The sequence below is a fragment of the Paenarthrobacter sp. NPDC057355 genome (genome assembly GCF_042667405.1).
Lineage (GTDB): Bacteria > Actinomycetota > Actinomycetes > Actinomycetales > Micrococcaceae > Arthrobacter.
Genome location: NZ_JBHVAL010000003.1, coordinates 1 through 56208 on the forward strand (window position 1 = coordinate 1; position 56208 = coordinate 56208).

The following is a 56208-nucleotide window of genomic DNA, read 5'->3' on the forward strand; positions in this document are numbered from 1 at the left end:
GGGTTTAAGGGGGTGGGGTGTGCGTGAGGGTGGGGTTTAAGGGGGTGGGGTGTGCGTGAGGGTGGGGTTTAAGGGGGTGGGGTGTGCGTGAGGGTGGGGTTTAAGGGGGTGGGGTGTGCGTGAGGGTTGGGGGAGGAAGCTACCGTTAAGCACATGGCTAATCCCGACGTCGTTCTCCTCACCAAAGCTGACTGCCACCTCTGCACGGAGGCGCGTGCCGCCGTCGAGCGCGTTACGACAGGCCTTGGCCTGGGCTGGACCGAGCAGTCGATCGACGGCGACCCGCAGCTGCAGGAGCGCTATGCGGAAGAGATTCCCGTGGTGCTGGTGAACGGTATCCAGCGCGATTTCTGGAAGATCGACGAGGACAGGCTGACCCGCACTTTGAAGAAAGCCCTGGCGGGCTGAGGGTGAAGCAGGCCAGCGCGGTGGCTTTTGTTGAGTCCGGCCGGGGGTCATAGAGTGGAACAACAAAGCGATGCAATGGAGAATACCGTGACTGCGCTGGAACCGTCCGCGGAAGCAATTTCCGGGGATAACGAACCTGCCGCCAAGCAGATCCCGCCCGCGGCTGTGGCCCGGATGACCCTCTATTTGCGTGCGCTGAACTCGCTCCTGGCCGAAGGAGTGGAGCGCGTCTCCTCCGAAGCGCTGGCAGAAGCGTCGGGCGTCAGCTCCTCAACGCTCCGCAAGGACCTTTCCTATGTTGGCTCCTACGGAACCCGCGGCGTCGGCTACGAGGTCCAGAACCTGAGCCGCCACATCGCCGCAGCGCTTGGCCTGACCCATGACTGGAAAGTGGCCATCGTTGGTGCCGGTAACCTCGGAAAGGCGTTGGCCCGGTATGGCGGGTTCGAGTCCCGCGGGTTCGACGTCGTAGCCATTTTCGACGCCGATCCGATGGTGATCGGCAACGAGGTCGGGTGGCTGCGGGTCAGCGACTCGGCCGAACTCGAGCGGGTCCTGGAAAGAACGCACACGAATATGGTGGTGCTCGCACTCCCGGCAACCGTGGCCCAGGAAGTGTGTGACCGTGTGATCGCAGCAGGCATCAGGAGCATCTTGAGTTTCGCGCCGGTGCTCCTGCAGGTCCCGCCGCACGTGAACCTCCGAAAAGTGGACATGGCAACGGAACTCCAGATTTTGGCCTACCACGCACAAAGGGCGCAGACGCCGGGCCAGGCTGTTTAGCCTCACCCGGGTCCGCGCCCGAAGTGCTGTAGGAAACCGGCCCTTTAGCGGGCGTACGGGTTTCCGAACTGCGGCGTCTTCCGGAAGTACGGAGCCGACGCCGGCAGGTACAGCAGGACGATGGCTGCGATGCCGAGCAACGCTGACAGTGTTGCCAGGCTCAGCGGTACCAGGGCGAAGATGGAAAGCGCAGCGAGGACAGTTCCAAGGATGCGCGCCCAGTTCTTGCCCTTGCGGACGTTGATGGCCACGAGGGCGTACAGTCCGGCACCGATGACGCCGAGTGCAATCATGACGCCAACAATGAAGCCCTTGACGTCTTCGAAGCGGACATCAGCTGCGCCACCGGCCGCCATCTGCTCTTCGAACATGCTCCTGAAGGCAGGATCGTTCATCGCTGCAATGGAGATGAAGATGGAAATGAGCCAGATCGCTCCGGCGCCAACGATCAACCAGAAGGCGATGTTGACCATCTGGGGGACCGTCGAAGGGCCCGGCTGCTGGCTTGGCCAGTTGGTGTCCTGGCCATACTGCGGTGCCTGGCCATAAGGCGAGGCGCCGGGCTGGCCGTACGGGGACTGCTGCCCGTACTGGGGCGCTGCCGGTGGCTGGGACTGCTGGCCGTACTGGGGTGCTGCCGGCTGCCCGTACTGCGGCGCCGCCGGTGGCTGGGACTGTTGGCCGTACTGGGGTGCTGCCGGCTGGCCGCCCGGCTGCGCGGGCTGGTTGGAGTCGCCCGGGTTCGACGGCGGGTATGGAGGGTTGCTCATGGCATTCCTTTGCTTGTTCGACTGCAGGTACGGCCGCCGGGATCAGCAAAGTGACCCTGCCCCCAGCGTGGTTCTGCTTCCACCGTACCCCCACGCTCCTGCGTCGATGCATACCCCACGCAGGAAATTCAAGGGGCCAGGGAAAATCATCATGTTGGAGTACGTCTTCATGATGAAGGCCGCGGGGACCTCCCAGGGATCCGACCGCGGCCTTCGACTCAGAGAGTCACTAAACGAAGTGTTTTTGCGATTCGGGGAGCCACATCATGATTGCTGCGGCTACGGCGGCAGCCGAACTGAGCAACGACAGGTTGAGGGTGATGAGGAGGAAGAGCAACGAGAGGACAGCGAAGCCGCCCAGAATGGACAGGACAAGCCTGGCCCACCGCGCTCCCTCCTTAAGACGGATGGCGATGAACACGTAAACGGCTGCTATCAGCAGGCTGAAGACGAAGTTGAAAATGCCCGTCCCGACCGCCAACGCGCCGAAGAAGTCACGGTAGATGAAGATGTTGGCAAAGCTGGCAATGACGCCGAGGGCCGCGGCGGCGACCCACAGCCAGTAGGAAGTGACGAGGGTTCTCGGGACGCCCGTGGTGTCGCGGAACCGTTGTGCGATGTTGTTGAAGTCCAAACCGAAGACGTTGCGCGGCGGCGCGTTATAGCCGAGGCCTGCGGGCGGGGCCGGGTTCGGGCCGGCCGGTGCTGCGTAGGCTGGTTGTCCCGGCTGCTGGTAGGAAGGGGGAGCCTGGTATCCGTTGGGCGGAACGCTGCCGCCTTGGGGTGGCTGGTAGCCCTGCTGGCCCTGGTACCCGCCGGGCGGAACAGCGCCGCCCTGTGGTGGCTGGTAACCGCCTGGGGGTTGGTAGCCCGCAGGAGGAACATTGCCTTGCTGCGGTGGCTGGGCGCCGGGCTGCTGTGGCTGGGGTGCTTCATCTGGGGTACTCATGGCATCACTGTAGACCGCAGGTTGAAGGTTGCATAGGAAATTTGGAGCTAACTCGCAGCTAAATACAGGGTGTTTGCCGAACAATGGCCTGGTGACCCCTGATCATGCGAAACGGCGCCCCTGCAGCACGAGGCTGAACAGGGACGCCGTCCGGGGTGTTGGGGAATCAGGCAGCTGCCGGAGCGATGAAAGCGAGCTCCAGGTTGATGACAACCTTGTCGCTGACCAGCACGCCACCGGCTTCGAGGACTGCGTTCCAGGTGAGGCCGAAGTCCTTGCGGCTGATGGTGGTTTCGCCCGAGACGCCTGCGCGGGTGTTGCCGAACGGATCCACTGCGACACCGTTGAATTCGGTCTCGATGGAAACTTCCTTGGTCACGCCCTTGATTGTGAGATCGCCCACGAGGTCGAAGCTGTTGCCGTTGGCCTTGACGTGGCGGGAAACGAAGGTGATCTCCGGGTACTTCTCCACGTCGAAGAAGTCCTCGCCCTTGACGTGGCCGTCGCGGTTGACGTCGCCGGAGTCGAAGCTGGCGGTCTGGATGGTTGCGTTGACTTTGGAGTCGGTCAGGGTTTCGCCGACCTCGAGGGTGGCTGCAGCGTCCTTGAACTGGCCGCGGACCTTGCTGATACCTGCGTGGCGGACGGTGAAGCCGATTTCGCTGTGGGAAGCGTCGAGGGTCCAGGTGCCGGTGGTGACGGAAGCGGGGAGGGTCATCATGGTTGTTGCTCCTATATGTAGTGGAAGGTACTGCGTGCTTGCCTGGTTGAACCCAATTGCTTGAAGCGTCAACCGAGCTTCGTGTCTAGTATAAACATGCATATGCATCTTTTATTCCAACTCCACGGAACATTTTCGGAAAATTTCGAGTTCTACTTGCGGTAGAAGATTTCGGATCGCCCCTCTTCTTTGAGAAACTGGTAAACATGCCCCAAGCAACTGTCCATCTGCTTCGCCATGGCGAGGTCCACAATCCCGACGGCGTCCTCTACGGTCGGCTGCCGGAATTCCACCTCTCTGAGCGCGGCCGGGAGATGGCCCGGATGCTGGCCGACCACTTTGTAGCCCGGGTCGGCGATGGCGCCAAAATCGTGTACTTGGTCGCCTCGCCACTGACTCGCGCCCAGGAAACCGCCATGCCGACGGCGGACGCGCTGAATCTGGAAATCACAACGGAACCGCGGATCATCGAAGCGGAGAACCACTTCGAGGGACTCCACCCCACCAAGAGCGAGTTCCTGAAGCCCAAGCACTGGTTCTACTTCCGTAACCCATTGCGCCCATCCTGGGGCGAGCCTTACAAGGAGCAAGCCGCCCGCGTACTGGCCGCCGTTGAAGATGCCCGCGTCAAGGCAATCGAACTGGGTGGCGACGGCGCCGAGGCCATCTTGGTCAGCCACCAACTCCCCATCTGGTCAACCCGGCTGACCGCCGAGGGCCGTCGCCTGGCGCATGACCCCCGCAAGCGTGAATGCACCTTGACCTCGCTTACGTCCCTGACCCTGGACGACGACGGCAAGATCATCCGAGTCGAGTACAGCGAACCCGCTGCCGTGCTGCTCCCCGGCGCGGCGAGCACTCCGGGGGCATAGAAACATGGACAACAACCTTTCCCGCCGCGGCGTTCTTACCGCCGGCGGCGTCCTGCTGGCCGGACTGACCATGGGCCTTTCCGCCTGCGCCCAAGAGGACTCCCTTGCCGAGCAGGCAAGGAAGGGCGACAACAAGAACTACGTGGCCGGCGACGGTTCGGTAACAGAGTTCGCCAAGGCGGACCGCGCAGCACCCGTGGCCCTCAAAGGCACCCTGTTCAACGGCGCTGAAGTCAAGCCCGAGGACCTGCTGGGCAAAGTCACCGTCCTGAACTTCTGGTTTGCCGCCTGCGCTCCCTGCCGTATCGAGGCCCCCCAACTCGAGGCCCTGAACCAGGAATTCAAGGACCAGGGCGTCCAGTTCTTTGGTGTGAACCTCCGGGATGAAAAAGCCACCGCTGAGGCGTTCGACAAGACGTTCAACATCACCTACCCGAGCTTCAACGACAAGGATGGGTCGGTGCTGCTGTCCGTTTCCGGCATCGTCCCCCCAGGTGCCGTCCCCACCACCCTGGTCCTGGACAAGGAAGGCAAAGTGGCCTCCCGTGTGCTCGGCGAGATTGAAAAGAGCACCTTGAAGGCCCTCATCACCTCCGCCGTGGCCGAGTAGTCGCCGTGAACAGTCCTTTCGCCGAGACGATCCTCAACGGTTCCCTGCTCCTGGCTGTGCCGGTGGCACTGCTGGCCGGGCTGGTCTCCTTCCTGTCGCCGTGTGTGCTGCCTTTGGTGCCCGGGTACCTCGGGTACGTCACTGGCCTGACCGGCGTCGACCTTGAAAAGCAGCGGCGGGGCCGCATGCTGGCGGGGATCGGGCTGTTCGTCCTCGGTTTCTCGGTGATCTTCGTACTCCTGGGCGGCGCCTTTGGCCAGCTCGGCACACTCCTGACAGGACCGCAGAATGCCTGGATCACGCAGCTGCTGGGCATCCTGGTGATCGTCATGGGCGTGGTGTTCATGGGTGGATTCGGCTGGCTGCAGCGGGACGCCAAGATCCATGCAAAACCGCGGGCAGGGCTGTGGGGCGCTCCGTTCCTGGGACTGACTTTCGGGCTGGGCTGGGCTCCCTGCATTGGTCCGACCTACTCCGCCGTGCAGTTGCTGAGCCTGTCGGGCGGGTCGTCGGCTGCCAAGGGCGCGCTTTTGGCGTTCATTTACAGCCTTGGTTTGGGCATCCCGTTCCTCCTGATCGCGCTGGCTGTGCGCCGCGGCATGGGCGTGATGTCCTTCTTCCGCAAGCACCGGCTGGCCATCCAGCGGATCGGCGGAGGCATCCTGATTTTGCTCGGCATCCTGATGGCCACCGGTGTCTGGGGCCACTGGGTGACCGAGTTGCAGTACTGGTTCCAAAACGACGTGAAGTTGCCAATCTGATGAGCGGGTCCGTGAAAGCCAACAAGAAGTCTCCAGCCGCCGAAAAGACAGCGGAAGGAAAGCTCCAGCAGGCCAAATCCGAGGCCGCGGTACCTGCGCTCGGAGTCAAAGGGATGCTCAGGTGGGCCTGGACGCAGCTGACCAGCATGCGCACGGCCCTGTTCCTGCTGCTCCTGCTCGCCGTGGGTGCCGTACCGGGTTCGCTTTTCCCGCAGCGCGCCGCGAACCCCGTTACGGTCACGGAGTGGATCAAGAACAACCCCGCAACCGGACCGTTCCTGGATGCCCTCCAGATGTTCGACGTCTACTCCTCAGCGTGGTTCTCGGCCATCTACATCCTGCTGTTCATTTCGCTGATCGGCTGTGTCACGCCCCGCGCCATCGCCCACTACAAGGCCATGAAGTCGCAGCCGCCCAGGACCCCGAAGCGCCTTTCGCGGCTTCCGGAGTACGGCACCCTGGCTGTGCCCGCCGACGCCGGGATCCCGGCGTCGAAAGCCATCAACGATGCCGCCGGGCTGCTCAAGAAACGCGGCTACCGCGTTGAAGTACGGGATGTCGACGGCGCCCTGCCGTCCCTGGGTGCCGAGCGCGGCTTCCTGAAGGAAGTGGGCAACCTGGTGTTCCACACCTCGTTGATCGGCGTGTTGGTGTCCGTGGCCATCGGCGGCCTGTTCGGGTACAGCGGCCAGCGCATCCTGGTGGAAGGCGAAACGTTCGTGAACACCCTGGTGGGCTACGACCAGTTCACGCCGGGGACCAATTTCCAGAGCAGCTCCCTCCAGCCGTACTCCGTCCGCCTGGACAAGTTCCAGGCGACGTTCGACCGGGAGTCTCCCCAGAAGACCGGCCAGCCGATCGACTACACGGCCGAGGTCACCACCAAGGAAAACCCGGATGCCCCCGAGCAGAAGGAAGTGCTCAAGGTCAACGATCCCATTTCCCTGGGCGGGACCAGCCTGTACCTCACGGGCAACGGCTATGCGCCCGTGGTCACCGTCCGGGATGGCGATGGCAATGTGGCTTTCCAAGGGCCTGTGACTGCCAAGGTTCAGGGTGCCAACTACTACTCCTCGGTGGTTATCAAGGTCCCGGACGGCAAGCCTGACCAGCTCGGCTTCAACGGCTTCTTCCTGCCCACCGCTTTCGAGTCTGACCAAGGAATTTCCTTCAGCGCCGACCCGGCATTGGCCAACCCGCAGTTGACGCTGGATTCCTACTACGGTGACCTCGGCCTTGACGACGGAGCGCCGCAGAATGTCTTTGAGCTGGACGTCAGGGACCTCACCCAGCTGAACGGGCGCAAGCTCGAAGCCGGCGGTATCGTGCTGGCGCTGGGCCAGAGCGCCACGCTGCCCGAAGGCAAGGGAAGCATCACCTTCGACAGCGTCAAGAAGTACATCGGCGTGGACATCCACCACAACCCGGGCCAGCTGTACGCACTGATCTTCGGCCTGCTTGCCGTTGCCGGCCTGATGGTTTCCCTCTACGTCAACCGTCGCCGCGTCTGGGTCCGCACCGGGACGCACGAGGACGGCCGAACCATGGTGGAGTACGGCGCGCTTGCCCGCGGCGAAGACCACCGCCTGGCAGGCGAAGCCGCAGCCTTGCGTGAACTCTTTGCCCGCGAATGGAACATCCCCGACCCGACGGAGCCCCCCGCCCCGCGAACCGTCTCTTCCTCAACCTCGAAGGACCAGTAATGCCAGCCATCAACGAAACCCTGGGCCAGTACAGCGAGCTGTTCATGCTGTTGGCCGCCGGCACGTACACCGTGGCGTTCATCGCTTTTGCCTGGGATCTGGCGAAGAGCAGCAAGACCTTCCATGCGGTGGACCTTAAGGCCGCAGCCAACTCCACGAGCGAAAAGGTGGCTGTCGCCGCCGGTCGCGTTGGGGCTGCTTTGTCAGGTCCCGACGCCGGTGGGCCGGCCGGGCGGGCCGAGCGTCCGACGTCGGGCCCCACCTACGCGGGCGGAACCGCCGCAGGCGACATGAGGTACACGGCCGAACGACGTGTTCCGGCACGTGTGGCCGTTGCCCTGACGGTTCTGGGCGTCCTGATCCATGGCGCGGGAGTGGTGACCCGGGCCTTGGGTGCAGGCCGTGTGCCGTGGGGCAATATGTACGAGTTCCTCACCACGGGTGCGTTCGTGGCGGTGGCAGTCTTCCTGCTCACGCTGATCCGCCGCGATCTGCGGTTCCTTGGCACGTTCGTCCTGGGTTTGGCGATCATCATGCTGGTGGCCGCATCCGTGTCCTTCTGGACCCCTGTAGGCCACTTGGTTCCCGCTCTGCAGAGCTACTGGCTCATCATCCACGTCTCCATCGCCGTCCTGTCTTCGGCCTTGTTCACCCTGACCTTCGCCATGTCCGTGCTGCAACTTCTGCAGTCGTACCGGCAGAAGAACCTGGCCGCAGGACGCAAGGACAACCTGGCCTTCATGCGGGTGGTCCCCAACGCGTTGAGCCTGGAGAACCTTTCCTACCGCATCAACGCCATCGCCTTCATCGGCTGGACGTTCACGCTCATGTTCGGGGCCATCTGGGCCGAGAAGGCATGGGGCCGTTTCTGGGGCTGGGATCCGAAGGAAGTGTGGACCTTCGTAATCTGGGTTGTCTACGCCGGGTACCTGCATGCCCGGGCAACCCGCGGCTGGACCGGAACCCGTGCGGCTTGGTTGTCGATCGTTGGTTATGCCTGCGTCATCATCAACTTCACCCTCGTAAACACCGTTTTCAACGGCCTGCATTCATACTCGGGGCTTTAGGAGCCAACCCTGTCCTGAGCAGGAGCTTTACCTGGATAGTCATCACAGGGTTCAAGAAATTGACAAATCGGTGTAGCAATTAGGCCTTTTGCCTCTCCGGAGCAGGTGCTAACTTGTTCAGGATCCGCAAGTGAAGCAGCCCGCTCGCGCCGTGCCATGTGAACTTTCGAGGTACCCATGAGCTATGTTCTCGCCATTGACGTCGGGACAAGTTACACAGCCGCAGCTCTTCTCAGGCCTTCCGGGAGTCCTGCACCGACTCCTGAAGTCCTGCCCCTGGGGCTCCATGGAAGCGCCGTGCCGTCGGTGCTTTTCTACGCAGATGATGGCCGGATATTGGTCGGGGAGGCCGCCGAGCGCAGGGGCTTGGACGATCCCTGGCGGATGGTCAGGGAGTTCAAGCGGCGCATAGGGGACGCGGTTCCGCTTGCCGTGGGCGAGACGTGGTTGGCCCCTGAGGACGTCTACGCCACCATGGCCCGCTGGGTGGTGGACAGGGCTGAAGAGCGTGAGGGGAGTTCGCCGTCGTCGATCATCATGACGCACCCCGCATCGTGGGGCGGGCACCGCACCTCCACTGTACTTGCCGCACTTAACCTCGTCGGGCTGACGGAGGTCACCCTGATCAGTGAACCTGTAGCCGCGGCGCTCCATTATGCCGCCCAGACCCGCGTAGAGGACGGCAGTACCATTGCCGTGTACGACCTCGGCGGCGGGACGTTCGATACTGCGGTCCTGCGGAAGACAGCCCCCGGCACCTTCGAACTCCTCGGCCGTCCCGACGGCATTGAAACCCTTGGCGGCGCCGATTTCGACGCCGCCGTTCTGCGTCACGTGAGCGCCCACCTGGGTGAGGCCATTGAGGGGCTTGATCCGGACGCGCCCGGTAGCAAAGCGTCTTTGTCGAGGTTGCGGCGGGAATGCCGGGAGGCCAAGGAAGCGCTCTCCATGGACAGCGAGGCCAGTATCGCCGTCGCACTGCCGGGAACGCAGCGGACGCTGCGGCTGGTCCGGTCCGAATTCGAAGCCCTGATCGAAGCGCCCATCCGGGAAACGGTGCATGCCCTGGAGCGCAGCCTGCGAAGCATCAACGTTGAACCCGCGGAGCTGAGTGCTGTCCTGCTGATCGGTGGATCGTCGCGCATACCCTTGGTGGCCGGCATGATTTCGGTGGAACTCGACCGGCCCATCGCCGTCGACGCCGATCCCAAGTCCTCCATCTGCCTGGGGGCGGCCGTCGCTGGGGCCGGGACTTCGGCAGTCATGGACGCGGCTGCTCTGGCGGCGGTTGCTTCGGCGGTTCCTGAGGAGGTTCCTTCCGCTGTTCCTTCCGCCAGTCCTGCACCGCGGCCTCGCACCGTCACCTCCAGGCTTCATCTTGGTAGCGCAAAAGCTGCGGGCTCACCCAGCCAGGCGCCGCACGCCCGCATCCGGCTGGCAGCAGCAGCTGTCACCGCGGCAACGGCGCTCACCATTGCCACCGCGACGGCGGCGCAGAGCCCCGAGGGCAGCGGCGTGCTGGCGTCCATGTTCGGCAACCAGGCCGCCGACATCATGCGCGGCGACGGCGCGCCCGCTGCCGGGACGAACGCCAACGGCGGGGGAGCCCCGGCAGCGGCGCCAGTACTCGGTAGCCCGACGGCGGGACTTGAGGCAAGCGCCAAGGCGGGAGGGGCGCGGGCGGGGACACTGAAGAGCCCTGCGGGGTCGGGAAGTGCGGGAACCGGGGGCTCAGGCAAAGGGGCCGGGACGGGCCAAGGCTCGACGGCGGGCTCGACGGTCGGCTCGTCGGGGACCGGCGGCAGCACCGGGACCGGCGGCGGCACCGGGACAGGTGGTGGCACCGGGACAGGTGGTGGCACGACACCCGGTACGCCGGGAAACGGAACCACCACGCCCGCTCCGGACCCTACTGGCGGTGCTGCCAGCGGCCCCACACCACCTCCCGCAACGACGCCACCCCCTTCCACCACTCCGCCGACTGTGCCGCCACCGGTGACGGATCCAACAACGCCTCCCGTCGGTTCAGACCCAAGCGTCCCACCGCCGTCGACGGACCCCGCTGTGCCGCAGCCGGAACCGACTGTGCCGCAGGATCCGGCGCCGTCGCCGGAGCCGACGGTGCCCCAGCAGGAGCCCAGCCAGCCAGCCAATCCGGACCCCGCACCAGTACCGTCAGAAACAAGCCCGAATCCGGATCCCGCGCTGACCCCGGCGGTCTGACCCATGACGGGACACGACCACCAGCCAGGCCCACCGGCATCTGAACTGACCGGCCAGCCGGCCGCCGTCCACCAGCTGCTCTTGGCACTGTCCGTGGGATATTCCCTTCCTTCCCTGTTGCCCGGCAGCCTGGCGGACAGTGATCTGGACTCCGTGGTCAGCTCTGCGATAGACGCGGGAGTGCTGCTGCCGGACGGTTCGGTAGTGGGAACCGTGCAACATGCACTGCTGAGGGCGACACCGCCGGTCCGTATCCGGGAGCTGCAGAAGGAACTGGTGGACAGGATTTCGGCGGAGGGCCATCCTCTGGGTGATCTGGCCCGCAAGCTGGCGCGAAGTGGCTTTCAGGACCCGCGCGTCGTCGCGGAACTGGAGCGGGCCGCAGAGTCGGCTCTGGACGCAGAACCGGGTCTTGCGGCTGAAATCTACGCCGAGGCGCTGCTGGCAGGGGGAAAGGACTTCCCCACGGCAGCCAAACGTGCGCTGGCGGCGGCGGCCCTGGGTGACCTGGACACAGCCGGCAGGATCGTGGACCGTCTCCTCGCGGCCCCGGACGCGCCGGACCTTCGCCTGGGGGTCGACGTGGCAGCGGCCGTATGGGCGCAACGGGGCATGTTGTCCCGGAGTGCCGAAAGCTATGCGTGGTTGGGCCCGGACAGGATCGAGGGCTCGGTGCCCCTTGCGGCAGTGGCCATGATTGGCTCGGGCAACGTTGCCGGAGCCGAGCAACTGGCTGCGCTGGCAGCCCCGGCAGGCTCACCTACGTTGTTGGCTGTGGCATTGTCCTTGACCCAGCAGGGTTTGCTCCGGTCGCTGGGACCCCGGCCGCAAACGGCGCTTCCTGAACTCATCAGGGCTTCGGACATGATGAACGCGGCCCGGTCATCCATTCCCCTGTCCGAGACACCGGCGGCCCTTGCCGCGTTGTGTGCCCTGCACACGGGGGAGCCCGGCATCGCGGCCACCGTGCTCAATTCTGCACTGGCCGCCGGGCAGGGAGGTGTTACCGCCCGTCCCAGGCTGTTCCTGCTGCAGGCCTGGTCCGCCATGCAACAGGACAACGCGGACGAAGCCCGTTTGGCGATCAACGAGGCGGTGAAGGCGAACCACTGGCCCTTGTCACCCCGGGATGACTTCCTGCTGGCCGCCTTGGACGTTGGCTTGGCGCGCCGCGGCAGCGAAGTCCACGAACTGGTGCTCGCCTGGGATCGCGCACGGGAAGCCATGATGCATGTGTCCGTGGACCTGTTCAGCCTCCTGCCATGGGGCGAGCTCATGATTGCCGCTGCACGCTTGCGGGAGACCCGAAGAGTCGGGCATTACCTGGACGGCGTGTGGCATTTCCTGGAGCGGTTGCCGGATGCCCCCTTATGGTCGGTTCCCGTGCACTGGGCTGCCGTGCAGGCAGCGCTGCTGGGCGAAAGTCCGGCCGAGCTCGCGCCGCATGCCGCTGCGCTTGTCCGGGCGTCTGAACACAGCCATGTGGCTGCCGTGCTCGCCACGGCGGGCAAGGCGTGGGTTTCAGTCCTGGCTGGGAGCTTTGAAGCGTCCGACGTCGAATCCGCCGCCCGCGATTTGGCCACCGTCGGACAGCCATGGGAAGGCGCACGCCTGGCCGGCCACGCCGCCGCGCATGCCGACGAGCGGCGGGACATGGTGAGGCTCTTGGCCTGTGCCCGCGATATCCATCCCCAAGGAACTGCCCAAGCTGCCTCTACCGAACGCGCCACCATGCCAACTGACGCGCCTCCTGCCGGGGATGGTGGCGCTCCGGGGTTACAGGACCCCTCGGGGCTCAGCGCAAGGGAACGCGAAGTGGGCCGCCTCATCCTGGAGGGCAAGACCTACCGGGAAATCGGCGAGGCCATCTACATCTCGCCCCGCACTGCGGAGCACCACGTGGCCCGGATGCGGCGCCGCTTGGGGGCCGAAAACCGTTCCGAACTCCTGGTCCGGCTGCGCCTGGCATTGGGGGAGGGGTACCCGCCCCCGTAGCGGGTACTCCTCAAACTCCCTAACGGAAAACCCCTCGATCCCCTAATGGCCGGGCACCGGGTAGGGGGACCACCCCCGATGCCCGGCCATTGGTGTCGGCAATACGTTGAATGCAAGCCCGGCAAAGGCGCCGGGCCAATCACAACCCACCACAGAATTTGAGGGAGCAGTCCAATGCCAACACTCGCACAACAGCTCGTGCAGTTCCTGATGAGCCTGTTCAATGATCCCGATGCCGCCGAGGATTTTGTCCGTGATCCGGAAGCGGCGCTCGCCGCCGCAGGGCTACGCGACGTTTCCTCGGCAGACGTGGACGCCGTCCGTCCTGTGGTTCTGGACTACGCGCCCATCAACGCACGGTCCTCGTTCGACCGTGAATACAACACAGGCGGCAACCACGCCACCACGGGTGGCGGGCGCCCGGAGCACGACGGCGGCGGTTGGGGCGGCGGACGTCCCGAGCACGGCGGCGGCGGTGCCGGCGGTGGTTGGGGCGGTGGCCATGACGATGACGAGCACGGGCACGGCGGCGGCGGTTGGGGCGGTGGCCATGACGACGACGAGCACGGGCACGGCGGCGGCGGTTGGGGCGGTGGCCATGACGACGACGAGCACGAGCACGGCGGCGGCGGTGGTTGGGGCGGTGGCCACGATGACCACGCCCACGCAGTCCAGCAGCTGGTCCACGTGGTGAACAACTACTCGTACACCACCACCATCGACGACCGCGACACGATCACGGACCAGTCAGTGAACCAGAACATCTGGGCCGATGGGGACGTGACGCAGTTCTTCAACCAGGATGCCGTAACTGCCTCCGGTGACGGTGCCATTGCTGCCGGTGGCGATGTCTCGAACTCGGGCAACACCACCACTACAACCACTACCACCAACACCGATGACCACTCGGTGGACAATTCAGTCCACGTCAACACCAGCGGCGATAACAATGACGTATCCGTGGGCAACGACTACTCGGACCACTCGGTCACCAAGGATTCGTACAACGCCAAGGATTCGTACAACACCGACGTCGACGTGGATGTGGAAATCAAGGACTCCTTCAAGGAGGACAGCTCCACGCACACCACCACCAACACGACGAACACCACCAACACCAACACGAACTCCTTCAACGACAACTCGAAGGATGTGGATGTGGACCTGAAGGACGTGCAGGTCATCAACGACTCCGTGGTGGTCCAGGACAACAAACTGGATCTGGACTACTCGCCCGACTACTCCACCAACGTGGAAGTGGACGACGTCAACGTCATCAACGATTCGATCGTCGTGGCAGACAACGAGTTGACCTACACCGAGGACAACTCCACCACCGTCGGCGATGTGGACGTGGATTACACCAACGTCGAGGACAACGTTGTAGTGGCCGACAACGAACTCGATGTTGAGTACAACGACATCAGCGATTCGGTAGTGGTTGCCAAGAACGACGTCGAGATCGACTAAGACAAAGCGCGACACCCCCAGCAGTGCCCGGCAGGCGGACCACCTCCTGCCGGGCACTTCGTGGCCTCCGGGGCGGGCCGGGAAACAGCACATCATGTGAGCAAAGGAAGAGCCGTGGCGGAAACCGTACGCATCACCACTTTGGTGGAGCACGGAATGGCATTGGCGGGTGAGCGGAATGACCTCAGGCGGCGCCTGGAGAACACCCTCAAGCGTCTGCAGGATCCAAGCATCAGGGTGATTGTGGTGGGCGAGTTCAAACAGGGAAAAAGCCAGCTCATCAATGCGCTGGTGAACGCCCCCGTTTGCCCGGTGGATGACGATATCGCCACCACGGTTCCCACAGTGGTCAGGCACGGTGATCCGGCGTCGGCTGTTGTCCTGGTTCCGTCGGGCACCTCCGGGGGACCGGACAGCGCCACGGGCGACGAACCGGTCGCCGAGCAACGGGTGGACCGCCAGCCCGTAGACCTGACCGCGTTGGCGGATTTCGTGTCGGAGAAAGGCAACCCCGGGAACGCCAGGAGCATCATCGCGGCAGAGGTGGGCCTTCCCAGGAAACTCTTGTCCGGCGGGCTCTGCATAGTGGATTCCCCGGGCGTGGGCGGCCTGGGCTCAAGCCATACGCTGACTACGCTGACGGCGTTGCCCTCGGCACATGCCATGCTGTTTGTCTCCGACGCATCCCAGGAGTACACGGAGCCCGAACTGCGGTTCCTTCGGCAGGCCATGCGCGTCAGCCCCAATGTTGCCTGCGTGTTGTCCAAGACCGACCTCTATCCGGCATGGCGGCAGATCGCTGAGCTGGACAAAGGACACCTGGCTGACGTTGGGCAGGACATCCCGATGTTCCCCGTCTCCTCGGAGCTGCGGCTGCAGGCCGCACGGTTTCAGGACGCCGAAATGAACAACGAGTCCGGGTTCCCCGCCCTGATCTCATACCTTCGAAACAGCATTGTTGGTGAAGCTGCCCTGCTCCGACGCCGATCAGTGGGCAACGACCTCGTCTCCGTGACCGGAAACCTCATGCTGGCATTGCGGTCCGAACTCGCCGCCCTGGAAAATCCTGAGGACACGCCCCAAATGATCGCAGGCCTGACGGCGGCAAAGGAGGACGCCGATGCACTTCGCAAGAAGTCTGCCCGGTGGCAGACAACCCTGAATGACGGCATAGGCGATCTCATCGCGGACATGGAGTACGACCTGAAGGATCGCCTCCGCCGCATACAACGCGAGGCCGAGACTGCGATAGACCGGGGGGATCCGGGCCCTGCGTGGGAACAGTTCGCCAAGTGGCTTGAACAAAGCGTCGCCGCGGCGGTATCGGAAACGTTTGTGTGGACCAGCGAGCGCGCCCAGTGGCTGGCCGGCCAGGTCGCAGGGCATTTCTCCGAGGACGAAGTGGCACTCCCGGCCCTCCATGTAGCGGACACCGGGGGCGTGCTGGATCCTGTGGCAGAAATCCAAGGCATGGAAGACGGGCACATGGGACCGATGCAGAAGGTCCTGATCGGCATGCGTGGGTCCTACGGTGGGGTGCTCATGTTTGGGCTGCTTACAGGTTTGTTCGGTATGGCCCTGATCAACCCCTTGTCAGTGGGAGCCGGACTCATGCTGGGCCGGAAAGCGTACCGGGAGGAGCAGGAAGCCAGGCTCAAGCGCCGGCAATCCGAGGCCAAGCTTTTGGTACGGAAGCAGGTGGACGACGTCGTATTCCAGGTGGGCAAGCAACTCAAGGACCGCTTGCGGCTGGTACAGCGAGCCACCCGGGACCATTTCACGGACATCGCAGAGGAATACCACCGTTCCCTCACCGAATCCGTGTCGGCGGCGCAGAAGGCAGCGGCGACGTACGCTGCGGAAAGGGAACTTCGAATCAGGGAGATCAAGAATCAGCTCAAGGCCGTGGATTCGTTGAATGCTGTTGCCCGGCAACTGCAGGAGGAGGGGGCTGCAGCACCGCAAACCGTTCCGGCGTCGACGACGGTTCCGGCGGGATGATTGACTCGGGTGTCGCGGGAGCAGCGGAGCTGCTGCGCCAGGCGCGGGAGATATACCAAGGGGATCAGGCCGCCTTGGCGGTGCTCGATGAACTCGACCAACGCCTCGCCGGTCCCCTGCGCATCGCAGTGGCGGGGATGGTGAAAGCCGGAAAGTCCACTCTTCTCAATGCCATCATCGGCGAGGAGATCGCGCCCACCGACGCCGGAGAGTGCACCAGGATCGTCACGTGGTACCGCTACGGGCATGCGCCGCGGATCACCCTCCATCCGTTGGCAGGTGGGCCCCGGGCCCTCCCGGTGAACCGTGAAGATGGCCGCTTGGTATTTTCGTTGGGGGAATTCCAAGCGGAAGACGTGGAGAAGCTGGTGGTGGACTGGCCATCGGCCAGCCTCCGGGACCTGACCTTGATCGATACTCCGGGCATCGCTTCCCTCTCGAGCGAAGTGTCGGGGAGGTCCACTGCCTTCCTGCTTCCCGAGGATGCCCCCACGGCCGCCGATGCTGTCATCTACCTGATGCGCCACTTGCACGCCTCGGATGTGCACTTCCTGGAATCGTTCAGGGACACGGCCGCCGGGAAGTCGGGGACTGTCAACGCCCTGGCTGTCCTGTCACGCGCGGACGAGATTGGCGCCGGACGGATCGATGCCCTGATTTCCGCAGCTGTGATTGCCGAGCGGTACAGCCGGGACGACAACCTCAAGCCCCTGGCTCTGGGTGTGGTTCCTGTTGCGGGGTTGCTGGCACAGAGTTCAAGGACCATGCGGCAACGCGATGTGGACGCTTTCATGGCCCTGGCGCGGCTCGACCGCAACCAGCGGGAAAGGATGATGCTCTCAGTTGACCGGTTTGTCCGGGCCGGACCCGAAGGGCTGGCTGGGCCCGACGGCTTGGCTCCGGAGCTGAAGGAATCCCTGGTTCAACGGTTCGGCATGTTCGGAATCCGGCTCGCGGTGGCGATGATCCGGGGCGGAATCGACAGTCCAACGGAACTGGCGCACGAACTCGCAAGGCGCAGCGGACTGGGCCAGTTGCTTGGCACCGTCGACTCGCTGTTCCAAACGCGGGCCGAGGCACTCAAGGCGCGTGCCGCCGTCGTGGGTTTGGAATCTTTGCTCAGCGGTTCCCAACCCGGGCAGGCAGCGGTCCTCGAAACGGCATTGGAGCAGTTGCTCGCCGGTGCGCACGAATTCAGGGAACTGAAGCTCCTGGGGTTGCTGCGGACGGGGGGTGCCGGGCTGCCTGCCCGGCAAGCCGGGGAAGCCGAACAGTTGGTGGGCGGTCGGGGCAATCTCCCATTCCAGCGGCTGGGACTCTCGCCGGAAGCGGGCCCTGCCGACATCGCCCGGGCCACACGCGAGGCCCTTGGCCGCTGGCGGAGCATCGCGGAAAATCCACTGTTGGTTGACTCATCGGCGGTGGATGCGTGCCGGGTGGTCTTGCGCAGTTGCGAGGGAATCCTGGCGGCTATGCCCGCCGTCCGCTGAGCAGCCAGTTAGTTGTGGAGGGCAGGAACAGCAGTATCAGGCCGGCTGCGGCGAGGACGAACTGGATGGCGAGAAGCAATGTGGCCATGACGCCGTCGGCACCGGGAGCCGCCACATAGTCCACCGTCACCACCGTGACTACGGCGTGGAGGAGCACCACGGGAGCCAACGCCCAGCGTGGCCACGTGCGTCGCCTGAAGAGCACTGCCAGCAGGACAGCTTCCGCCGCCACCACCAAGGAGATCAGGGCCAGGCTGCCAAGGAATACGACGGCGGTTGCCCCCTCGACCGCTTTGGCGTCACCGTCCGGGACCATGGACTGGATAACACCCTTCAAACGCTCGAAATGCCCGTCCCGGCCAAGGAATCCTGTGACCACGACGGCGATACCGGCCAGGAAGCTTGCAAGCCACAGCGAGCGGGACAACCGAGCAGGTCCGGGTGGCCTCACGGCAGCAGCTATTGGTGGCGGGGTGGAAAGTGAAAAGCCGGGGCGTTGGGGCGGTGCGGGTGGCCCGCTGACTGATGGAGTGGAGTTCGACTGCCGTGAACCATCAGCTTGCTGGGCCATAATCGCCTACTTCAGCTCGTCGGTATCGTGCGCATCCGGCCCACTGCTTGTGGCATCATCGCCCGAGCCGAAACCCTTGCCATCGCTTGTGCCACCGGATGACTTGTCGTGGAGTTTGCGCTCTTTGGCTTCGAGGTCCGCCTTGAGCTTTTTCAGGCGGTCCTGTTCGGCCTGGTTGCGGCGCCGGGTTTCCAGGTTGCGGAGGAACTCGGGGTCGTCATCCGGTGCGGTGGGGTGGCGCCGCGCGGGCGCTGCCGTGGGCTTGTTGTACGGGCGGCCGAAAATGAACCACAAAACGGCGCCCAACACCGGCAGGACAATCATCACGATGATCCAGGCGGTCTTCGAAATGCCGCGCGTCTGGTGGCGGTCCGTACGTATGACATCCACCAGGGCATAGACGAAGACAACAAGGACGACGACGACGCCAATAACGCGGAGCATGCATCAAGTCTAGTGCCCGGAAGCCGTTCACTGCGTGCCCCGGTTTGGGCTGTGATCAGAGTGCAACCATCAGGGCGGCTAAACTTGGATGGTGGCTTTCCTGAAGTATTCCCTCATCCGCTTGGCACTGTTCGTGCCGTTGTTCGTGCTTTTCAACTTTTTGGGCACTGGTGCGTTCCTGGCCGTGATCTGTGCCGGGGTGATCGCCTTTGCCGTCTCCTACCTGTTTTTCCAGAAACAGCGCGACGACGCCACAGCCGCGATGCGCGAACGTTTCTCCGGGCGGGCCAAGCCCATCCGTACCGCCAGCGAGGTTGAAGACGCCGACGCCGAGGACACCCTGGTGGAGCAGAACCCCGACGTAGCCATCAACAACGACAAACGCCCCGGCTCCCTCTAGGAGTTTTTGTACAGATAACGCCCCTAAGAAGGCTTCTTAGGGGCGTTATCTGTACAAAAACTCAGAAGCCGCGGCTCAGGATGAGGCCCAGCGAGAACAGCAGGCTGTAGCCGAGGTTGATCAGACCGGTCTGCTTGAGCACCGGGATCAGGCTCTTGCGCTTCTTCCCGTTCACCATCAGCCACGCCGGCATGAGGCACGCGGGGATCAGCAGCAACACGATCAGCATCCACGGCTTGGTGGGCGCAAGGACGATCACCAACAGGATGGCCACCGCGAGCATCAGCACATAGCTTTCCCGGGCGTGCCGGTCGCCCAGACGGACGGCCAGAGTCCGCTTTCCTGCCGCGGTGTCCGTGGGGATGTCGCGGACGTTGTTGGCCATCAGCAACGCACACGCAATGAGGCCCGTGCCGATCGCGCCGATGACGGCCGCCAGGCTGACCTGTCCGGCCTGCGTGTACGTGGTTCCGAGCGTGGCAACCAGGCCGAAGAACACGAACACGAACACATCGCCCAGGCCCATGTAGCCATAGGGGTTCTTGCCACCGGTGTAACCCCATGCTGCAAGGACGCATCCGATGCCCACCAGGATCAGCCACCACGTCTGGGTGATGATCACCAGGATGAGGCCGCACACCATCGCGGCACCAAACAGGCCAAACGCCGCCCACTTCACTTGTTCCGGCCTCGCTGCGCCGGAACCCACCAATCGCAGGGGGCCCACCCTGTCCTCATCGGTTCCTCGGATGCCGTCGGAGTAGTCGTTGGCGTAGTTGACCCCGATCTGGAGCAGAAGCGCAACGAGCGCCGCCAGGATCGCGTTCGGCAACCGGAAAGCCTGGAGCTCGTACGCCGCTGCCGAACCGATCAGGACTGGCGCAATTGCCGCGGGCAGGGTGCGGAGCCGGGCTCCTTGGATCCATTGTGCAGCTGTCGCCACGTGTCGTACCTCGTGTGTTTCGCGTTTGATCTCAGTTGGGGGAAGAACTTGTCTATTGTCCCTGATGGAGATTGGAAAGAAGTTCAATCATGGCCAGCCTGTCCGGTTTTCCGTTGGGCAGCATCAGCAATTCCCTGTCGGCAAGGACCGTTTTGGGCGCCAGGATGCCCAGGGCGGCTTCCCTTCTCGCCGTAAAACCGCTGATTCCTTCGCGGCTTGGGTCCTCGACCGCGATGTAGGCAGCAACTGCCTGCCCCCACTCCCGCGACGGCACGCCGGCGACGAAAGCCGCATTGACGCCGTCGAGCTCCTCCAGCTTGCTTTGGATGTACGCGGCGGAGGCTTTGACGCCGCCGGTGATGATGACGTCGTCGGCACGCCCGAGCACGGTCAGCTTGCCGTCCGAAGAGAGCTCGCCGAGGTCGCCGGTGACGTACCAGCGGGTGCCGTCCTCCTCGAAGAAAGCCCTCCCGGAAGCTTCAGCGGCATCCAGGTAACCGGCCGCCACGGTGTCGCCACCCAGCAGGACACGGCCTTCCAGCTCGCCCTCGCCAAGGCGGATTTCGACGCCGTCCAGTGGCTCGCCGTCGTACACGCACCCGCCGCACGTCTCGGCGGAGCCGTAGGTGGTGACCACGTGCAGTCCCTCGGCGTGCGCCGCCGCAAGGAGCTCCGGCGATGCAGGGGCGCCGCCCAACAGGATCGCATTGAAGCGCCGCAGGACGGCCAGGGTTTCCGGGGCAGGGGAGTCCAGAAGCCGCTGAAGCTGCGTTGGTACCAGGGACGTGAAGCGGATCTTGTCCGTCAGTTCCTCCGCTGCGGCGGCGAAGGCCTCCGGTGTGAAGCCGTTCGACTGGTCCATCACCCACGGGCGCGTTCCGGCGAAGAGCGAGCGGACCAGTACCTGCGCGCCGGCCACGTACTGCAGGGGGAGTGCCAACAGCCACTGACCTTCGCCACGCAGGGCCATGGCCGTTGCCACGGATGACGCCGCCAGCGCATCGATGGTCAGCACGGTCGCCTTGGGCGTCCCGGTGGAACCGGAGGTGCGGACCACCAGCGCCGCATCCTCCACGCCGGTCTCCACAGGAACCGCACTGGGCTGGCCGGATGCGTCCGTGACGATTTCGACGGCGGGACCCTCACCGTGGAGGGCGGCGGCGAGTGCTTTGAGAATCGGATCGATATCCACGGCCGGTCCTAGAAGTAGTAGGGGAAGCTGGACCAGTCGGGATCGCGCTTCTGGAGGAAGGCTTCCTTCCCCTCCACGGCTTCGTCCGTCATGTACGCAAGGCGTGTGGCCTCGCCGGCGAAGACCTGCTGCCCGGCGAGCCCGTCGTCAGCCAGGTTGAAGGCGAATTTGAGCATGCGGATGGCTTGGGGCGACTGGCGGGCGATGTCCGCAGCGTACTCGAGGGCGACCTCTTCCAGTCGTTCGTGGTCCACGGCTTCGTTGACTGCGCCCATGCGGACCATGTCCTCTGCGGAATACTCGCGGGCAAGGAAGAAGATCTCACGCGCGGCCTTCTGCCCGATCTGGCGGGCCAGCAGCGCAGAGCCGTATCCGGCGTCGAAACTTCCCACTGTGGCGTCCGTCTGCTTGAACTTGCCGTGCTCGCGCGAGGCGATGGTGAGGTCGCTGACGACGTGCAGCGAGTGCCCACCGCCTGCCGCCCAACCGTTGACGACGGCGATGACCACCTTGGGCATCGTCCGCATGAGCCGCTGGACTTCCAGGATGTGGAGTCGGCCGGCGCGGGCGGGATCGATGGTCTCCTGTGTGTCGCCCTCTGCGTAGCGGTAGCCGTCGCGCCCACGGATCCGCTGGTCTCCACCGGAGCAGAACGAGTGGCCGCCGTCCTTCTCGGAGGGACCGTTGCCGGTGAGCAGAACCGTCGCGACGTCGGGGGTCATCCGGGCGTGGTCCATGGCGCGGTAGAGCTCATCCACGGTGCCCGGGCGGAACGCATTGCGGACTTCGGGGCGGTTGAAGGCGATGCGGACGGTGGGGAGGTCCTTGACCGAGCCGTCGGCGGAACGCTCAACCTGCCGGTGGTACGTCATGTCCTTGAAGTCATCGAAGCCGGAAACTGTGCGCCAGCGCGATGGGTCAAAGATGTCGGAAACCTTGGCAGGGAGATCGTTGTTCACACTCCGAGTCTAGTAATGGCCTCAGCTGATGCAGAACTCGTTGCCTTCCGGGTCTGCCATGGTGTGCCATTCGTGGGGTCCCTGGCTGGCGGTCCACAGGTGCCTGGCGCCGCGGGCTTCCAGTTCCTTGCGCACAGCATCCTTGTCCCGGCCGTCCAGTCGGACGTCCCAGTGCACCCGGTTCTTCACGGTCTTGTCGTTCGGGTCCGTCTGAAAGAGGATGCGCCGGCCGGTCTTGGGGTCCGGGTCCTCGGCCGGAACAATCGCGCAGCCATCGGCCCAGACGAGTTTGCCGTTGTGCGTGATGGTCTGGTCCTGCGTCGCGAAGCCCTGCTCGATCATGGAGCGGATGAACGCCTCGTCCTGGGGCTCCACCTTCCATTCGAGGGTCTCAGCCCACCAATCGGCGAGGTCGTGGGGCTTTTTGCAATCGACTACTACCTGGATGTTCAGTGACATGCCCCCAAGCTATTCCGACGGCGGGTGGCTGGGTAGGGGGATGCGGTCACCTTCCGTCCGGGTTACCCAAGTAGGTAACAGCAGATGTCGCAATGAGGGCTTAGTGGGACGTTTGCTGTTACTCAGTTGGGGAGGAGCTCCGGGGGCACCGCGTAGATCAGCACAACGGCCATCAGGTTCTTCGCGGCATGCACGAAGTAAGAGAACATCAGGTTCTTCCCCGTCCAGACATACACGGCCACCAGGACCGTGGCCATCCCCAGGTAGGGTGCCAGGGCTGACAACACCAGGCCTTCACGGCCCACCACATGGATCGAAGCAAAGACCACCACGGAGATCACGCAGCAAATCCAGATATTCACACGCTGCGACAACTTCCCGATCAACAGGTGGCGGAACAGGTACTCCTCCACGAACGGCCCCAGAACCACCAGCAACGGCACCATAAGCCAGGCCGGAACATGCTGCAGCAATCCCTGGATGCCCAGCTGGTTCTCGGAACTCTGGGCGGTCCCGAAGGCGGCGACCAGGATCGCTGTGAGGATGAGCATCACCACGATCGCGAGCGGAATCATGCCCAGGGTGAACCACGGCCGGGTTCCCAGGATCTTGAGGTCGCGCCCCACCACGCGCCAGGCTGACGCCACCGCAAATATTCCGACGCCGGCATAGAAGATCGCGTTGACCGCATAGGATGCGGTGGCCGGGTCCGCGAACAGCTGAAGCATGAGCCGTTGTACCGCTCCGCCGGCGAAGGTGAAGTAGAGGGTGAAACCGAGATAGGCGGCCACGGCAAGGGCATCCAGGGCAGTAAACCTGTACAAAGATGCCTTGGTGTGAAGAGTGCCCATGTGTCCAGCCTAGCTTTGCCGCGCAGCCCCCGCTTGGCTACACTTTTCGGTATGCCTAACTTTTCATTTCGGCGCGCCAAAGTTGTCCGCCGTCTGGCTGCTGTCCTCGCCGCGCTTGCCCTGATTGTGGGCTTGTCCGCCTGCGGGGGTGCCTCGCCTGCCAGCAACGACAACCGGCCCGTTGTCCTGACTACATTCACGGTGCTGGCCGACGTCGCCAAGAACGTCGCCGGGGACAAGCTGCGCGTGGAGTCCATCACCAAGGCAGGGGCCGAAATCCATGGCTACGAGCCCACCCCCGGGGATATCCGCAAAGCCGCCCAGGCAGACCTCATCCTGGACAACGGCCTCAACCTCGAAGCCTGGTTCTCCCAGTTCGTCGAAGGCCTGGACGTCCCGCACGCCGTCGTGAGCGAAGGCGTGGACGTCATGCCCATCGCGGAAGACTCCTACCAGGGCAAACCAAATCCGCACGCCTGGATGTCGCCCAGGAACGTTCAGCTGTACGCCGGCAACATGGCCAAGGCTTTCGCCAAGCTGGACCCCGCCAACGCGTCGGCATACGAAGCCAATGCGAAGGCTTACAGCGCCGAACTCCAGACCGTCCAGGATGAAATGGTGTCCAAGTTGTCCGTTCTTCCTGAAGCACACCGGGCGTTGGTGACCTGTGAGGGCGCCTTCTCCTATCTCGCCAGGGATGCCGGCCTCAAAGAGGTCTACATCTGGGCAGTGAACGCTGAACAGCAGGCTACGCCCCAGCAGATTGCCCGGGCCATCGAGTTCGTCAAGGACAACCAGGTCCCCGCAGTCTTCTGTGAATCCACGGTGTCCGATGCCCCCATGCGGCAGGTAGTCGGTGCCACCGGTGCCACATTCGGCGGGGTGCTCTACGTTGACTCGCTGTCGGAAGCCGATGGACCAGTGCCTACCTACCTGGACCTCATCCGCCATGATGCGAAGACCATCACCACGGCACTGACAGGAGGCGCCCAATGAGCACACCGGCAATCGTCGTCGACAATGTGACGGTCCACTACGGAGACGTCCTGGCCCTGGATTCGGCGTCACTGACCCTCGACCATTCGCGGATCTGCGGGCTCGTGGGCATGAACGGTTCGGGCAAGTCCACCCTGTTCAAGACAATTATGGGCATGGTGAAGCCGGACAGTGGCAAGGTACTCATCAACGGCCACCCGCCCGTGAAGATCCGCAAAGAGGCCGGCATCGGCTATGTTCCCCAGAGCGAAGATGTGGACTGGGCCTTTCCCTTGTCCGTCCGCGATGTGGTGATGATGGGCCGCTACGGGCAACTTGGCTTGACGCGCCGCCCCCGGAAAGTGGACCGCGACGCCGTCGAAAATGCCTTGGAACGCGTGGAGTTGGGCGAGTTCGCCGACCGCCAGATAGGACAACTGTCCGGCGGCCAAAAGAAGCGGGCATTCGTGGCCAGGGGCATTGCCCAAGGTGCCACCATGATGCTGCTGGACGAACCGTTTGCCGGCGTGGACAAGCGCTCCGAGGCTACGATCACCAGGCTCCTTCGCGAGCTCGCCGCAGATGGTGCCACCATCCTGGTGTCCACGCACGATCTTCACGCCCTCCCGCAGCTCTGCGATGAGGCCGTGCTCCTGATGCGGAAGGTGCTCATGCACGGTAGCCCGGACGTTGTGCTGCAACCGGAAAACCTGGCCATGGCCTTCGGACTCGACGTCATGAACAGGGGCTGAGCAATGGAATTCCTGCTGGAACCCCTTAGCTACGACTTCATGGTCCGTGCCCTCGCGACAACTGCTATTGCCGCCGTCGTGTGCGCGGTCCTGAGCTGCTGGCTCGTCCTCATCGGCTGGTCCCTCATGGGCGACGCTGTCTCGCATGCGGTGCTGCCCGGCGTCGTGCTTGCCTACATTGTGGGGGCGCCTTTCGCGCTCGGTGCGTTGGTTTTCGCGCTCATCGCGGTGACCCTGATCGGGGTAGTGCGGAACACGAGCCGGGTGAAGGAGGATGCGGCAATCGGCATTGTGTTCACGTCGCTGTTCGCCCTGGGACTGGTGCTGATCTCCGTGACGCCGAGCCAGACCGACCTCAACCACATCATTTTCGGCAACCTGCTGGGCGTCAGCATGGCTGACCTGGTCCAGGTGGTGGTCCTTGGGGTGGTGGCTTTCGCCATCCTCATCCTCAAGCGCCGCGACCTCACCCTCTATGCCTTCGACCCCACGCATGCGCACGCGATCGGCCTCTCGCCGCGCCGTCTGGGGGCCTTGCTGCTGGGCTTGCTTGCCCTGACATCGGTGGTGGCCCTGCAGACCGTGGGCGTGGTCTTGGTGGTGGCCATGCTGATCATCCCTGGCGCCACGGCCTATCTGCTGACTGACAGGTTCTCGCGCATGCTGGTCATCGCGCCGGTGATCTCAGTGGTGTGCTCCGTGACGGGCATCTACCTGAGCTACTACCTGGACACGGCTTCCGGCGCCATGGTGGTGGTCACCCAAGGTGCCGTGTTCGCCGTCGTATATCTGTTCAGCCCACGGCAGGGCCTCATCGGTACGCGCTTGGCGAAGGCCCGCAGGAAGCGGGCTACCGCCGTCGCGTAGCGGCGGCGGGGTGGTGCCAGCTGTTGCCTGCGTCACGGGTCGGCCGTCACATGCCGTAAGATGGACGGGTTGCGCGAACGTTCGGCGTTCTGCGGCATGCGTCACACAGCGGGTCCCTCAAACGGGAAAAACCCGAATTTTGTGTGCCAAATCCGCCCGTGCTCCGGCACCGGCGCAACCCCAACAGCAACACCCCGACCCACAAGGAACAGCTGTGCCGCAAAGTACCCCCACAGATCTCAAGAACCAGACGGCCTCAACCACCGCCGTCGGTTCCTCCCTCAGCGCCGAGGGATACAAGAAGACCCTGAGCCGCCGCCACGTCACCATGATCGCCATGGGTGGCGCCATCGGCGTCGGCCTCTTCATGGGTGCCGGTGGCCGCCTGGCCTCCACCGGCCCGGCCCTGATTTTCTCCTACGCCATTGCCGGCGTCATCGCCTACCTGCTGATGCGCGCCCTCGGCGAACTCATCATGTACCGCCAGACCTCCGGTTCCTTCGTGAGCTACGCCGGCGAAATGTTCGGCAAGAAGGGCGCCTACCTGTCCGGTTGGATGTACTTCATCAACTGGGCCATGACAGGCATCGCCGAGCTCATCGCAATCGGTCTGTACTTCCAGTTCTTCTTCCCCAACGTGCCGATTGAACTGTCCGCCATCGCAGCATTGGTGCTGTTGGTGGCCGTGAACCTGTTCAGTGTCAAGGCGTTCGGAGAATTCGAATTCTGGGCTTCCTGCCTCAAGGTTGCCGCGATCGTGATCTTCCTGGCTGTTGGCACGTTCATGGTTGTCACCAACGCCAAGGTCGGCGAGGGCCACGCGTCCGTAGCCAACCTCTTCCATGATGAAGGCGGCATGTTCCCTAAGGGCGGCCTCGTGATGATCCTGGTCCTCAACGCCGTGATCTTCGCCTACAACGCCATTGAACTCGTCGGGATCACCGCCGGTGAGATGGAGAACCCGGAACGCGAAGTTCCCAAGGCGATCCGCGCCGTCGTCGTCCGCATTGTGGTGTTCTACGTCGGTTCCGTGACTCTGCTTGCCATGCTGCTGCCCTCCGATCAGTACAAGGCCGGCACCTCGCCGTTCGTGACGGTCTTCGGGCAGATGGGCCTGGGCTGGATGGGCGATGTGATGAACATGATCGTCATCACCGCCGCGCTGTCCTCCTGCAACTCCGGCCTGTACTCGATCGGCCGCATCTTCCGCACCATGGCCAACAACGGCCACGCCCCGCAGTGGCTGACAAAGATGTCCTCGCGCCACGTCCCGTACGCGGCCATCCTGGCCATTGGTGGCGTGTACCTGGTGGGCATCCTGCTGAACATCTGGCTCGGTGGTTCGCACGCTTTCGACCTCGCGCTGAACACCGCCTCCATTGGCGTCATCTTCACTTGGGGTTCGATCTTCGCAAGCCAGATCGCCCTGCGTCATAAAAAGGGCAAGGTGTCATCCCTGCCGATGCCCGGTTCGCCGTGGACCAGCTGGCTGGGCCTCGTGGCACTGCTGGCCATCACCGTGCTGATCGGTTTCGACACCATGACCGACAAAGCCACGGGCGAGGTCTTCCTCCTGGGCCTCTGGACCCTGGCGACCATCCCGTTCTTCGCCCTGGTTCTGTGGCTTGGCTGGCAGAAGGTCAAGAACAACGAGCCCAAGAGCGAACTGTTCAGCTAGCAACTGACTGGCATTAGTGGTTGTTATGAGCCCTCAGAACAACCACTAATGCCAGTTACATGGGCGTCCAACCTTGCCCAATCAGCGCATTCCGGACTTTGGATACAGCTTGGCGAGCGTCGTTTCCCATGTGGCGTTTTGAAATGCGAACAAGGGTCCATCCGGCTCGACTGAAATCTTCTTCCCGCTCAATGTCGCGGATAATTTGGGCAGGATCCGAGTGGCCCTCGCCGTCATATTCGACTGCCACCCGGAGCCCGGGACAGGAAAGGTCGGGTTGACGCACGACGCCGGAACCCAGTTCGGTGGGCCGGTTGACCTCCACTTGCGGCAACTTTGCCCGCTCAAGTGCCAGCCGAAGCCGCGTTTCGGGCGCGGAATCGGCTCCGACGCGGGCCTGCTCCAAGGCAAGGCGCGCCTTCCTGATTCCGGGCGTTCCTTTGTGGCGGTCCAGCATGGTTTCAAGATCTTCGCGCGTGCAGTAAGGATCGCTGCGCCCCTCGAACTCAACCCGTGGTACCCGCAGCAGGTGATCAGCCACGACGGTGATCTCGTCAATGCTCATCTTCCGGGAGCAATCGAGCCACGTCCGTGCCCTGCTGGTGATCAACAATCCGTTGTGGTTGGCAATTTCGTCCTCGAAGAACTGTCCGACATGTCCCACCACACCTTTCCTCCTCGGGATTGCCATGGTGTCGGGCCGGGAAATGTGGATGACGGATTCATGGCTGCCCGGCAGGAATCCAGGAAATTCCCAGAGCACGAACGCCGTAGCGTGGGATGCCGCGGAAAACGGCGTAATGACGGTGTAGGGCCGGATCGCCACGGAGAGTCCCATCGCGTTGTCCGAAGCGGGGCTCCGTATGCCTCTGCTTGGTGAGTCCAGCCCCCTGTGCCTCCACCGCTGACGGGAGACGCCGGCGTCGAGCGCTTCTTGCCAGGTGAAAGGGGCGACTTTAAGGCGATCAGGCAGCTGCTTGGGAATGCGCATTCCTCCATGCTGGCAAATTCCTGATGCGGGCGGGCGGTTATCCACAGGCCGCACGTACTCGCTCCCAACTGACTGGCATTAGTGGTTGTTTTGAGCGCCCAGAACAACCACTAATGCCAGTCAGTTGGGAGTGTCGTAGCTCGGGTCTAGGCTCGATGTATGGAGCACACCACCACCTTGACGCAGCACGTAAACGCCGTTCCGGAGAAAGTCTGGGCCGTCATCTCGGACATCCCCGGCTCGGCAGGTACCCTGTCCGGCATTCATTCCATCCAGATGCTCAGTAAGGGTCCGTATGGCGAGGGCACCCGCTGGAAGGAAACGCGTACCATGATGGGCCGGCAGGAAACCGTCGAGATGTGGGTATCGCAATCGGATCCGCCCCGCAGGACCACCGTGAAGGCACTCCAAGGCGGGGCGGACTACACCACCCGCTTCGACCTCGTGGAACGCGGCGGCGGCACGGACCTCACCCTCACGTTCGGCGCCGAGGTCATCAAGCCCACGCTCCTGAGCCGGATCGGCATGGCCTTGTTCGGAAAGATCGGGATGGGCATCACCCGCAAGGCCCTCGGCAAGGACCTCGCGGAGATCGCGGCGAAAGCGGAGTCGCTCTGATGGCAGCGAAGGTTGCGGCCCCCAAGATTTCCCCGGTGCGGTTTGAGGAACTGCGCGACGACGACGCCCCGGACTTCCAGCGCGGCGAACGGTACGACGGCGTCCGGCTCACCAAGGTTTCCGCGGACGGCGAGGAACTCAGTGGTGCGGATTTCATCGAGTGTGAGTTCAACGGGGTGTCCTTCAACGAGGCACAACTGCGCGGGGCAACGTTCCGCGAGTGCGTTCTGGCTGAGCCGTATGCGCCCGTACTGATGGCTGCGCGGACGTCCTGGCAGGATGTGGAGATCACCAACCCGCGATGGGGTTCGGCCGAACTCTACGAGGGCACCTGGCGTTCAGTCCGGATCGACGGCGGCAAGCTGGACTACGTGAATCTGCGCGGCTCCAAGCTCATGGACGTCCAGATCTCGGATTGCATCATCAACGAGCTCGATCTCGGCGGTTGCGCGGGGACCAGGGTGGCGCTGAAGAACTGCACGATCGGCACCCTGGATGTCACCGGTGCCAAGCTCAAGGACGTGGACTTGCGGACCTCGGAGTTCCGGGGAATCAACGGCTTGGCCGGGCTGGCAGGGGTTGTCATCGACGATTACCAGCTGAGCTTGATGGCGCCCTTGCTGGCCGGACATCTTGGAATCCGGGTGATCTGAGGTGGTGGAGGGGCGGTCCGGCGGAGAGCTTCATCTGTTGACCGTCCCGCTGGGCCGTGTAATCTTTATAGAACGAACGGTCGGTATATTATTCCGTGCCGGTCCCTCTCACTTTCGCGAAGGATGTTCTCATGGTCGAGGCTTTTCTTGTTGGCGGCGCACGTACGCCTGTCGGGCGCTACGGTGGCGCACTGTCCTCCGTCCGCCCCGACGACCTCGCAGCATTGGTGGTCCGGGAAGCGGTGGCGCGTGCCGGCGTCGACCCTGACTCCATTGACGAGGTGATCCTTGGCAACGCCAATGGCGCCGGTGAGGAGAACCGCAACGTCGCCCGCATGGCAACCCTCCTGACCGGACTTCCCCTCCACATCCCTGGCATCACGGTCAACAGGCTCTGTGCCTCCGGCCTGAGCGCCATCATCATGGCCAGCCAGATGATCAAGTCCGGTGCCGCGGACATTGTGGTGGCCGGTGGCGTCGAGTCCATGAGCCGTGCGCCGTGGGTGCAGGAGAAGCCCGCCACGGCGTTCGCCAAGCCGGGCCAAATCTTCGACACTTCGATCGGCTGGCGCTTCGCCAACCCGCTCTTCACCAAGGGTGAGCTGTCCCGGGACGGCAAGATGACCTACTCCATGCCGGAAACTGCAGAGGAAGTGGGCCGGGTGGACAACATCTCCCGTGAGGACGCAGACGCCTTGGCTGTTCGTTCACATGAGCGCGCCCTGGCAGCCATAGCCGGGGGTCGGTTCAAGGACGAGATCGTTCCGGTAACCGTCAAAACCCGGAAGTCCGAAACCGTGGTCGACACCGACGAGGGCCCCCGCGAGGGAACCACCATGGATGTGCTGGCCGGGTTACGGCCTGTAGTCCCTGGTGGATCCGTAGTGACCGCAGGCAACTCTTCCACCCTCAATGACGGCGCGTCGGCGATCATCGTGGCTTCGGAAGCCGCCATCAAGAAATTCGGCCTCACGCCCCGCGCCCGAATTATCGACGGCGCTTCGGCAGGTTGCGAACCCGAGATCATGGGCATCGGCCCCGTCCCGGCTACGCAGAAAGTCCTGGCCCGGACCGGGGTTGCTGTTGACCAGCTCGGTGCCGTAGAGCTCAACGAAGCCTTCGCCACCCAGTCGTTGGCGAGCATGCGTCGCCTCGGGCTGGACCCCGGCATCGTTAACAACGACGGCGGTGCCATCAGTTTGGGACACCCGCTCGGTTCCAGCGGCTCACGGATCGCCATTACGCTCTTGGGCCGCATGGAGCGCGAACTCGCCTCAGCGACCGGACCCAAGCTGGGTCTGGCGACTATGTGCATCGGCGTCGGCCAAGGTACTGCAATGCTGCTGGAAGGCGTGTAATGGCACTGAACCCTGAAGACTTCTCAGCGCTCCTGATTGAAGAGCGGGAGGACAGGCTCATCGTCCTCCTGAACCGTCCAGAGGTACGCAACGCGATCGACCAGACGATGGTGGATGAACTCCACGCAGTGTGCGCCGAGCTGGAACGCAACCCGAAAGTGCTGATCATCGCCGGAACCGATGGGGTGTTTGCTTCTGGTGCGGACATTGGGCAGTTGCGTGAACGGCGTCGGGACGACGCTTTGCAGGGCATCAATTCAACGATCTTTGTCCGCATCGCCAGGCTGCCCATGCCGGTTATTGCGGCCCTGGACGGGTACTGCCTGGGCGGGGGAGCGGAGCTCGCTTACGCCGCAGACTTCCGGATCGGCACGCCAAGTGTCCGGATCGGAAACCCGGAGACGGGCCTGGGCATCATGGCTGCCGCCGGTGCCACGTGGCGCCTCAAGGAATTGGTGGGGGAACCGAAAGCCAAGGAGATCCTCTTGGCAGGCGCGGTCCTGAGGGCCGAAGAAGCGCTCCGGATCAACCTCATCACCTCCATTGTTGAAGCGCCGGAGCTGATGGACGCTGCACACGCCCTCGCTGATCGGATCGGTCGCCAGGACCCGATGGCCGTTCGCATCACCAAGTCGGTGTTCCATGCTCCAGCGGAGGCCCACCCCCTCATCGACACCCTGGCGCAGGGCATACTCTTCGAATCCCAGGCAAAGTTTGACCGCATGCAGGCGTTCCTCGACAAGAAGTCGGACAAGAAAACAGCAGACGAAACTACGCAGGACAGGACCCAGAAATGACAGACGCTCCCTCCATCCCGCACGTCGTAGGAGTCCTGGGCGGGGGCCGGATGGGCGCCGGCATCGCGCACGCCTTCCTCACCAAGGGCGCAACGGTGATCGTGGTGGAGCGCGATCACGAGGCCGCAGCGGGCGCCCACACCCGGGTTGCCGACGCTGTGGCGAAGTCCGCAGCCCGTGGCACGCTCAATGAATCGGCCGAAGAGGCCATGTCCCGCTGCAGCACCTCCACGGATTACGAATCCTTCATCCACTGCGGCCTGGTGGTGGAAGCTGTTCCCGAAGATTTCGATCTCAAGGTCTCAGCGCTCAAAGCCGTGGAAGACCATCTGTCAGGGGACGCGTTCCTGGCTTCAAACACGTCATCGCTGTCCGTCACGGGACTCGCCAACGAACTCCGCCGGCCCGCCAACTTTGTTGGGCTGCACTTCTTCAACCCGGTGCCCGCCTCCACGCTGATTGAAGTGGTGCTGGCGAAAGAGACGTCTCCGGAACTGGCTGAAGCGGCGAAAAACTGGACGGAGGCACTCGGCAAGACCGCCGTCGTCGTTAATGACGCTCCCGGCTTTGCTTCCTCGAGGCTTGGCGTGGCCATTGCCTTGGAAGCGATGCGCATGGTCGAGGAAGGCGTCGCGTCCGCCAAGGACATCGACGCTGCGATGGTTCTTGGCTACAAGCACCCCACGGGCCCGCTGAAGACCACGGACATAGTGGGATTGGACGTCCGGCTGGGGATCGCCGAGTACTTGCACTCCACGCTTGGTGACCGCTTCGCCCCGCCGCAGATCCTGCGGGACAAAGTCGCGCGCGGCGAGCTCGGCCGCAAAACGGGTAAGGGCTTCTTCGAATGGAACGACTAGGCTTCGCAGCCGGTTAGGCTGGCCGGGTGACTTCAATCGAACCCATCACCCTGACCGGAAAACTCGTGACCCTCGAGCCGTTGGCGCCGGAGCACCACGATGGTCTGGTGGACGCAGCCCGGGACGGTGACTTGTGGACCCTTTGGTACACCTCGGTTCCCACGCCGGAGGGTATGGCAGCCGAAATTGAACGTCGCCGGTCGCTTCAGGATGCGGGTTCCATGCTGCCCTTCGCCACTCGGCTCAACGCTACGGGCAAGCTCATCGGCATGACCCCTACATGAACATCGACGCCGCCACCCCCCGCGTGGAGATCGGCTCCACCTGGAACGCGGCGTCGGTGCACGGCACGGGAACCAACCCGGATTCCAAACTGCTCCTGCTCAGGCACGCGTTTGAAACCCTGGGCTGCCCGGCCGTGGAGTTCCGCACGCACTGGCTGAACCACCAGTCCCGCGAGGCGATCGCGCGTCTGGGGGCCAAGCAGGATGGGGTGCTTCGGAACCACTCGCGCACCAAGGACGGCGTGCTTCGCGACACGGTGGTGTTTTCCATCCTCGAGCACGAGTGGCCAGCAGTGCGGACCGGTCTGGATTACCGGCTGTCGAGGTACGGGGCGTAGCCAACACTGTGACAACACTCCGGAAGCCCAGATTCAGTCTCCGCACAGCCATCGTCGCCATCGTCCTGGGAATCTTATGGTTCCTTCTCTTCAATAACGCGCTGGCACCCGAAGGGGCCGTTGAAGCGCAGGGGACTGTCGTTGACCAGGAAATCAGTGGCAAAGGTTTATGTGAACCCATCGCCACTGTGGTGGTTGACGGCGTCACCTACCGGACCCCGCCAGGCACCAGCGCCAAGCCCTGTGCGTATGGGATCGGTGATTCCATCGATGTTAGGTACCATCCGGATGACGTGGCCGGAACATTGGAAATTCCCCTTGAAGGGTCCTCGAAGAAGGCGGTCGCGTTGCTCCCGTTGGTGGGGGTGGTGCTGCTGATCGGCGGCATTGTGTCTCTGGCGGGGAACATCATCTACCGCCGACGGATCAAAGCCTGAACACCCTGCTGCGAGGTCTTTTCCCTGCTTGCCGGCAGGCGTAATCTGGCCACACATTGCCCCGGTATGCGGCCGACTGGTGGGCGAGCCGCGACATCCGCGAACAGCTGAAGATCGGATTGCCGGAGCCCCATCACCGCAAATAAAGGGGATTAATCATGGCAAAGCAAAATACACGACGCCGGATCCCGGCTTTGGTCGGCGGCCTCGCCATCGCGGCGCTCACGTTGGGGTTCACCGCCGCTCCTGCCACCGCAGCGCCGCCGCCACCGCTCGACTATGTCGCGCTGGGTGATTCGTATACGGCTGGCACGGGGGCGGATGGGCTCTACTGGCCCGACGATGAAACATGCTGGCAAAGCGAAGGAGGATACGTCGACCTTGTGGCTGCGACAGGCCGAGTGGACCTTGTGGCGAACGCTGCATGTCATGGCGCCTTCCTGGTCCCGTTGGGAAGAGCAACGCCGATAAACGCGCAGCTCGCAGGGCTCATACCGGGATCCCTGAATGCGACAACCGATTTGGTAAGCATCACGGCGGGAGCCTTGGATGCGGGTAGCGGACTGGCCCTGCAGGCCTGTTCCACACCCGATGCCCAACTGTGCTCCCTCACGGTGGCCGGTACCATCAGCAATCTCCAGTCCGGTTCGCTCCAAGGTGCTTTGGCCCTCACCTATCAAACGATCCAGGCTGCTGCACCGAATGCCACCATCACTGTGCTGGGATACCCCCGGCTTTTCGACCCAGCCCAGGGTGACATTGTTGTCAACGGAATCACGGTGGTTCCCGTGGTCAACCAAATCCTGGTCAACCAGGCCATTGACGCCCTCAACGCCACCATTGCCAAGGCCGTAAGAGCCAGCAGTACCAACGCCGTCTTCATAGATGTCACCAAACGCTTCCGCGGCCACGCGGTTAACTCGGATAATCCTTGGCTTGTGTTGCGCCTGGCCCCCGTGCTGCCCAATACGCGTTTGCCCGACGCCAACTTCCACCCCAACGACGCCGGACATCAGGCCTACGCGTCAGCACTGCTCTCCACGGTAAAACCCGCCAAGCTGGTGAAGCAGTAACTCACGTTGTCAACCCGCTGATCAGTTGCCGGCAAACAACGGATCAGCGGGTTCGCCACGGTTCCACCCTGATGTGCTTAGCATGGCTTCCATGGACGGGACTTCTTCAGCGCACCAAAGTGTCCACTGGGACGGCGCTGTTAACGCCTGGAAGATCGCCGGGGACGTATACCGGATGGGTCGCCAAGAATGGGTCACCGGGGCCGGTTGGCAGCAGATGTACGACGACGGCGTCCGCACCGTGATCGACCTCCGCGCCTCGCGCGAGCGTCGGCAACGCGACACCGATCCCGAGGTGCCGGAGGACGTGAAGGCGCGTATCGCCGTCGTACATTGCCCAACTGAAGATCCGGACCATAGCCAATTCGGGGAGCTGTTCGGCCCGTATTTGAAGGACCCGGCACAGTATGGCGACTACCTGCAGCTGTTCGGAGAGAAGATCGCGGCGGTGTTCAAGGCGATAGCTGCCTCGCCGGGCAAAGTGGTGGTGCATTGTTCGGCTGGCCGGGACCGCAGCGGGATGATTGCAATGATGCTGCAGCGGCTCGCAGGGTTCTCCGATGACGAGATAATCCGCGGATACGAGCTCGCGGCACGGGGGATCAACGAGAGGCACCGTACGCACGGGGCGCCCCATGCCCACGACCCCTATCTTCCCGATGAGCAGCTCGAAGCCTTGCTGGCGGAGCGTCTGTCCAGTCTGAGGCTCTTCCTGGCGTCGGTTGATGTTGCTGGTTTCCTGGAGGCCAATGGCCTTGCCGCCCGGGAGGTAACGGCAGTACTCAGCAAACTCCGCTGACCCGACGCTGCTAACATGCAGAGTTGACTCACTCCCAAGCCCCTGGATGGAACCGCATGACTCACGGCGCCCGTGTCACTATCGTGACCCGAACCAAGAACAGACCCGTTTTCCTGGCCCGCGCGCTGGATGACATTTTTGCGCAAACTTTCCAGGACTTTGAGTTGGTCATCGTCAACGACGGCGGCGACCCGTCCGACGTCGAGCGCCTCACCTCCCAGCGGCCGGACGCGGAGAGGGAACGTATCACCACCCTCCACCACCCGGAATCAGCGGGAATGGAAGCAGCCTCAAACGCCGGCGTGAAGGCGGGGAGTGGCGAGTTTGTCGTCATCCACGATGACGACGACTTCTGGGCGCCCGACTTTCTCGCCCGCACTGTGGCCTATCTTGACGAACCCGCGCATGCTGCCGAGACCGGCGTGATGGTTCGGACCGAAATCGTCATCGAGGAATTGGTTGATGACAGGATCGAGCCTGTCCGACGCGAGATCTTCTGGGCCGGGATGCGGCAGATAACCCTCTCGGACATGCTGAAGATCAACCGGGCTGTCCCTATTTCATTCCTGTACCGCCGCAGTGTCCATGAAGCTGTGGGGTTCTACAACGAGAACCTCCCTGTGGTGGGCGACTGGGAGTTTCACCTGCGCGTGTTGAGCCATTCGCGGGTGGGCTTTCTCGACGGCGAACCCCTCGCTTTTTGGTCCCAGCGCCCCGAATCAGAGGGGCACGACGGCAACAGCATCTTCGCCAAGGCGGCCGAGCACGCACAGTACGATGCCTTGGTCCGCGATGAGCATCTCCGCGACGGCGTGGCCCGGAATGGTCTGGGCACGATGCTCTACCTGACCCGTGTCCTGACCGAGCAGGAGGAACTTATCGTTGCCCAGCAGCGGCGCCTGGACGAGACCACAGCCAAACTTGATCACATCCTTGATCGCCTTGAAGCCCTCAACCAGACGGTCGTGACGCGGACCAGCGTAGGGGAGTTCCTGAAAAAGCCCATGCTGTTGGCAAGGAAGTTCGGACTCCGCCACTGACGCTCGTTCACGTCCCGCTTGATTGGGCTGGACGCTCGTTCACGTCCCGCCTGTTTGGGCTGGACGCTCGTTCACGTCCCGCCGTCATCTGAACGCGCACTATCGACTATGCAGGCACAAGCCCCTATGATCACGTTGGGCCGCCAATCGATGCGGCCCTTCGTTCGCATAAAATTGGGGGACCCTGCATGGGGATATCTCGCGGCCTTTTTCGGCTCGCTCTCGCACTTGTGGCAGGCCTTGTCCTCGCCATCCTTCCTGCCGGTTTGGCATCGCCGGCCCTTGCCGCGGCTACAGGAAGCATCTCCGGGACCGTCACGGTCCCAGCCGGCGTAAATCCAGCGGACATCACCGTTTTCGCGGAAGGTCCGCAGGGGTCCATTTCGGCTCCCGTTAACTCTGACGGAACCTATGTGGTCAAGGGCTTGGAAACGGGAAGCTATAAGGTACATTTTTCCTACCTATGGTCGCCGTCGCCCGTGCTGAGCACCTATTATCCGAGCGCTTCGCGGGATGAAGCGACTTCGATCTCCGTCACCGCGGGGGCGGGTGTCACGGGGATCAACCAGACTCTCAGTCCGGCTGCGAGCATTTCGGGAAAAATTATCCTTCCGGGTGGGGCCTCCTACAACGGTCAAGCCATGATTGAAGCTGGTCCGGATTTCACCAGGAATGCGTTTGTCAGCTCAGCTTTGATCAATGCTGATGGGAGCTACGAAGTCGGCGGACTGCCTGCGGGAACGTACAAGTTGCATTTCAGGACCTTCAGCGCGGAGTGGGCAAACATGTGGCATGGCGGGGTTGCCGGGGCGGGTACTTCGCCTTGGATCACCGTGGCTGCTGGGCAGCGACTTGAGGGCATCCAGGATTCCGCGGTCGCAGCGGCAACCATTTCCGGTTCCGTCGCTGGTGGCCCTGTCCCCGGTCCCGTGATGAGCGGTCCAGGCATGAGCATTTCCGCCGTTTCGCAGGACGGGACGGTTGCTTCCTCCACGGTCATGGAGACGTCGCAGACCACGTACGCACTGAAGAACCTGCTGCCTGGTTCGTACAAGATCCAGTTCAACCGCACGCCCGGTTTCATTTCTGCTTATGAGGCACAGCTTTACAGGGATCTTCCTGAATCCAGTGGCGCGGCCAACGCCACCCCGGTGGCAGTTGCGGCAGGACAGGCTGTTTCAAACATCAACGCAACTGTTCGCGCTGGTGGAACCCTCACGGGCAAGGTACTGGGCGCCAATGGCGCGCCCTTGGCGAACACGCGAATTAATGTCTACACAAAGAACGGATCGCTGGTCGCCCGATTCTCGTACACCGCTGGTGACGGGACTTTCAAAGTTACGGGTCTGAGCACCGGGCTATACTTTGTTTCCGCTGCGCCTGATGGCGGCCCGGGCCCCATCTTCTCGGGGAACGTCGTCAATGAGCTTCACGCGCGTTCCGTTTCGAGTTTCGTCGGGCAGAACACTGATATCGGTACCTTGAGTTACGCCACGGCCACCGAGGGAAAGCAGGGTTTCGACGACGTCCCTCTCGGTTCGCAGTTCCAGGACGAGATCCAGTGGCTGGCTGATCAGGGTATCTCCACGGGCTGGCCGGCGGGCGATGGTTCCAAGACCTACCAGCCTCTGAGCCCGGTCAACCGGGATGCGATGGCCGCTTTCATGTATCGCTTGTCGGAGAAGCCTGACTTCGTTGCACCGTCCTCCTCGCCGTTCGCGGACCTTCCGGAAGGGGCCCAGTTCTTCAAGGAAATCACGTGGCTTGCGGACAAGGGCATCTCCAAGGGCTGGGAGGAGTCCGACAAGACCAAGACCTACAGGCCGCTGCAGCCGGTCAACCGTGACGCGATGGCGGCGTTCATGTATCGGTTGGCGGGGGAGCCGGAGTTCACTGCGCCCACTGTTTCGCCGTTTGTTGATGTGCCCACCACGGCCCAGTTCTACAAGGAGATCACTTGGCTTGCAGCCCAGGGCATTTCCACGGGATGGGTTGAGGGTGTGAACAAGTCGTTCAAGCCCCTGCAGCCGGTAAACCGGGATGCGATGGCGGCGTTCATGTTCCGTTACGACGCCAAGTTCGGCGTCAAATAGCCTGACCAAAGGCAATCAGAAGGGCCGGTTCCGCTCAGCCGGGGCCGGCCCTTCGCCGTACCCTCCCCGTCTACCGTGGGAAATTCCTGCTGTACTCTCCCGGGCATTCATGTACCCTGTATATATTACCGAACGGCCGGTCAGTAATGTTGGCACTGAGCCAGCATGGACCGTGCCGATTTCCTGTGCCTTGGAAGGACCTGTCGACGATGACCACTACCGCAGTCGCCCCGGAAACCACAGCCGTTGCCACCGTCCCCAGCTTCGTCCGGAATGCCTGGTGGACCCCGGCACCTGATGCGAAGAAAGTCCCGGTCCGCGATGCCAGCACCGGAGAAGTCCTGGCGAACGTGAGTACCGACGGTCTGGACCTGGCCGCCGTCGTCGATTTCGCCCGCACCACAGGCCAAGCGGAACTCGGCAAGTTGACGTTCCACCAGCGGGCGCTCAAGCTCAAAGAGCTCGCCATGTACCTCAACGGCCGGCGAGAGGAACTGTACGCATCCTCATCGCAAAGTGGCGCCACCAAAATTGACAACATGATCGACATCGACGGTGGCATCGGCGTGCTCTTCACGTTCGGCTCCAAAGGCCGGCGCGAACTGCCCAACTCACAGGTTGTGGTGGATGGTCCCATGGAGATCCTGTCCAAGGACGGTTCCTTTGCAGGCGAGCACATCTACACGCGCATTCCGGGTGTTGCCGTGCAGATCAACGCCTTCAACTTCCCGGTATGGGGCATGCTGGAGAAGTTTGCTCCTGCCTTCCTGGCCGGCGTTCCCACCATCGTCAAGCCCGCGACGCCCACCGGCTACGTTGCCGCCGACGCCGTCCGGGCGATCGTCGAGTCCGGGATACTGCCGGAGGGCTCGCTTCAACTCATCTCCGGTTCGGCCCGCACGCTCCTCGATGAACTCGATTACCGCGACCTCGTCTCCTTCACCGGCTCGGCATCAACTGCCAAGTCGCTCAAGTCGCACGCGAACGTTGTGCAAGGCGGCGTCCGCTTCACTTCGGAGACTGACTCGCTCAACGCTGCCATCCTCGGCCCCGACGCCGTTCCCGGCACCCCCGAGTTCGACGCCTTCGTCAAGGCCGTCGTCACGGAGATGACAGTCAAGGCAGGCCAGAAGTGCACCGCCATCCGCCGCGTGATCGTCCCTTCGGAGCTGACCTCCGACGTCGCTGCCGCCATCGGTGCCCGGATCAACGAGCGCGTTGTGCTTGGTGACCCGCGCGCTGACGGCGTGACCATGGGAGCACTGGCGTCGCTGGAACAGCTCGCCGATGTCCGGGCTGCTGTCCAGTCAATGCTCGACGCCGGCGGCGAGCTTGCGTACGGAAGTCTGGATTCGCCGTCGGTCACCTCCGTTGGAGGCGCCGTAGGCGTCGTCGAGGACGGTGCGTTCATGTCGCCGGTTCTCCTGAGCTGGAGCGACCCCGAGGCCGAAGAAGTGCACTCGTTGGAAGCTTTCGGTCCCGTTTCCTCGGTCCTTGGTTACAGCGACCTCGCGGACGCTGTGCGGCTGGCCGCCCGCGGCTCCGGCTCGCTGGTGGCTTCTGTGTGCACCAATGACCCCGCCGTTGCCCGGGAGTTGGTGACTGGAATCGCTGCCCATCATGGACGTGTGCATATGCTAAACCGCGAAGACGCACGTTCCTCCACGGGCCACGGTTCGCCTGTCCCGCACCTGGTCCACGGCGGCCCCGGCCGCGCTGGCGGCGGCGAAGAACTGGGCGGCATCCGCTCGGTTCTGCACCACATGCAGCGCACTGCCATCCAGGGTTCGCCGAATATGCTCACCGCCGTCACCGGTCAGTGGCACACGGGCGCTGACCGGAACTTCACGGTGGACACCGAAGGTGAGCACCCGTTCCGCAAGTCGTTGGCGACGCTGAGGATCGGCGACGCCGTTCGCTCCGAGCTGCGGCAAGTGGCCCTTGAGGACATCACGGCGTTCGCGAACTCCACCGGCGACACCTTCTACGCCCACACCAACCAGGAAGCTGCCGCAGCCAACCCGTTCTTCCCAGGCATCGTGGCGCACGGGTACTTGTTGCTGAGCTGGGCTGCCGGGCTGTTCGTCGAGCCGGCTCCGGGTCCCGTCCTGGCCAACTACGGACTGGAGAACCTGCGCTTCATCACGCCCGTGGCTGCGGGCGACTCCATCCGGGTGACCTTGACCGCCAAGAAGATCACTCCGCGCGAGACCGACCAATACGGCGAGGTTGCCTGGGACGCTGTCCTGACCAACCAGAACGACGAGATCGTGGCAACCTACGACGTCCTGACCCTCGTCGAGAAGTAACCCTCGCTCACGTCCCCCGGGGTTGGGGCGAACGCTGGCTCACGTTCCCCGGGGTCGGGCTGGACGCTGGTTCATGTTCCCGGGGGTTGGGCTGGACGCTGGCTCACGTTCCCGGGGGTTGGGGCGAACGCTGGCTCACGTTCCCCGGGGTCGGGGCGAACGCTGGCTCACCCAAACGATGAAACGCCTTTCCGCGCGCTGTGGGAAGGCGTTTCGCGTCGGGGGTGTGCGCGAGCGTGCGGCTCAAGGGGAGGGGATGTGCGCGAGCGTGCGGCTCAAGGGGAGGGGGTGTGCGCGAGCGTGCGGCTCAAGGGGAGGGGGTGTGCGCGAGCGTGCGGCTCAAGGGGAGGGGGTGTGCGCGAGCGTCCGGCCCAAGGGGAGGGGATGTGCGCGAGCGTCCGGCCCAAGGGGAGGGGATGTGCGGGAGCGTGCGGCTCAAGCGGGTGGGATGTGAGCGGGCGTCAGGCGGCGCTGTGGAGGCCGTCGAAGGCCATGGTGATGACGTCGTCCGCGAGCTTCTCGGGGGACAACGAGCCGCCGGGCTTGTACCACTCCACGATCGAGTTGATGGTGCCGAACAGCAGACGGGTCACGGTGCGGGGATCGATGTCCTGGCGCAGGGAGCCGTCGTCGCGGGCGGCGGAAATCAAGGCCGCAACCTTGTGGTCGAAAGCACGACGGCGTTCCAGGGCGTCACGCTCGATCTCCGTGTTGCCACGGAGCCGCAGCAGCAGTGTGACGAACGGCAGGCGATCCACCAGCACGGCGATGGTCTGCCGGAGCACGAATTCCAGCCTGGCGTCGGCAGGACCTGAGGTAGCGGCCGGCTCCTCCAGGATCGCCTCCAGGCCACCCAGTGCGTGGTCCAGGGCGAGCTTCAGGAGATCGCCCTTGGACGGCACGTGGTGGTAGATGGCTGACTTGGAGATCCCCAGGTTCTCGGCCAGGATGCCCATGGACGTAGCGTCGTAGCCGTGCCGGTTGAAGACGTCGACGGCGATGCGGAGCACCGACTGTTGGTCATAACCGGGCCGTCCGCGCTTGGTGGTGGTCTCAGTAGGCATGCTGGCATTTTCTCACGTTCTGAACGGCAGAAGCCGCTAGCCCTTGGGGCGCATGTCGTAGATCCGGCGGAGTTTGCCGTTGGACCGCTCAAGGGAACCGGGCTCAACGACGTCAACGACGCAAGAGGACCCAACGTGAATCTTGATCTGCTCCCGCAAGGTGTGTGCCGCCGTCGTACCGGCCTCAACGGGGACGGACTCACGGCGCTCAATGCGGACCGTCAGCGAGTCCATGCGCTTGCCCTCGGGCCGGGTGATTTCCAGCTGGAAGTGCGGGCTGAGCTCGGGGATGCGGAGGGCGATTTCCTCGATCTGCGAGGGGAAGAGGTTCACACCGCGCAGGATGATCATGTCGTCGCTGCGCCCCGTGATGCGGCCCATGCGGCGGTGTGCCGGGCGTGCGGTGCCGGGAAGCAGGCGGGTGAGGTCCTTGGTGCGGTACCGGATGATGGGCAGGGCTTCCTTGGTCAAGGAGGTGAAGACCAGCTCACCGGGCTCGCCATCGCCAAGGACCGTGGAGTGGTCGAACGGATCGATGATCTCAGGGCGGAAGTGGTCCTCCCAGATGTGGCAGCCGTCCTGGGTTTCAACAGCTTCACCGGCGACACCCGGGCCCATGACTTCGGAGAGCCCGTAGATGTCCGAGGCCTTGATGTTCATGGTGGTTTCGAGCTCGTGGCGCATTTCCTCGGTCCACGGCTCGGCACCCAGAACGGCGTACTTGAGTGAAGTGGAGGTGGGGTCGATGCCCATGTGTGCCATGGCGTCGGCGATGGTCAGCAGGTAGGTGGGCGTGGCCAGGATGGCGTCCGGCTTGAAGTCCTGGATGAGCTGGATCTGGCGTTCGGTCTGGCCGCCGGACATGGGGATGACGGTGCAGCCGAGTGCTTCGGCGCCAGCGTGAGCGCCGAGACCGCCCGTGAACAGGCCGTAACCGTACGCGTTGTGGACCTTCATGCCGGGGCGGACGCCCGAGGCACGCAGGGAGCGGGCCACCAGCGTGGCCCAGTTGGCGAGGTCGTTCTTGGTGTAGCCGACCACCGTGGGGCGTCCTGTAGTGCCGGAGCTGGCGTGGATGCGGGCCACCTGGTCCTGCGGGACGGCGAACATGCCGAACGGGTACTCCAGGCGCAGGTCTTCCTTGGTGGTGTACGGGAACTTGCCGAGGTCGCCCAGCTCACGCAGGTCGCTGGGGTGTACGCCGGCTTCGTCGAACTTGCGCTTGTACAACGGCACGCGGTCGTAGGCGTAGGCAACCGTGTGCTGGAGGCGGGTGAGCTGCAGGGCCTCGAGCTCGTCGCGGGAGATGGTCTCTTCACGGTCCAGCACGGCATCGGCGGGTGATACGGGTGCGGCCACGGTGTTCTGGGTCATTGGGGGTTCCTACTTCTTGGAGATGGTCCGGCTGCGGCCGCGGAACTCAGCGATGAGCTCACCCGGCTGGGCGTCGGCAGGGGAGGAGGCGTCGGCAGGGGAGGGGGTGGCGGCGAAGATCTGGATGTCGTACAGGCCGCTCCTGCCGGTACTGGCGCGTCGGTTCGCGACGGCGGTAATCACCTGGCCTTGGAAGGCCGGCTTGATGAAGTTGATGTCGACGCCGGAGGCTACAGTGATGGAGCCGGCCTCCTCGGGCGTCGGGCTGGCCGGGTTGCAGGCCAGAGCGAAGGCTGTGTCGCCGAAGGCAAAGATCATTCCGCCGTGGGCCATTCCGAAGCCGTTGAGCATCTCCTGCCGAAGGTGCATGCGGATGGTGGCGTGGCCGTCGTCGAGCTTGAGCACCTCGATGCCCATCCATTCGGACGCGTAGTCGTTCGTCAGGATGTGGTGCGAAGCACCGGAGAGGGTTGTTTCAACCATGCGTCATTGCCTCCAGCTTTATTTACCGAATGTTCATTAGGTAATCCCAGATCGCGCCACGTGTCAAGACTGGGCCACGATTCGTCCAGGCCTAGTAGCCTCAAGTGCATGCCCGAAATTGAGCTCCCGATTGTCACAGACCGCCTGATCCTGCGCCGCTTCGAAGTCGATGACCTGGAACGTTTCCACGGATACCAGTCCCTCCCCGAAACTGCGCGGTTCCTGTTCCGCCACGAATTGACCAAGACCAAGTCCATGGAAGTCCTGGGCCGCTACGCCAACTTCGAATTCAACCAGGAGGGGGACTGGGTTTGCCTGGCCATCGAGCGCCAGGACCAGCCCGGCCTGATCGGCGAGGTAGTGCTGAAGTGGCTCGAGGGTACCGGGCAGGCTGAGCTGGGCTGGATTCTGCACCCGGATGCACGTGGCCACGGCTACGCCACCGAAGCGGCCGAGGCAGTCCTCCGTCTCGCTTTTGAGCACTTGTCCTTCCATCGCGTCGACGCCAAGCTGGATGCCCTCAACGAGGGTTCGGCCGCCATTTGCCAGCGGTTGGGCATGCGCCTGGAGGCGACCCTGGTGGATAACTGGCACTACAAGGGTCAGTGGGCCACCGAGAACATTTACGCCATCCTGGACTCCGAGTGGCGCAACCGGCACCGCCCCTGGACCCGCAGCGTCAGCTGACCGGCCATGCCTTGTGATGCTTCAGCTGTTCCGTTAGCTGGGCCGCCGCCAAGGGCCTGCTGAAGTAGTAGCCCTGGCCGCTGGTGCAGCCTATGCTCAACAGGTACTCGGCCTGCTCCGCGGTCTCGATGCCTTCCCACACCGCGTTCAATCCGCATGCCTTGATGAGCTGCAGCACCGCGGCAAGCAGGGCAGGTTGCGATGGATCGCTTCCCAAGGCTGAAAGCAGCGTACGGTCAACCTTGACCGTGTCCACAGGCAGTTGCCGCAGGTAGCTGATGGACGAATATCCTGTGCCGAAGTCGTCGATCTCCAGCCCAACCCCCAGGCGGCGCAGGCTGTTCAACGTGTAACGGTCCAAGTCGTTGCCCTGGATCACCGCGCTCTCGGTCAGCTCCAGGACCAGAAGCGATGGGTCGAGCCCGGCGCCGGACAAGGCCTCCCGCACGTCCTCGACGAACTCGAGCCGCTGCAGGTCCGCGGCCGAAACATTGATGCGCATGCTGAAGTGGTGGCTCGCCGTCAGGGGGTCGGTGCGCCATTGCTTCAATTGCTCGACGGCGGTGCGGAGCACCCAGCCGCCCAAATCGGAGATCATTCCCGTTTCCTCGGCGATGGGGATGAATTCGTCGGGCATGATAAGTCCGCGGACCGGGTGGTTCCAGCGGACCAAGGCCTCAACGCCTTCAATCTCCCGCGAGTCGAGCCTGATGATGGGCTGGTAGTAGAGCACCAGCTGGGATCCTGCGATTGCCTCTTTGAGTTCGCCCACCAGTTGGTTCCGCATTTGACGGGCGTGCAGCATCTCGGGCTCGAAGAGCTTGAGTTTGCCACGGCCGTCGGCTTTGGACTCATACATGGCGATGTCCGCTTCCATCATGAGTTCCTCGGCGTTTTGGCCGGGATCGGCCATTCGGAGTCCAAGACTGGCGCCGCACCGCAAGTGCTGGCCATCGATCTCCATCGGCTCAACCACTTCAGCCAGGATGCGGTTGCCGATGACCGCAGCCTCACTCGGAGCCACCCCGGGGATCAGGACGGCGAATTCGTCGCCGCCCATTCTTGCCACCATGTCCTGGTCCCGGACGGCGCCGCTGATACGGCGCGCAATGATCTCAAGGACTTTGTCGCCGATCGTATGGCCAAGGGAGTCGTTGATGGCCTTGAAGCCGTCCATGTCCAGCAACAGGATGGCCGCCCGCTTCTTTCCCTCCACTCCTTTGTTTTGCGCTTCGCTGAGGGCTGCGGAGAACGCCGATCGGTTGCTCAGGCCAGTCAGGGGGTCGGTCATGGCCATGCGCCGCATTGCCAGGTGCGCTTCGTTGAGCTGCTGGGTACGGGCCTGTACCCTCTGTTCGAGCTCTTCGTAGACGATTTGGAGATCTTCGGCCAGGAGGTTGGTGCCCATGATGACGGCGTCAATTTCGTCGCGCGCATCGGAGAGCTCGATCCGGGTGGTCAGGTCCCCTGCAGCGAGCCGGACGATGCCCTCAAGGAGCTGCCCCAGGCGGGGGTCGTTCCCGGAGTACATGCTTGCCTCGGCCACGTTCACACCCCGCGAGGTCCGTCCTGCAGCCCAACAACCTGCTGCAGGTACTCGCGAACGGCCGCACTTCGCTCAGGCAAGGCGGCCTGGTCAAAGAGTTTGGCAGCGACGTCGCAAGCAGCCAGGCCTTCCTCGGTCCGGTCCGAATCCAGCAGAGCCCGGGCCAGTAGGAAATGTGCTTCGGCTGCAGTCTGAGTGGCCAGCACAGACGAGCGTGCACTTAACGGCTCAAGGATGGCCAGTGCTTCCTGCATATCGCCGATGAGGAAATTCCAGTGGGCCCGGACCAACGACATCTCCAAGTGGTCGCGTTCGGAACCGCCCACAATATCCGTGGCGAGTTCTGCCCGTTCGATGCAGCGCAAGGTGGCGGCGTCGTCGAGCTTTGCCTGGAGGCGCATCTCTGCCGAGGCGCGGTTGAAGCGGGCCCAGAGGTCGACGTCTTTCGACGGCGAGAGCCGTTCCGCGGCCAGGTCGTGGTACCGGCCGCCGTCGCTCACGCGATCGGCGAGGAAGGCCACGTTTCCGATCACCCAGTAGCCTTTGCCCGCTGTGTCCTCGTCGACGTCGTCTGTGATCAGCGTTTCCAGTACCAGGCATTCGCGCCATGCGTCGTCCAGTAGCCGGCTTTCGGCCAAGGCGGCGATCAAGGCCCGCTGGGCCAGGATCTGGACATACACCAGGTCGGAGTCCAAGGAGGCGAGCTTGGCAGCATCGGCAGCGGTGGCGGCGGCCTCAGCGAGCCGTCCCAAGCCTTGGAACGCTACGGCCACCATTGTTCCGGCCTTGGCGCCGAGTTCGGGGGATGACGCAGTGAAGCTGTGTTCCTTGAGCTCTGTGGCCAGTTTCAGGAATTCCTCGATCCGTCCTTGATCGCGGAGGGATTCGGCCTGGAGATACAGCATGTTCCACCAGGATTGCTCGTCCCCGGCGGCAGAAGCCAGCCCGGCAGCTGCACCGGCCAGCCGAAAGGCCTCGTCAAAGTCCCGTTCCTTCCATTTGGCACGCGCCGCAAGGCCGGCCACAAGGTGCGCGGCGAGGTGGGGACTATTCATGTGCCCATTATCCATGTCATTGCCGAAGAAAAGCTCGTATAGTTTGCCCCGTGACTTTATTCAAGTCACAACCAACAATTCGCATCAGTACGAAAGGGCATAGCGGATGAAAAAATTTGCGGCAACCCTGCTCATGGCAGCGGTTCTGGCAGTCACGGGATTCGCTGCTCCGGCAAACGCCGAGCCTTCCCAGGACAGCACGGCAATCGGCTGGTGGCCGAACAGCACCACCACTACCAAGACGAACACCACCAGCATCGGGTGGTGGCCGAACTAAACATTGGGGGCGCCTCTCGAGGCCACTTGACATGAAATTGATGCCCCGGGCCGCTGCCCGGGGCATCAATTTTTGTTTCAAATTGTGTCGCGCATTAGTGACTTCCCCGATGAGGCCGGGGGTGGGCATTGACAGGCCTGTCACAAGCACCCGAAGCCTACGGTCCGCCCACAGGCAGCTCCACGGACACTGTGGTCCCGGAGCCAAGTGTGGAGTCAAAGACCATGCGGCCCATATGCCGGCTGATGATGTCGTGGGCTATCGCCAGGCCCAGTCCACTGCCTGGAACGGCCGCCGAGGTGGCATTCGAAGCGCGGTAGAAGCGGGTCAGGATGTGCGGGAGATCGTGCTCCGGAATGCCCAGGCCGTTATCGGCGATCTTCACCAGCGCTGCCTTGCCGCCATCCTGGGATGAGGACACCGCGCTGCTGATGCCCACCCGTCCGCCTTCGGGTGTGAACTTGATGGCGTTGGCCACGATATTGGTAAAGACTTGTTCCAGCTTTGCCTCATCGGCGGTGACTTCGATGTCCTCAGGGCTTTCCGTTACGGAAACGGAGACGTGGCGGGACTCTGCCAGCGGGCGCAGCGTAGCCACCACCACCTGGAGGAGCTTGGCAATGTCCACGGGCTTGAGGTCGAGGTTGCTGCCGTCCTGCATCGACACAGTCAGCATGTCCTCGATGAGCTTGCGCAGGCGGCTGGAGTTGCGGGCGATGACGTCCAGCATCTTGTTGATGCCCTCGGGAACGGGCCCGCCCGAACCGTCCTGGATCATGTCCAGGTAGGCCGTGATGGACGTCAGCGGCGTGCGCAATTCGTGGTTTACGGTAGCCAGGAAGTCAGTCTTGGCCTTGTCCAGCTGGCGCAGCTGGTGGAGGACCCGTTGCTGTGCGCTGATGAGGTGGCCCTGGATCAGTCCGTGTGCCACGTTGCCGGCCACGTGCTGCAGGAGGGCGATTTCGGCCCTGGTCCAGTCGTGGCGCTGCTCCACGGTGGACAGGAGGATGATGCCCATGGCGGATGCGCCTTCGCCTACCGGCAGAAGCACGGTGGAGACGGGATTGAGTTCGCTGGACCACGCCTTCAGGGCCTTGGCGATCTCCGATCCGGGATCGTCCCGGTGGTCCGTCACGGCCAGGACATCGGCTGCTGTCCAGAGTTTGTTGGCCACCTCAATAATGGTGCTGCCACTGTCTCCGAGTCGGGCCGGGAGCAGCGGCAGGCCGTCGCGGCTCCACTGGGCGCGGATGCTGGGGACCCGTTCGTCCTGGAACGTCGCGAACCACACGTGGTCTGCGCCGAGGGCTTCGCCGAAACCGTGGACAACACGATCTGCGATCTGCTGGGGGTCATTGGTTTCGCGAACCGCCGATGAGACGCTCCTCAGGCTTTCGCGCAAGGCCTCAACCTCGCCACGGGAGCGCTCCCGTTCCGAGGACCGGCGAATCAGCGTGTGCACCCTGTGGACGATTTCCCCGCTGCGCACCGGGCCAATGGCGTAGTCGGAGACACGCCAGGAATCCACGGCCTTGACGTCAACAACCTCGTCTTCGTGGAGGAGCAACAGTACCGGAACCCCGGGGCTGCGGAGCGATCGGCCAAGTGCGCTGCCGGCCACTATCACTGCGGGCCTATGTCGCTGGAGCTCCAAGGCCAGTTCTTGGGCATCCGCCGCACGGAATACCTCGAAGCCTGCAGCGCTCAATGCCTCCGCCGTGACGGTCAGGCGGTCCGCCTCTGAATCCGCAACAACGGCGGAAAGGGATCGCTGTACGTCGGCGCCGTTCTGGCCCACTGAGCCCCCTCCCTCTCAACCACCAACCATGGAAATTCCGGATGTGGCAACACCCTATCAGCGGCATGACGCGGTGCGGGCGCCCCGAAGAAAATGCGCCGGATGAGTCGCCAGTCACGGCTTTACTTTGTTCGCTGGTTTCGACAGCCTTGGAGAAGCACGGCAGGACCGTTGTCATCGGTCGTGAACCGCAGGAGGAGCATAATGGACAACCCCACTGCACCGCAGGACCACCAGCAGGTGATGTTTCAATTGGACCTCGAAGAGTCCGGAATTTTGCGCCTGACCTGGCCCCGCGGCGCCCGGATCAAGGAAGCGGACGCGCAACGCGCCATGGACCGGGTTAACGAGCTGTGCGGGACCGAACGCCATCCCATGATCGTGGACATGGCCACGACGGACGACGTCAGCCGGGGTGCCAGATCGGTCTTCGCGAAACCGTGCCAAGCCAACCGGATAGCCCTCTGGGGCTCCTCGCCGGTAGACAGGGTCATCGCCAACTTCTTCCTTGGCATCATGAAGCCGCCGTGTCCCACCAAATTCTTCACCTCCGAAACAGAAGCGCTGGAGTGGCTGGGCCAAAGCTGAGGCCCCTTATATTTGGAGAATGTTGTCTGCGCTGAGGAAGTACCTGCTGATCCCACGCCTCATCAGGCTCTCCTCCGCCGCGCCCAAGGACCCACGCACCGCGTGGGACCAATATTGGGGCAACGTGCGCTCTACGGGTGCCACCGGCGACGTCTTGTGGGACTCGGGAAGCGACCACGAATTGAACGGCTACCTCCCCAAGCTGGGGCACATGGATCCATCGCTGCCCATAGTGGACGTTGGGTGTGGCAACGGCAGCTTTACCCGACTCCTCGCGGAACATTTCCCTCTGGCCTTGGGGCTCGACTACTCTGCCAACGCGGTGGAACGTGCGCGCTTGGAGTCCGCGGATATCCCGACGACGGCCTTCGCGGTCTGCGACATGACGGCGCCTGACGCCCCTGGGACCGTTGCGAAAGCCCTGGCCGATGCCGGCTGGACGGGCGACGCCAACGTCTTTATCCGCGGCGTGCTGCACGTACTGGACCGCCGCGGACGTGCGGCCATGGCAGCGAACCTGCTGCCCGTCGTCGGACGCCGTGGCGGAGTGTTCCTGGCCGAGACCAATTTCCGGGGCACGCCGGTGGACTACGTCAGCCATCTCGGCGCCACCCGGAAGTCGATCCCGGCGCCGCTTGAGTGGGCAATCCGTGGCTTGCCGATGCCCGGGCACTTTGGTGCCGCGCAACGCGCCAAGGCGTTCCCGACGTCGGACTGGAACCTTGTGGAGGACGGCGCGACGAACATCGAAACCCGGCCGCTGAGCAACCCCTCGGCCCCCGACATCATCCCCGGCTACTACGCCATCCTCCGCGCCCGCTCACCCAACTGAGTAACAGCAAACGCTCCAATGAGGCCTCATAGCGACGTTTGCTGTTACTCAGTTGGGTGAGGCGGGGCAGCTACTTGAGGCCCGCCCCGGGGAGTAGTTCCGTGGCTCCGAGGGAGTCAGCCACGAACGCGTAATCCCAGGCCCGCTCCCGCCACTGGACGTACCGGCCGGAAGCGCCACCATGGCCGCCGTCCATCTCAATCTTCATGACGATCGGCTCGCTGCCTGTCGATTCCGCACGCAATGCCTGGACCCACTTGGCGGGCTCCACATAAAGAACCCTGGTGTCGTTGAAGGACGTCACCGCGGCGATCTTCGGATAGGCCACCGAGCGCACATTCTCGTACGGCGTATAGGACTTCATGTACGCATAGGCTTCGGGGTCGGTGATGGGATTTCCCCACTCCTCCCACTCCAGGGCCGACAACGGGAGTTCCGGATCCAAGATGGTGGTCAAAGCGTCCACGAACGGGACCTGTGCCACTACGGCCGCGTACTTTTCGGGGGCCAGGTTGGCGATGGCGCCCATGAGCAGGCCGCCCGCCGAGCCGCCCATGGCAGCAATTCGGTCCGGCGAGACCCAGCCGGAGCCTGCCAGCCAGTCAGTGGCGGCGATGAAGTCCGTAAAGGTGTTCTTCTTGGTGAGCTTCTTCCCATCCTCGTACCAGTGCCGGCCGAGTTCGCCACCACCACGGATGTGCGCAATCACCATCACGATTCCGCGGTCCAAAAGCGACAGCCGGGCCACCCCAAAGCCGGGGTCCATGCTCACTTCGTAGGAGCCGTACCCGTACACCAGGCCTGCCCCGGTCCCGTCTTGCTGGACCGAAGCGTGCCGCAGCACTGACAGCGGAACCCGGGTGCCGTCGTCGGCCGTTGCCCACTCACGGGTGGCTGCGTAGTCCGACGACGAGTAGCCGCCCAGCACCGGGCTTTCCTTGCGAAGGAGCAACTCGCCGGCGGGCAGTTCCGAAGTGGGCAGCACGAAGTCGTAGACCCGTGACGGCGTGAAGTACGAGGTGTAGCCAATACGGATAACAGGTGCTTCATAGTCTGAGCCGGAAACACCCGCCGTGTAGAGCTCTTCGTCGAAGGCGGGCTCAACCGGGGCGCCCTGTGCGGCAGTTCCCAGACCCGCGAGCGGCAGCACCTGCACGCGCTCGATCGTGTCCTCCCTGATGGACAGCACCAGGTGCGTGGAGGTGACCCCGGCGCCGTTGACGCGCACCTCCTCGGAATGCTCGACGACGGTGCGCCAGTGCTGCTCGGCGAGCGGCTTGGCCAATTCTTCCGGATCCACCAGGCTCACCATGGAGTTGATGGCGTCCTTGTTGTGGGTGAGCAGGAGGGTTTCGCGGCCGTCGAGGAGGAATGGTTCGGCCTCGTAGAGGATGTGCTCGTCGCGGGAGATGACGGTGGTGAGTCCGGCGTCGGGATCATCGAAGCGGAGCAGGCGTGTTTCGCTGAACTCCGAGCAGCCGATGCTGAGCACCAGGTGCCGGCGATCGGAGGCGAGGTCGAAGCCCAGCCACATGGCGACGTCGTCCTCCTGGTAAAGCACCTCATCCTCGGCGACGGGCGTGCCCAGGATGTGCGACTTCACCTGGTAGGGACGCCAGGAATCATCAACCACTGTGTAGAAAAGGCGGGTGCCATCGGGGGAGAAGGCCACCCCGTAGAAGATGTTCTCGATGACATCCGGCAGGAGTTCGCCGGTACGGAGGTCCTTGATGCGAAGAGTGAAACGCTCATCGCCGGCGTTGTCGACGGCGTAGGCGTAGAGATTGCCATCCATGGTCACGGCTGCGCCGCCCACGCTGAAGAACGGCTGGCCTTCAGCTTCGACATTGCCGTCCAGGAGCACTTCCTCGCCGTCGATAGCGACACCCGGCTCAACGGCCGGCGGCGTCCAATCCGCTACACGATCGCCGGTATCCTGCGCACGGACACGGCATTGGATGCTGTACTCCTTGCCTTCCACCGAGCGGCTGTAATACCACCAGCCGTCCTTGCGCCCGGGCACGGACAGGTCCGTTTCCTGGGTGCGGCCTTTGATCTCCTGGAAGATGGCTTCACGCAACGGCTCCTGATGGGCAGTCACGGCCTCCTGGTAGGCGTTTTCAGCCTTCAAGTGCTCCACAACTTCCGGAGATTCCTTCTCCCGGAGCCACTCGTAGTGGTCCACAAAAACGTCTCCGTGGTGCTCGCGGCGACTGGGAACGCGCTTGGCTACAGGCGGCTCCAGGGCGCTTTCCGGGGCGGCGGAGGATGCAGAAGAAGTGTGGCTCATGGGGCCACTCTATAGAGGCGCTCGGACACCAAACCATAAATTTCGCTCACAGCGCCTGGCGGCGCCCTGCGAGCTGATCGTCGGCTGTGACTTGAAACTACAACTCTGAATTGGCGTCATGAGTTGTGCCGACCCCTCACTCCTTCTATTGCGAGCACGATTTCGTACGGTGCCCGGACAGTTGGAGGTTCAGATGGTCACGTTTTATCCACAGGGTGTTGTGCCGGGCAGGAAGGGAATGTCCCCTGCCCGCCAGTGCTCCGAATCCATGCGAAGGTCCCTCGTGGATCTGGAAGTCATCATTCCCGCCTACAACGAGGCCTCAAGAATCCCGGGAACCCTTCGGCAAACCATGGAATTCCTGGCTGACCAGCCCTGGTCTTCGCGCATCGTTGTGGTGGACAACGGCAGTGTGGATGAGACCGCTGCCGTGGTCCGCCGGATCTCCCGCGAGCAGCGTGACGGAGTGCCGGTATCGGTCGTGGGTTGCGCACGCCGTGGCAAGGGTGCGGCAGTCAGAAGGGGCCTCCTCAGCGGAACATCCAAGTTCACCGGGTTCTTCGACGCCGACCTCGCCACCCCGCTGGAAACCCTCACCAAGACGATGGCCCACCTCTCACGCGGCGCAGCGGCCGTCATCGCCTCGCGCCACGCTCCCGGTTCCACCTTCGTCCGTCCCCAGCACCTCGGCCGCAGGGTGGGTGGCACCGCGTTCCGGGTGTTGACCCGCTCCAAGGTCAAGGGGATCCAGGACACCCAGTGCGGCTTCAAGTTCTTTGAGCGGGATGCGCTCACCGCTGCGATGGTGCAGTGCCGCAGTACGGGCTTCGCCTTCGACGTCGAACTCCTCCTGCGGCTCCAGGACAACAAATCCAGCATCATCGAAATCCCGGTGGCATGGACGGACGGATCGGAGTCAACCTTCCGCCCGTTCCAGGATGGCGTGGCCAGCTTTGCCTCAGTGCTGCAACTTCAGAAAGCGATGCCATGACCTTCGTCCTGCCCGACCTCAACGCTCCCGGCAAGCTGGCCGGCAAGCGTGTACTGGTGCTGAACTGGCGCGATGTCCAGCACTCCCTCGCAGGCGGTGCCGAGCAGTACATGCACCAAATATCCAGGAGGTGGGTTGAGAACGGCGTCAAAGTCACGTGGTTTACGGGTCGCGACGCCGGTCAGTCGCCTGAGGAGCTCATCGACGGTATCCGGATACTCCGGGGAGGTGGCCCGCTGTCCATCTACGGGAGGACTGCGTTGCGGCTTCTGCGCAGTAACGGCCGGTTCGACGCCGTTGTGGACTGCCAGAACGGGATCCCATTCTTTTCCCCGCTGTTTCTCCCCAAGGACGTTCCGATTGTCCAGGTGGTGCACCACGTCCACCAGGATCAGTTCCGCACACGCTTTTCTCCACCCATGGCAGCTGTCGGCCGCTTCCTGGAAAACACGGGAGCCAAACGGGTCTACGGCCAGCGGGCCATCGTGGCAGTGTCACCTTCCACGAGGCTGGAACTGCGGAAACTGGGCTTCGCTGGTCCCGTTCACGTGGTGCCCAACGGCACGATAGATATCCCCGGAAAAGTGGCGAGCCGAACGTCTGCGCCGAGCATCGCCGTCGTCAGTCGTCTGGTACCGCACAAACGGTTGGACCTCCTGCTGGGGCAGTTCGCTGTTGCTGTACGCAGCGTTCCACAGTTGACGATGGACATCGTCGGAGACGGTCCGGAACGGGCAAGGCTTCAGCAGCTCGCCATGGACCTGGGCCTCGGTCACGCCGTGACGTTCCACGGCTATCAACCCAATGACATCCGGGACCTCATACTCGGCAGGGCTTGGCTGACGGCGTCCACGTCCGCCTCCGAGGGGTGGGGCTGCTCTGTCATCGAAGCAGCCGCATGGGGAGTTCCCTGCGTGGCCCTTCGCGTGCCAGGCATACGGGATTCCGTTGTGCATGGCAGGACTGGCTGGTTGGTGGAGGACCCGCGGGAGTTCGGCGGTGCCCTGACCGAGGCCATTACGGAGTTGTCGCAGGCCGGCGTCGCCGCAAACATCGCGGCCCAGTGCCGGGAATGGGCCCGCTGTTTCACCTGGGAACGCAGCACCAGGTTGCTCACGGGGGTACTGCTCGAGGAGGGCAGGTTGCGAAGGGAATGCGGGGATCCCCTGGCGGGCCATTCCGATCTCTCCACGCTTGTGAGGTTCGAATTGCCCGACGGCGCGCCACTGCGGTCCATCCTGCGGCCTACGGATGAAGTGGCCCTCATGGACGACGGGCATGTGGCTGTGTTGATGAAGGGACGCGATGAATTCGAGGCTTTCGCAGCCCTTCAGAACATCGGAGTATCCACTGCCGAACTGCGCCACGCAGGCCGAAACGCCCTCCTGGCGGGTCCGGGAAGCATGCTTACTCCTGCTGATGCCATCGATGGCCAGTAGCAGCAAACGCAAGGACAGGGCCCCCGAACACCACTCAAAAGTAGCCCGCAACAGTGGCTTTCTCGCCATCTCCGCAGGAGTTGTCGGCGCGGTCAGCTACGCCTGCACTCTCTTGATGGCCAGCATGCTTGAAACCACGCAATACACTCACTTTGCCGCTGCCGCCATGATCCTGGGAGTGGTTGGAATTGTTGCCAATGCCTTGGTTCCGCTTCCCCTC

The 56208-nt window shown here is 63.5% G+C and carries 54 protein-coding genes and 1 pseudogene (1 of these 55 only partly in view); 37 read left to right on the plus strand and 18 right to left on the minus strand.

Annotated features, from left to right (window positions below; translation table 11 throughout):
- The first annotated feature begins 153 nt into the window (after positions 1–153).
- Complete coding sequence (locus ACFUOZ_RS05510; RefSeq protein WP_262275879.1) at positions 154–408, plus strand: glutaredoxin family protein; 255 nt, start codon at positions 154–156, stop codon at positions 406–408.
- Positions 409–483: 75 nt separating this feature from the next.
- Positions 484–1191 (plus strand): redox-sensing transcriptional repressor Rex, encoded by a 708-nt coding sequence (locus ACFUOZ_RS05515; protein WP_377545567.1) that lies wholly within the window; start codon positions 484–486, stop codon positions 1189–1191.
- 44 nt (positions 1192–1235) lie between these two features.
- On the opposite strand, the gene ACFUOZ_RS05520 is transcribed toward ACFUOZ_RS05515, so the two are convergent.
- From ACFUOZ_RS05520 to ACFUOZ_RS05530, 3 genes are all read right to left on the minus strand, one after another.
- The gene (locus tag ACFUOZ_RS05520) at positions 1236–1961 is read right to left on the minus strand and encodes a hypothetical protein (protein ID WP_377545569.1); all 726 of its coding nucleotides are present in this window, start codon (positions 1959–1961) and stop codon (positions 1236–1238) included.
- Between the two features lie 229 nt (positions 1962–2190).
- Positions 2191–2910 (minus strand): hypothetical protein, encoded by a 720-nt coding sequence (locus tag ACFUOZ_RS05525; protein WP_377545571.1) that lies wholly within the window; start codon positions 2908–2910, stop codon positions 2191–2193.
- 166 nt (positions 2911–3076) lie between these two features.
- The gene (locus ACFUOZ_RS05530; protein WP_377545985.1) at positions 3077–3628 is read right to left on the minus strand and encodes a YceI family protein; all 552 of its coding nucleotides are present in this window, start codon (positions 3626–3628) and stop codon (positions 3077–3079) included.
- A 209-nt stretch (positions 3629–3837) separates the two neighbouring features.
- Between ACFUOZ_RS05530 and ACFUOZ_RS05535 the strand changes: the two genes are divergently transcribed.
- The 10 genes from ACFUOZ_RS05535 to ACFUOZ_RS05580 all read left to right on the plus strand — a co-directional run bounded on the left by ACFUOZ_RS05535 (position 3838) and on the right by ACFUOZ_RS05580 (position 17823).
- Complete coding sequence (locus ACFUOZ_RS05535; protein ID WP_377545573.1) at positions 3838–4503, plus strand: histidine phosphatase family protein; 666 nt, start codon at positions 3838–3840, stop codon at positions 4501–4503.
- A 4-nt stretch (positions 4504–4507) separates the two neighbouring features.
- A complete protein-coding gene (locus tag ACFUOZ_RS05540) occupies positions 4508–5113 on the plus strand; it encodes a TlpA family protein disulfide reductase (RefSeq protein ID WP_377545575.1) in 606 nt (201 codons plus the stop codon).
- Positions 5114–5118: 5 nt separating this feature from the next.
- Positions 5119–5874: a cytochrome c biogenesis CcdA family protein gene (locus tag ACFUOZ_RS05545; RefSeq protein ID WP_377545577.1), complete on the plus strand. Its 756-nt coding sequence runs from the start codon at positions 5119–5121 to the stop codon at positions 5872–5874.
- Positions 5874–7577, plus strand: a complete 1704-nt coding sequence (locus ACFUOZ_RS05550) for a cytochrome c biogenesis protein ResB (RefSeq protein ID WP_377545579.1) — start codon at positions 5874–5876, stop codon at positions 7575–7577. The genes ACFUOZ_RS05545 and ACFUOZ_RS05550 overlap by 1 nt, the downstream gene beginning before the upstream one ends.
- On the plus strand, positions 7577–8644 hold the full coding sequence (gene ccsB / locus ACFUOZ_RS05555; RefSeq protein ID WP_377545581.1) for a c-type cytochrome biogenesis protein CcsB: 1068 nt from the start codon (positions 7577–7579) through the stop codon (positions 8642–8644). Before ACFUOZ_RS05550 ends, ccsB begins: the two co-directional genes overlap by 1 nt.
- A 177-nt stretch (positions 8645–8821) precedes the next feature.
- Positions 8822–10867: an Hsp70 family protein gene (locus ACFUOZ_RS05560; protein WP_377545583.1), complete on the plus strand. Its 2046-nt coding sequence runs from the start codon at positions 8822–8824 to the stop codon at positions 10865–10867.
- A 3-nt stretch (positions 10868–10870) separates the two neighbouring features.
- Complete coding sequence (locus ACFUOZ_RS05565; RefSeq protein WP_377545585.1) at positions 10871–12862, plus strand: LuxR C-terminal-related transcriptional regulator; 1992 nt, start codon at positions 10871–10873, stop codon at positions 12860–12862.
- Positions 12863–13036: 174 nt separating this feature from the next.
- A complete protein-coding gene (locus tag ACFUOZ_RS05570; protein ID WP_377545588.1) occupies positions 13037–14332 on the plus strand; it encodes an IniB N-terminal domain-containing protein in 1296 nt (431 codons plus the stop codon).
- Between the two features lie 114 nt (positions 14333–14446).
- Positions 14447–16333, plus strand: a complete 1887-nt coding sequence (locus ACFUOZ_RS05575; protein WP_377545590.1) for a dynamin family protein — start codon at positions 14447–14449, stop codon at positions 16331–16333.
- Complete coding sequence (locus ACFUOZ_RS05580; protein WP_377545592.1) at positions 16330–17823, plus strand: dynamin family protein; 1494 nt, start codon at positions 16330–16332, stop codon at positions 17821–17823. The genes ACFUOZ_RS05575 and ACFUOZ_RS05580 overlap by 4 nt, the downstream gene beginning before the upstream one ends.
- Here ACFUOZ_RS05580 and ACFUOZ_RS05585 read toward each other — a convergent pair.
- Positions 17804–18274, minus strand: coding sequence for a hypothetical protein (locus tag ACFUOZ_RS05585; protein WP_377545594.1), 471 nt, complete (start codon positions 18272–18274; stop codon positions 17804–17806). The genes ACFUOZ_RS05580 and ACFUOZ_RS05585 overlap by 20 nt on opposite strands.
- Before the next feature lie 126 nt (positions 18275–18400).
- The gene (locus tag ACFUOZ_RS05590; RefSeq protein WP_377545596.1) at positions 18401–18838 is read right to left on the minus strand and encodes a PLD nuclease N-terminal domain-containing protein; all 438 of its coding nucleotides are present in this window, start codon (positions 18836–18838) and stop codon (positions 18401–18403) included.
- 88 nt (positions 18839–18926) lie between these two features.
- On the opposite strand from ACFUOZ_RS05590, the gene ACFUOZ_RS05595 reads away from it, so the two are divergent.
- On the plus strand, positions 18927–19238 hold the full coding sequence (locus ACFUOZ_RS05595) for a DUF4229 domain-containing protein (protein WP_377545598.1): 312 nt from the start codon (positions 18927–18929) through the stop codon (positions 19236–19238).
- 61 nt (positions 19239–19299) lie between these two features.
- Here the strand turns inward: ACFUOZ_RS05595 and ACFUOZ_RS05600 are convergent, their stop codons facing one another.
- The 5 genes from ACFUOZ_RS05600 to ACFUOZ_RS05620 all read right to left on the minus strand — a co-directional run bounded on the left by ACFUOZ_RS05600 (position 19300) and on the right by ACFUOZ_RS05620 (position 23642).
- Positions 19300–20181: a 1,4-dihydroxy-2-naphthoate polyprenyltransferase gene (locus ACFUOZ_RS05600; protein ID WP_377545600.1), complete on the minus strand. Its 882-nt coding sequence runs from the start codon at positions 20179–20181 to the stop codon at positions 19300–19302.
- A gap of 52 nt (positions 20182–20233) precedes the next feature.
- Positions 20234–21373 carry an AMP-binding protein gene (locus ACFUOZ_RS05605; protein ID WP_377545602.1) on the minus strand — a complete coding sequence of 380 codons (1140 nt, stop codon included), beginning with the start codon at positions 21371–21373 and terminating at the stop codon, positions 20234–20236.
- Positions 21374–21381: 8 nt separating this feature from the next.
- A complete protein-coding gene (locus tag ACFUOZ_RS05610; protein WP_262275861.1) occupies positions 21382–22332 on the minus strand; it encodes a 1,4-dihydroxy-2-naphthoyl-CoA synthase in 951 nt (316 codons plus the stop codon).
- Positions 22333–22353: 21 nt separating this feature from the next.
- Positions 22354–22791 carry a VOC family protein gene (locus ACFUOZ_RS05615; RefSeq protein ID WP_377545605.1) on the minus strand — a complete coding sequence of 146 codons (438 nt, stop codon included), beginning with the start codon at positions 22789–22791 and terminating at the stop codon, positions 22354–22356.
- A 122-nt stretch (positions 22792–22913) separates the two neighbouring features.
- Complete coding sequence (locus ACFUOZ_RS05620; protein ID WP_377545607.1) at positions 22914–23642, minus strand: CPBP family intramembrane glutamic endopeptidase; 729 nt, start codon at positions 23640–23642, stop codon at positions 22914–22916.
- A gap of 51 nt (positions 23643–23693) precedes the next feature.
- On the opposite strand from ACFUOZ_RS05620, the gene ACFUOZ_RS05625 reads away from it, so the two are divergent.
- The 4 genes from ACFUOZ_RS05625 to ACFUOZ_RS05640 all read left to right on the plus strand — a co-directional run bounded on the left by ACFUOZ_RS05625 (position 23694) and on the right by ACFUOZ_RS05640 (position 27914).
- Positions 23694–24638 (plus strand): metal ABC transporter substrate-binding protein, encoded by a 945-nt coding sequence (locus ACFUOZ_RS05625; protein ID WP_377545609.1) that lies wholly within the window; start codon positions 23694–23696, stop codon positions 24636–24638.
- The gene (locus ACFUOZ_RS05630) at positions 24635–25369 is read left to right on the plus strand and encodes a metal ABC transporter ATP-binding protein (protein WP_377545611.1); all 735 of its coding nucleotides are present in this window, start codon (positions 24635–24637) and stop codon (positions 25367–25369) included. The genes ACFUOZ_RS05625 and ACFUOZ_RS05630 overlap by 4 nt, the downstream gene beginning before the upstream one ends.
- A gap of 3 nt (positions 25370–25372) precedes the next feature.
- Positions 25373–26236: a metal ABC transporter permease gene (locus ACFUOZ_RS05635; protein ID WP_377545613.1), complete on the plus strand. Its 864-nt coding sequence runs from the start codon at positions 25373–25375 to the stop codon at positions 26234–26236.
- A 214-nt stretch (positions 26237–26450) separates the two neighbouring features.
- Positions 26451–27914: an amino acid permease gene (locus ACFUOZ_RS05640; protein ID WP_377545615.1), complete on the plus strand. Its 1464-nt coding sequence runs from the start codon at positions 26451–26453 to the stop codon at positions 27912–27914.
- A gap of 55 nt (positions 27915–27969) precedes the next feature.
- Here the strand turns inward: ACFUOZ_RS05640 and ACFUOZ_RS05645 are convergent, their stop codons facing one another.
- Complete coding sequence (locus ACFUOZ_RS05645; protein WP_377545617.1) at positions 27970–28905, minus strand: DUF559 domain-containing protein; 936 nt, start codon at positions 28903–28905, stop codon at positions 27970–27972.
- Between the two features lie 159 nt (positions 28906–29064).
- Here ACFUOZ_RS05645 and ACFUOZ_RS05650 point away from each other — a divergent pair, with 159 nt between their 5' ends.
- From ACFUOZ_RS05650 to paaZ, 13 genes and pseudogenes are all read left to right on the plus strand, one after another.
- Positions 29065–29523 (plus strand): SRPBCC family protein, encoded by a 459-nt coding sequence (locus ACFUOZ_RS05650; protein WP_377545619.1) that lies wholly within the window; start codon positions 29065–29067, stop codon positions 29521–29523.
- Positions 29520–30176 carry a pentapeptide repeat-containing protein gene (locus tag ACFUOZ_RS05655; RefSeq protein WP_377545987.1) on the plus strand — a complete coding sequence of 219 codons (657 nt, stop codon included), beginning with the start codon at positions 29520–29522 and terminating at the stop codon, positions 30174–30176. Before ACFUOZ_RS05650 ends, ACFUOZ_RS05655 begins: the two co-directional genes overlap by 4 nt.
- A 131-nt stretch (positions 30177–30307) precedes the next feature.
- Entirely contained in the window at positions 30308–31534 is a 1227-nt protein-coding gene (locus ACFUOZ_RS05660) for a thiolase family protein (protein WP_377545621.1), read from the plus strand.
- Positions 31534–32331 carry an enoyl-CoA hydratase/isomerase family protein gene (locus ACFUOZ_RS05665; RefSeq protein ID WP_377545623.1) on the plus strand — a complete coding sequence of 266 codons (798 nt, stop codon included), beginning with the start codon at positions 31534–31536 and terminating at the stop codon, positions 32329–32331. The genes ACFUOZ_RS05660 and ACFUOZ_RS05665 overlap by 1 nt, the downstream gene beginning before the upstream one ends.
- Positions 32328–33191: a 3-hydroxyacyl-CoA dehydrogenase family protein gene (locus ACFUOZ_RS05670; protein ID WP_377545625.1), complete on the plus strand. Its 864-nt coding sequence runs from the start codon at positions 32328–32330 to the stop codon at positions 33189–33191. The genes ACFUOZ_RS05665 and ACFUOZ_RS05670 overlap by 4 nt, the downstream gene beginning before the upstream one ends.
- A 26-nt stretch (positions 33192–33217) precedes the next feature.
- The gene (locus ACFUOZ_RS05675) at positions 33218–33475 is read left to right on the plus strand and encodes a GNAT family N-acetyltransferase (protein ID WP_377545627.1); all 258 of its coding nucleotides are present in this window, start codon (positions 33218–33220) and stop codon (positions 33473–33475) included.
- Positions 33463–33813 (plus strand): annotated as a pseudogene (locus tag ACFUOZ_RS05680) (GNAT family N-acetyltransferase); the annotation flags it as partial. The gene ACFUOZ_RS05675 and the pseudogene ACFUOZ_RS05680, both read left to right, overlap by 13 nt.
- A gap of 8 nt (positions 33814–33821) precedes the next feature.
- Positions 33822–34250 carry a hypothetical protein gene (locus tag ACFUOZ_RS05685; RefSeq protein WP_377545629.1) on the plus strand — a complete coding sequence of 143 codons (429 nt, stop codon included), beginning with the start codon at positions 33822–33824 and terminating at the stop codon, positions 34248–34250.
- Between the two features lie 158 nt (positions 34251–34408).
- A complete protein-coding gene (locus ACFUOZ_RS05690) occupies positions 34409–35323 on the plus strand; it encodes an SGNH/GDSL hydrolase family protein (protein WP_377545631.1) in 915 nt (304 codons plus the stop codon).
- A gap of 91 nt (positions 35324–35414) precedes the next feature.
- Positions 35415–36122, plus strand: a complete 708-nt coding sequence (locus ACFUOZ_RS05695; protein WP_377545633.1) for a tyrosine-protein phosphatase — start codon at positions 35415–35417, stop codon at positions 36120–36122.
- Between the two features lie 56 nt (positions 36123–36178).
- Positions 36179–37162, plus strand: a complete 984-nt coding sequence (locus ACFUOZ_RS05700) for a glycosyltransferase family 2 protein (protein WP_377545635.1) — start codon at positions 36179–36181, stop codon at positions 37160–37162.
- Between the two features lie 188 nt (positions 37163–37350).
- Positions 37351–39255 carry an S-layer homology domain-containing protein gene (locus tag ACFUOZ_RS05705; protein ID WP_377545637.1) on the plus strand — a complete coding sequence of 635 codons (1905 nt, stop codon included), beginning with the start codon at positions 37351–37353 and terminating at the stop codon, positions 39253–39255.
- 209 nt (positions 39256–39464) lie between these two features.
- A complete protein-coding gene (gene paaZ / locus ACFUOZ_RS05710) occupies positions 39465–41564 on the plus strand; it encodes a phenylacetic acid degradation bifunctional protein PaaZ (RefSeq protein WP_377545639.1) in 2100 nt (699 codons plus the stop codon).
- Between the two features lie 461 nt (positions 41565–42025).
- Here the strand turns inward: paaZ and ACFUOZ_RS05715 are convergent, their stop codons facing one another.
- Genes ACFUOZ_RS05715 through ACFUOZ_RS05725 form a run of 3 tightly spaced genes read right to left on the minus strand, consistent with a single transcriptional unit; the run spans position 42026 to position 44485 of the window.
- Positions 42026–42628 (minus strand): TetR/AcrR family transcriptional regulator, encoded by a 603-nt coding sequence (locus ACFUOZ_RS05715; RefSeq protein ID WP_144659187.1) that lies wholly within the window; start codon positions 42626–42628, stop codon positions 42026–42028.
- 36 nt (positions 42629–42664) lie between these two features.
- A complete protein-coding gene (gene paaK / locus ACFUOZ_RS05720; RefSeq protein WP_377545642.1) occupies positions 42665–44002 on the minus strand; it encodes a phenylacetate--CoA ligase PaaK in 1338 nt (445 codons plus the stop codon).
- Positions 44003–44011: 9 nt separating this feature from the next.
- Complete coding sequence (locus ACFUOZ_RS05725) at positions 44012–44485, minus strand: hotdog fold thioesterase (RefSeq protein ID WP_377545644.1); 474 nt, start codon at positions 44483–44485, stop codon at positions 44012–44014.
- Positions 44486–44593: 108 nt separating this feature from the next.
- Between ACFUOZ_RS05725 and ACFUOZ_RS05730 the strand changes: the two genes are divergently transcribed.
- Positions 44594–45172, plus strand: coding sequence for a GNAT family N-acetyltransferase (locus ACFUOZ_RS05730; protein ID WP_377545646.1), 579 nt, complete (start codon positions 44594–44596; stop codon positions 45170–45172).
- Here ACFUOZ_RS05730 and ACFUOZ_RS05735 read toward each other — a convergent pair.
- Together ACFUOZ_RS05735 and ACFUOZ_RS05740 are read right to left on the minus strand one after the other, a co-directional pair.
- Entirely contained in the window at positions 45165–46703 is a 1539-nt protein-coding gene (locus ACFUOZ_RS05735) for a putative bifunctional diguanylate cyclase/phosphodiesterase (protein ID WP_377545989.1), read from the minus strand. The genes ACFUOZ_RS05730 and ACFUOZ_RS05735 overlap by 8 nt on opposite strands.
- A 17-nt stretch (positions 46704–46720) precedes the next feature.
- Complete coding sequence (locus tag ACFUOZ_RS05740) at positions 46721–47773, minus strand: hypothetical protein (RefSeq protein ID WP_377545648.1); 1053 nt, start codon at positions 47771–47773, stop codon at positions 46721–46723.
- 106 nt (positions 47774–47879) lie between these two features.
- Here ACFUOZ_RS05740 and ACFUOZ_RS05745 point away from each other — a divergent pair, with 106 nt between their 5' ends.
- Entirely contained in the window at positions 47880–48050 is a 171-nt protein-coding gene (locus ACFUOZ_RS05745) for a hypothetical protein (RefSeq protein ID WP_162239598.1), read from the plus strand.
- A gap of 157 nt (positions 48051–48207) precedes the next feature.
- Here the strand turns inward: ACFUOZ_RS05745 and ACFUOZ_RS05750 are convergent, their stop codons facing one another.
- Complete coding sequence (locus ACFUOZ_RS05750; protein WP_377545651.1) at positions 48208–49848, minus strand: ATP-binding protein; 1641 nt, start codon at positions 49846–49848, stop codon at positions 48208–48210.
- A 204-nt stretch (positions 49849–50052) separates the two neighbouring features.
- Between ACFUOZ_RS05750 and ACFUOZ_RS05755 the strand changes: the two genes are divergently transcribed.
- The gene (locus ACFUOZ_RS05755) at positions 50053–50436 is read left to right on the plus strand and encodes an STAS/SEC14 domain-containing protein (protein WP_377545653.1); all 384 of its coding nucleotides are present in this window, start codon (positions 50053–50055) and stop codon (positions 50434–50436) included.
- Between the two features lie 19 nt (positions 50437–50455).
- Positions 50456–51268, plus strand: coding sequence for a class I SAM-dependent methyltransferase (locus tag ACFUOZ_RS05760; RefSeq protein WP_377545655.1), 813 nt, complete (start codon positions 50456–50458; stop codon positions 51266–51268).
- Between the two features lie 70 nt (positions 51269–51338).
- On the opposite strand, the gene ACFUOZ_RS05765 is transcribed toward ACFUOZ_RS05760, so the two are convergent.
- On the minus strand, positions 51339–53558 hold the full coding sequence (locus ACFUOZ_RS05765; RefSeq protein WP_377545657.1) for a S9 family peptidase: 2220 nt from the start codon (positions 53556–53558) through the stop codon (positions 51339–51341).
- Between the two features lie 193 nt (positions 53559–53751).
- On the opposite strand from ACFUOZ_RS05765, the gene ACFUOZ_RS05770 reads away from it, so the two are divergent.
- The 3 genes in view from ACFUOZ_RS05770 to ACFUOZ_RS05780 are tightly spaced (each overlapping or abutting the next) and all read left to right on the plus strand, a layout consistent with a single transcriptional unit that may run on beyond the window.
- Positions 53752–54549 (plus strand): glycosyltransferase, encoded by a 798-nt coding sequence (locus ACFUOZ_RS05770; RefSeq protein WP_377545659.1) that lies wholly within the window; start codon positions 53752–53754, stop codon positions 54547–54549.
- On the plus strand, positions 54546–55988 hold the full coding sequence (locus ACFUOZ_RS05775; RefSeq protein ID WP_377545661.1) for a glycosyltransferase family 4 protein: 1443 nt from the start codon (positions 54546–54548) through the stop codon (positions 55986–55988). The genes ACFUOZ_RS05770 and ACFUOZ_RS05775 overlap by 4 nt, the downstream gene beginning before the upstream one ends.
- Positions 55978–56208, plus strand: partial view of a lipopolysaccharide biosynthesis protein gene (locus ACFUOZ_RS05780; protein WP_377545663.1) — the 5' end (the start) only. The gene runs 1308 nt beyond the window's last position; 231 of the gene's 1539 nt are visible here — the first part of the coding sequence; its start codon is at positions 55978–55980; its stop codon lies beyond the right edge, outside the window. The genes ACFUOZ_RS05775 and ACFUOZ_RS05780 overlap by 11 nt, the downstream gene beginning before the upstream one ends.

Excerpts from the sequence above, each read along its gene's own strand:
- ACFUOZ_RS05715 (WP_144659187.1), bottom strand. The coding sequence starts at position 42,628 with ATGCCTACTGAGACCACCACCAAGCGCGGACGGCCCGGTTATGACCAA.
- ACFUOZ_RS05695 (WP_377545633.1), top strand. The coding sequence starts at position 35,415 with ATGGACGGGACTTCTTCAGCGCACCAAAGTGTCCACTGGGACGGCGCT.
- ACFUOZ_RS05660 (WP_377545621.1), top strand. The coding sequence starts at position 30,308 with ATGGTCGAGGCTTTTCTTGTTGGCGGCGCACGTACGCCTGTCGGGCGC.
- ACFUOZ_RS05670 (WP_377545625.1), top strand. The coding sequence starts at position 32,328 with ATGACAGACGCTCCCTCCATCCCGCACGTCGTAGGAGTCCTGGGCGGG.
- ACFUOZ_RS05560 (WP_377545583.1), top strand. The coding sequence starts at position 8,822 with ATGAGCTATGTTCTCGCCATTGACGTCGGGACAAGTTACACAGCCGCA.
- ACFUOZ_RS05765 (WP_377545657.1), bottom strand. The coding sequence starts at position 53,558 with ATGAGCCACACTTCTTCTGCATCCTCCGCCGCCCCGGAAAGCGCCCTG.
- ACFUOZ_RS05630 (WP_377545611.1), top strand. The coding sequence starts at position 24,635 with ATGAGCACACCGGCAATCGTCGTCGACAATGTGACGGTCCACTACGGA.
- ACFUOZ_RS05700 (WP_377545635.1), top strand. The coding sequence starts at position 36,179 with ATGACTCACGGCGCCCGTGTCACTATCGTGACCCGAACCAAGAACAGA.
- ACFUOZ_RS05535 (WP_377545573.1), top strand. The coding sequence starts at position 3,838 with ATGCCCCAAGCAACTGTCCATCTGCTTCGCCATGGCGAGGTCCACAAT.
- ACFUOZ_RS05650 (WP_377545619.1), top strand. The coding sequence starts at position 29,065 with ATGGAGCACACCACCACCTTGACGCAGCACGTAAACGCCGTTCCGGAG.
- ACFUOZ_RS05625 (WP_377545609.1), top strand. The coding sequence starts at position 23,694 with ATGCCTAACTTTTCATTTCGGCGCGCCAAAGTTGTCCGCCGTCTGGCT.
- ACFUOZ_RS05615 (WP_377545605.1), bottom strand. The coding sequence starts at position 22,791 with ATGTCACTGAACATCCAGGTAGTAGTCGATTGCAAAAAGCCCCACGAC.
- ACFUOZ_RS05775 (WP_377545661.1), top strand. The coding sequence starts at position 54,546 with ATGACCTTCGTCCTGCCCGACCTCAACGCTCCCGGCAAGCTGGCCGGC.
- ACFUOZ_RS05760 (WP_377545655.1), top strand. The coding sequence starts at position 50,456 with ATGTTGTCTGCGCTGAGGAAGTACCTGCTGATCCCACGCCTCATCAGG.
- ACFUOZ_RS05620 (WP_377545607.1), bottom strand. The coding sequence starts at position 23,642 with ATGGGCACTCTTCACACCAAGGCATCTTTGTACAGGTTTACTGCCCTG.
- ACFUOZ_RS05570 (WP_377545588.1), top strand. The coding sequence starts at position 13,037 with ATGCCAACACTCGCACAACAGCTCGTGCAGTTCCTGATGAGCCTGTTC.
- ACFUOZ_RS05745 (WP_162239598.1), top strand. The coding sequence starts at position 47,880 with ATGAAAAAATTTGCGGCAACCCTGCTCATGGCAGCGGTTCTGGCAGTC.
- ccsB (WP_377545581.1), top strand. The coding sequence starts at position 7,577 with ATGCCAGCCATCAACGAAACCCTGGGCCAGTACAGCGAGCTGTTCATG.
- ACFUOZ_RS05725 (WP_377545644.1), bottom strand. The coding sequence starts at position 44,485 with ATGGTTGAAACAACCCTCTCCGGTGCTTCGCACCACATCCTGACGAAC.
- ACFUOZ_RS05645 (WP_377545617.1), bottom strand. The coding sequence starts at position 28,905 with ATGCGCATTCCCAAGCAGCTGCCTGATCGCCTTAAAGTCGCCCCTTTC.
- ACFUOZ_RS05550 (WP_377545579.1), top strand. The coding sequence starts at position 5,874 with ATGAGCGGGTCCGTGAAAGCCAACAAGAAGTCTCCAGCCGCCGAAAAG.
- ACFUOZ_RS05770 (WP_377545659.1), top strand. The coding sequence starts at position 53,752 with ATGGTCACGTTTTATCCACAGGGTGTTGTGCCGGGCAGGAAGGGAATG.
- ACFUOZ_RS05580 (WP_377545592.1), top strand. The coding sequence starts at position 16,330 with ATGATTGACTCGGGTGTCGCGGGAGCAGCGGAGCTGCTGCGCCAGGCG.
- ACFUOZ_RS05540 (WP_377545575.1), top strand. The coding sequence starts at position 4,508 with ATGGACAACAACCTTTCCCGCCGCGGCGTTCTTACCGCCGGCGGCGTC.
- paaK (WP_377545642.1), bottom strand. The coding sequence starts at position 44,002 with ATGACCCAGAACACCGTGGCCGCACCCGTATCACCCGCCGATGCCGTG.
- ACFUOZ_RS05705 (WP_377545637.1), top strand. The coding sequence starts at position 37,351 with ATGGGGATATCTCGCGGCCTTTTTCGGCTCGCTCTCGCACTTGTGGCA.
- ACFUOZ_RS05525 (WP_377545571.1), bottom strand. The coding sequence starts at position 2,910 with ATGAGTACCCCAGATGAAGCACCCCAGCCACAGCAGCCCGGCGCCCAG.
- ACFUOZ_RS05530 (WP_377545985.1), bottom strand. The coding sequence starts at position 3,628 with ATGACCCTCCCCGCTTCCGTCACCACCGGCACCTGGACCCTCGACGCT.
- ACFUOZ_RS05690 (WP_377545631.1), top strand. The coding sequence starts at position 34,409 with ATGGCAAAGCAAAATACACGACGCCGGATCCCGGCTTTGGTCGGCGGC.
- ACFUOZ_RS05665 (WP_377545623.1), top strand. The coding sequence starts at position 31,534 with ATGGCACTGAACCCTGAAGACTTCTCAGCGCTCCTGATTGAAGAGCGG.
- paaZ (WP_377545639.1), top strand. The coding sequence starts at position 39,465 with ATGACCACTACCGCAGTCGCCCCGGAAACCACAGCCGTTGCCACCGTC.
- ACFUOZ_RS05735 (WP_377545989.1), bottom strand. The coding sequence starts at position 46,703 with ATGTACTCCGGGAACGACCCCCGCCTGGGGCAGCTCCTTGAGGGCATC.
- ACFUOZ_RS05565 (WP_377545585.1), top strand. The coding sequence starts at position 10,871 with ATGACGGGACACGACCACCAGCCAGGCCCACCGGCATCTGAACTGACC.
- ACFUOZ_RS05755 (WP_377545653.1), top strand. The coding sequence starts at position 50,053 with ATGGACAACCCCACTGCACCGCAGGACCACCAGCAGGTGATGTTTCAA.
- ACFUOZ_RS05510 (WP_262275879.1), top strand. The coding sequence starts at position 154 with ATGGCTAATCCCGACGTCGTTCTCCTCACCAAAGCTGACTGCCACCTC.
- ACFUOZ_RS05635 (WP_377545613.1), top strand. The coding sequence starts at position 25,373 with ATGGAATTCCTGCTGGAACCCCTTAGCTACGACTTCATGGTCCGTGCC.
- ACFUOZ_RS05515 (WP_377545567.1), top strand. The coding sequence starts at position 484 with ATGGAGAATACCGTGACTGCGCTGGAACCGTCCGCGGAAGCAATTTCC.
- ACFUOZ_RS05520 (WP_377545569.1), bottom strand. The coding sequence starts at position 1,961 with ATGAGCAACCCTCCATACCCGCCGTCGAACCCGGGCGACTCCAACCAG.
- ACFUOZ_RS05730 (WP_377545646.1), top strand. The coding sequence starts at position 44,594 with ATGCCCGAAATTGAGCTCCCGATTGTCACAGACCGCCTGATCCTGCGC.
- ACFUOZ_RS05595 (WP_377545598.1), top strand. The coding sequence starts at position 18,927 with ATGGTGGCTTTCCTGAAGTATTCCCTCATCCGCTTGGCACTGTTCGTG.
- ACFUOZ_RS05590 (WP_377545596.1), bottom strand. The coding sequence starts at position 18,838 with ATGCTCCGCGTTATTGGCGTCGTCGTCGTCCTTGTTGTCTTCGTCTAT.
- ACFUOZ_RS05740 (WP_377545648.1), bottom strand. The coding sequence starts at position 47,773 with ATGAATAGTCCCCACCTCGCCGCGCACCTTGTGGCCGGCCTTGCGGCG.